Here is a 43493-nt window from a genome sequence, read left to right as displayed (position 1 = left end):
GTGATGGATCGTGTATATCCCCGTTTTCTTAGCTTGATCCAAAACACGACCAGCCCGGCATGCGGATTTCGTCGTCGCATATTCTGAATAAACGTTATCTCTTGAGACGTGTGTTGATTGGGATGATGGTGAGGGCGTCTGGATCGGGGCTGTAACGATGCCGGGGTCCCATCATAGCGCCATTGCAAGCGATAGATAAACTGGCGATTCGTACGATATTTTATAGCAGCAATAGTCACACCATATTTTCTGGCGTAAGAAAGAATAGATAGACGATACTTTACATCTTGTGTTATGCTGTTCATGAGAGAGCACCCTTTCTGTTGTGGTTTGGTATAGACAACTTAAGCATAACACAAAATGGTGCTCTCTCTTTTCTGTTTTTGTAACATATCTATGGTAAACCTACAGAATTTATGATACCACCTTAATATTTCCCTTGACTTTATGTCCGCATATGGATACAATAGATAAAGAAAATATGAAGACGGTTCAGTGAAACCGTTTTGTTTTTGGATAGAAGATGGTACCTTTAATATAGTCCAGAGAGGCTAAGAAGGGACATGTTTTTTGTATGTTCTTTATGACCTTTGCCTTTCGGCAGGGGTCTTTTTTGTTGGTGCCAGTTCTGAGTTCAATTTTTTGAAGGAGGATAACTGATGGTCAGTTTAAAAGGACAAAGCCTTTTGGGATTACAAGGAATGCCGAAAGAAAAAATTGATTTGATTTTGCGGGTAGCAAAAAAAATGAAAGAGGTTGTTAACCGAGATGACAAAAAACTTCCATTTCTTCATGGACGATCTATAGTGAATCTTTTTTGGGAACCAAGCACAAGAACTCGCGGATCATTTGAAATGGCGGCTAAATATTTAGGAGCAGATACTGTTATTTTTATTCCGAAAGGAAGTTCTATTGAAAAAGGTGAAAGTTTCCGTGATACGTTGTTGACGATTGAGGCTATGGGTGTTGACGCTGTGGTTATGCGGCATAAACAAGAAGGATGCCATGCGTTTGCGTCACAATTTGTTACTCCTCCCATTATTAATGCCGGCGATGGAGCGCATGAACATCCAACGCAGGGATTGCTGGATTTATTTACTATACATGAAGCTAAAGGACACATTAATGGATTAAAGGTGGTTATTGTTGGGGATATTAATCATAGCCGGGTAGCACGTTCTGATATATATGGCCTTAGAACTATGGGAGCAGATGTACATCTTGTCGGGCCGAGAACCCTTCTTTCTCCAGAATTAGCACACATGGGAGTCACTGTTCATTATGACTTGGATGAAGCCTTAGAAGGGGCTGATGTAGTTAATGTGCTGCGTATCCAGAGAGAACGCCAGGGGGTAGGATTTTTTCCAAGTGTTGGAGAATATGCATCTTTTTATGGTATTAATCATAAACGGCTGCAGCAAGCTAAGAAAAATGTACTTATTATGCATCCTGGTCCGATGAATCGCGGTCTGGAGATAGAACCGGATGTGTGCTATTGGAGTCAATCAGCTATACAAGAACAGGTTAAGAACGGAGTTTCTGTACGCATGGCGGTTCTTTACTTAACAATTATAGGAGGCGATGATGTTGACATTACTCATTAAGGGAGGTCGGGTAATAAATCCGGCATTACAACAAGATGAAGTTTGCGATATCCTGATTGAAAATGATAAAATAAAAGAAATTGGTAGAGATATTCAAGCGCCGGAAGCTCAAATATATGATGCAGAAGGATTGATTGTCGCACCGGGATTTATAGATATGCATGTCCATTTACGCCAGCCCGGGCAATCGGACAAAGAAGATATGAAATCAGGAACAAGGGCGGCAGCAGCCGGCGGCATTACGTGCATTGCAACAATGCCTAATACTTCTCCCGTTATTGATAAAGCGATTATTGTAGAGGGTGTGAAATATAAAGCAGAAAAAGAAGGGGTTGTTAAAGTTGAAGTGATCGGGTCCATTTCCAAAGATTTAAATGGAAAGGAACTATCTGGTATGGGGGGGATGGCAAAGGCAGGTGCCGTTGCTTTTTCTGATGATGGGCGATATGTTGAAAATTCAGATTTTATGCGGAAAGCGCTGGAATATGGCAATATGTTTGATAAGGTGTTGATTGATCATTGTGAAGAAGCAACTCTTGTCAAAGAAGGAAATATGAATGAAGGTATTGTATCTAATGAGCTGGGAATAAAAGGACGTCCCGTTGTTGCGGAGGACATTGCTGTCGCACGAGATATTCTTTTGTCAGAAGCCACAGGAGCGGCAGTACATATTGCTCATATCAGTACAAAAAAAGCAGTTGACATGGTGCGCAGGGCAAAAATTGCCGGAATTCGTGTTACGGCGGAAGCGACACCGCAGCATATGATATTGACGGACGAAGCGCTTAGGACATTTGATCCGCGCTTTAAAGTCAATCCGCCATTACGTTCGAATGATCACAGGAAAGCTGTTGTAGCAGGCCTTAAAGACGGTACTATTGATGTTATTGCAACGGACCATGCACCCCATACATGGGAAGAGAAAGATCAGGAATTTAATTCGGCACTTAGTGGTTTTGTGGGATTAGAAACCAGTATAGGTGCAGTATTAACTTTTTTATACCATCAAGAGAAAGTGGAATTGAAGACGATTATACAGGCTATGTCTACTGCACCAGCACATATTTTACATCTTGATGCCGGAGTCATTGCAATTGGTAAATCTGCAGATTTTACAATACTTGATTTAAATAAAGAATGGGCGGTGAATGCAGAGGAATTTTATTCAAAAAGCCATGCCTCACCGTTTGATGAAATGATATTTAAAGGAAAAGCTGTCGCAACCATTGTTAATGGGAAATTTGTTATGAAGGATGGAGTGGTATTAAAATGAAAGGTGTCCTAATATTGGAAAATGGCCGGAAATTTTATGGCCATATGCTGGCACATGAAGCTGCAGTGGGAGAAGTTGTATTTAATACAGGCATGACAGGATATCAAGAAACTTTCACAGATCCTTCTTATGCTGGACAGATTATTACCATGACATATCCGCTTATTGGTAATTATGGATTATTTCATGAAATTGAACAGGCAAATAAACCATATGCTAATGGGTTTATCGTCAGCGAGCTTTGTGATATGCCGAGTAATTGGCAGAATGAGGGGACTCTTTCTACTTTTATTATGACGCATCACATTCCATGCTTATATGGGGTTGACACGCGGGCGATTACTCGTTCGATTCGTCAACAAGGTGTCATGAAGGGCGTTATTGTTCCGGCTGATATGGAAGAAAACGCTGTAAAAGAATTATTTGATACACCCTTGGAAACACAACTTGTTCAGCAAGTTACGACAAGAACTATTAGACACCAAGGCAGCGGACGTTTCCATGTGGCCGTCATGGATTATGGAGCGAAAACTAATATTTTAAAAGACCTTGTAAAAAATGATTGCCGATTGACTGTTTTTCCTGCGGCAACTAAAGCCGAAGATGTATTGGCAATTAATCCTGATGGCATTTTCTTATCTAATGGTCCGGGAGATCCTAAGGATGTTCCTCATATTGTAAACGAAGTAAAGAAAATGATTGGGCAAAAACCCATCTTCGGTATTTGTCTGGGACTGCAAATGCTGGGATTGGCACTGGGAGGAACAAGTCGTAAGTTGACATTTGGACATCGCGGAGCAAACCATCCGGTAAAGGATGTTTGCACGGGCCGGGTATATATTACTTCGCAAAATCATGGATATGTCATTGATGAAGATTCATTGCCAAACAATGTTGTTGTAACGCACCGCAATCTTCATGATAATACATTGGAAGGATTTAAATGTCCGGAAATGAATATTATGTGTGTTCAGTATCATCCGGAAGCATCGCCAGGACCTACTGATAATTTGTATCTGTTTGAACAATTTATCAAAATGATGGAGGGGAAATAATATGGTTGAAGGATTGAAAAAAGTACTTGTTATCGGGTCCGGTCCTATTATTATCGGTCAGGCTGCAGAATTTGATTATGCTGGTACTCAGGCTTGCCGAGCTTTGAAAGAAGAAGGGCTGGAAGTTGTTCTTATCAATAGTAATCCGGCTACAATTATGACAGATGAAGATATAGCTGATCGTGTATATATTGAACCGATTACACTTGATTTTGTAACTGAAGTTATTTCCAAGGAACGTCCGGAAGGATTACTGGCTACATTGGGCGGACAGGTAGGCCTTAATATGGCCGTGGAATTAGCTAAAGCCGGCGTTCTCGATAAATATAATGTACAACTTTTGGGGACTAGGCTGAGTGCTATCCAAGAAGCAGAGGATAGAGAGCTTTTTAAAAAGGCTATGAATGAAATTAGTCAGCCAGTTCCGGAAAGCGATATTTTTGAAGATGTTGATGCAGCAATTAATTTTGCGGATCGTATTGGATATCCAATTATTGTTCGACCGGCATATACGTTGGGCGGTACCGGCGGAGGAATTGCTCATGATGAAGATGAACTGTTCATGATTGCCACACGTGGAATCAAACTAAGTCCCATTAATCAAATTTTGGTAGAACGCTCTGTGGCCGGCTGGAAGGAAATTGAATATGAAGTTATGCGTGACAAAGCGGATAATTGTATTATTGTATGTAATATGGAAAATGTTGATCCGGTGGGTATCCACACGGGAGATTCTATTGTTGTAGCACCTAGTCAAACCTTGAATGATTTACAATATCAGATGCTTCGGACGGCCTCACTGGCAATTATTCGCCATCTTAAAATTGAAGGGGGCTGTAATGTACAGTATGCATTGGATCCTAATTCGAACAATTATTATGTTATCGAAGTGAACCCACGGGTAAGCCGCTCATCTGCATTAGCTTCAAAAGCGACAGGGTATCCTATTGCCAAGGTAGCGGCTAAAGTTGCTACCGGACTGACCTTAGATCAGATAACCAATGCAGTTACAGGAAAAACAACAGCCTGCTTTGAACCAACATTGGATTACGTAGTCGTCAAATTTCCTCGCTGGCCTTTTGAAAAATTTGCACTTGCCGATCGTATCTTAGGGACACAGATGAAGGCAACTGGTGAAGTCATGGCATTAGATCGTACATTTGAAGGTGCGCTGTTGAAGGCTGTGCGTTCTTTAGAAATTGGTGTCAATTATTTAAGCTTGAAAAAATTGGAATCTCGGTCCCTTGTCGATATAGCCGAAGCCTTGAAAAAAGCAGACGATGAACGAATTTTTGTTGTTGCACAAGCGCTGCGGTTAGGTATCAGTGCTGAAAAGATTCACTATATCACCGGGTATGATATGTGGTTTATTCATAAACTGAAAAATATTATTGATTTAGAACATCAGCTGCAGCTAAAAGGGCTTACGGAAGAAAACATCAAATTAGCAAAACGATATAGCATGCCAGATGTTGTTGTGGCGCAATTTGTCAATGTAACGGAGGATGAAATACGAGCATTCCGTGATGCTATGGACATTCATCCTACGTTTAAAATGGTAGATACCTGTGCGGCTGAATTTGAAGCAGCCACTCCTTATTATTATTCCTGCTATGCAGATGAAGATGAGGTTAAAACGCTTGGTAAGAAAAGTGTCGTTGTCATTGGTTCGGGACCTATACGCATTGGACAGGGAATTGAATTCGATTATTGTTCCGTTCATTCTGCATGGGCTTTACGCAAGGCGGGGATGAACAGTATTATTATAAATAATAACCCAGAAACTGTGAGCACGGATTTTGATACATCTGACAGTCTTTACTTTGAACCACTCACGGTGGAAGATGTAATGGCAGTTATTGAAAAAGAAAAACCGGTTGGGGTTATCTGTCAGTTTGGTGGACAAACAGCAATTAATTTAGCAGCTCCGTTGGCAAAACGAGGTGTAAAAGTTTTAGGGACTTCCGTGAATGGCATGGATATGGCTGAGGATAGAGAACGATTTGATGAATTATTAGCCAGTCTTGACATTCCACGTCCGGCAGGATGTATTGCCACCAGCGATGAGGAAGCTATGGCGGTGTCCAAGAAACTGGCTTTTCCGCTTATTGTTCGTCCTTCCTATGTATTAGGCGGCCGAGCGATGGAAATTGTATATAATGAAAAAGAGTTAGAAAGATATTTGAAGGAAGCTGTTATTGCTTCTCCAGACCATCCTATTTTGATTGACCGGTATATGGTTGGACGCGAAGTAGAAGTTGATGCAATTGCAGATGGTACAGATGTATTCATTCCGGGAATTATGGAACAAATTGAACGAGCCGGGGTGCATTCGGGTGATAGTATTGCGGTTTATCCGCCACAACATCTAAGTCAGCATATTATGGATCAGATCGTTGATTATACAATTCGTATTTCGTTGGCGCTTCAGGTAAAGGGGAGTGTCAATATTCAGTTTGTTGTATCTAATAATGAATTATATATTATTGAAGTGAACCCTCGTTCCAGTCGTACCGTTCCCTTCTTAAGCAAGGTAACACATGTGCCCATGGTAGAATTGGCGACACGTGTAACCCTGGGTGAATGTTTAAAAGACATGGGATTTACGACCGGATTAATGCCAAATAAAAAGCATGTAGCCGCCAAAGCACCGGTATTTTCTTTTAGTAAAATCGGTCTTGCAGAAATTGCTTTGGGACCGGAAATGAAGTCTACCGGAGAAGTCATGGGAATTGGAAAAACATATTCTGAAGCCCTTTACAAGGCTGTAAACGGTGCCAATATGAGAATTCCTGCCGGCGGTACGATTTTAATGACTGTAGCCGATAGAGATAAGGAAGAGTCTGCAGCATTGGCAAAAGGATTTATGGACTTAGGATATCATATTATGGCAACAGAAGGGACGGGTAAATTTTTCCAAGAAAAAGGAATTAATGTTGAAATTGTTAATAAACTTCATGAACAGGGAAAAAACTGTGCTACGGTTATTCGGGGCGGCAAGGTGGATTTAGTTGTCAATACCTTGACGGCGGGCAAACGTCCTGAAAGAGATGGTTTTAATCTGCGGCGCATGGCGGTGGAACTAGCAGTTCCTTGTCTGACTTCATTGGATACAGCAAGGGAAGTGCTGCGGGTATTTGCCAATAGAGGCAAAGAAGGGTATCATCATGTGGCGGCACTGCAGGACTACGATATGGAGGCATGAAAAATGACAGGCATAAAGCAAATTGGGACTATTATTTATAATGAACCCGTTGCACAGTCTGTATATAAAATGGTAGTAAATGCACCGGACATTGCCAAAGCGGCAGTGCCCGGTACGTTTGTACATTTTGGACTGATGCAGGATTCATCACATATATTGCGGCGGCCTATTTCGTTAGCGGAGACTGATATCGAAAAGGGTACGATTACTATTATATACCGTTTGGCTGGTGAAGGAACAACATGTATGAGTCAACTATCGGCAGGGCAAGTTATCGACTGTCTGGGGCCTTTGGGAAGAGGTTTTACCCCTTCCGATAAGCCGGTTATTCTGATTGGCGGAGGTGTCGGAGTGGCTCCGCTGCTTTTCTTGGCATCAAAACTTAAAAAAGAAAATGTGACAGTGATTATTGGCGGTAAAACAGCTTCCGAATTGTTTTGGACAGATATGTTTGATGTGCAGAAAATAGTGACAACTACGGATGATGGATCAGCTGGGAAAAAAGGGGTTGCTGCAGATGTTTTGGCAGAGCTTATTCAATCTACTGGAGCAGCTATAGTCTATACCTGCGGTCCGACTCCGATGGTGAAGAAGGTCGCGGAAATTGCCAAAGCTTGCCGTATTTCTTGTGAAGTATCGCTTGAAGCTTATATGGGATGTGGTACAGGCGGTTGTTTAGGCTGTGTTATTGATGGTCGGGGCGGCAAACGCTATAAAGTCTGTCATGATGGTCCGGTTTTTGATGCAGAGGAGGTGTTCTTTCGTGCTTGAAACAGTTTTGTGCGGGGTAACAATGAAAAGTCCGGTTATCGCGGCATCGGGAACCTTCGGATTTGGTCTTGAATATGCTAACTATTTGGATTTAAATACAGTTGGAGCTATTTCCGTAAAAGGATTGTCCTTAAAACCGCGGCGCGGTAATGATGGAAGACGTATTTGCGAAACTCCTTCTGGCATGTTGAACTGCATTGGACTGGAAAATCCAGGAGTGGAATCTTTTATTAATGATATATTGCCACAATTATCCACATACGATGTTCCTATTATGGCCAATATATCTGGAAGTGATATTGAGGAATACGGAAAAATGGCGGCTCTTCTCGATATCGAGGGAATTGATTTTTTGGAAGTTAATATTTCCTGCCCTAATGTTAAAAATGGCTGTTTAGCTTTTGGAGTAGACCCAGTAAGTGCGGCACAAGTTACAAGAATAGTGAAGAAAAATACGCACAAGCCGGTAATTGTCAAATTGACGCCGAATGTTACCGATATTGTATCGGTAGCCGTAGCGGTTGAAGCCGCGGGGGCTGATGGTATATCACTGATTAATACACTTCTTGGCATGGCTATTGATGTTGATACATGGCAGCCATTCATGGGGAATCGTTTTGGCGGCTTATCTGGCCCTGCGGTTAAACCGGTGGCGGTACGTATGGTTTATCAGGCAGCGCAGGCCGTGCATATTCCGGTTATTGGCATGGGCGGCATTATGAGTGGTCGTGATGCTGCAGAATTTATGCTTGCTGGAGCTAGTGCGGTATCTGTTGGCACGGCCACACTTTGCAGCCCGACGGCTATCGTCGATATTACCAAAGAATTAGAACAGTATGGTCAAGGTAAAGGACTGGTTAATATTGGTGAAATTGTAGGACAATGTAAATAATAAGGAACAATATATGTTGAAAGACCCTTTCCATTCTTCACATTCTATATCCTAATAAAAGAAAATAAGTGCATTTATAAACAAGGAGAACTTCGATTGTTTAATTTGTCCGGGATATATGAATTGTTGTTGATTTGAGAGGGTTTTTATTATGACATATATTCTTTCTTATATTAAAAAATATGTAAAATTTTTGCATAAATTCAACATAAATCTTGACAAAGGATTAAAATGCATATATAATGTATAAAAATTCAAATAATATTTGAATTTATTTTTCAGACACAAAGGAGTGTTGAATGTGAAGACAAAGGTGTTTATTGACGGCCATGAAGGTACAACTGGCTTGCGGATACATGAACGGTTGAGCAAGCGCAGCGATATTGAATTAATTTCAATTCATGAAGAACTGCGCAAGGATACAGCCGAGATTAAGGAATGTCTGGCTGCTGCCGATATCGCTTTCCTTTGTCTTCCGGATGCAGCTGCCATAGAAGCTGTATCTCTTGCAGAAGGCAGTAAGGTTCGTATTATTGATACTTCAACAGCCCATCGTACAGCGACTGGGTGGACTTATGGATTTCCTGAACTTTCGAAAGAACAGTATATACAGATTGCAGAAAGCAGTCGTGTTGGCAATCCGGGATGTCATGCCAGCGGTGTTATTTCTGTGATTCAGCCGCTTCGAGATATTGATCTTATGCCGGCGGATTATCCTGTAACTGCATTTTCTCTAACTGGATACAGCGGCGGCGGGAAAAAAATGATTAAACAATATGAAAAAGGCGAAAAAACGGAGGAGCTTTTAGCTCCGCGTCAATATGGTCTCGGACAAAAGCATAAACACTTAAAAGAAATCGTTGATATATGCGGACTTTCGCAGGCTCCCATATTTTCTCCTATTGTTGATGATTACTACAGTGGGATGGAAGTGACGATTCCTATATTTACAAAATATCTTAAAGGAACACCGTCTTTTAAAGATGTATGGGAAGTATATGCAGCGCATTATGAAAATTGCCCATTTGTTCATGTTTTGCCATTTGGTGAAGATAAAGGCGGCTTTCTTGCAGGTAACGGCAAGTCTGGGTACGACGATATGGAAATTATCGTGACAGGTAATGACGATCGTCTGGTTATTCATTCTATTTTTGATAATTTGGGCAAAGGTGCTTCAGGAGCAGCCATTCAAAATATGAATATCATGATGGGCATTGATCCGGCAACGGGATTAAAATTAAGTAAATAATAAAGTTGATGACGTACAGGAGATGAGAGTATGGAACAAGAAAATGGCAGTATATGTGCCCCGGTAGGATTTTTTGCAGCTGGAACATACAGTGGTGTTTGCAATTGCCGCATACAGTTAGATCTGGCAATGATTCTTAGCCAAAACGATTGTTCCATCGTAATGGAAAGTTCTTTTGGAAATTGGCAGCACACAGGGCGGGTTTTGTTATATCATAACGGCTTAGCTCTGCCACCAAGCGGCAGGGGAAATGAAATTACTGCAGAAGTGTGTAAAGCTGCTGCAGAACACACGAATATTCCGGCCCAAGCGGTGTCGCTTGCTGCAACAGGTATAAGCAACCAATACTTCCGCCCCTCTCTCTTGATTAACAGCATTAGTACGTTAACGGCATCCCTTTCACCTGAACATGATCATCTGGTAGAACGTGTAATGCAAAATGGCGGTGATATTGTAAGCGGTGCAGTATCTTTATCTGCGTCAGGCAGTAGCTATACGTTAGGCGGCATCATGACTGAAGAGGTACAGGGCAATCCGGGTATGTGCCTGATGACGACTGATATGGCAGTTACACCGCAGCAAATTCAGCAAGCTATTCGCAGCAGCAAGGACTGCTTTGATCTGCAAGGATATACCATTATTGTTATGGCGAATGGAATGGCGGCAGCAGGAGGCAGCAATAGCGAGCTCCTTGTTCAGGCTATGCGCTGTTTTATGGCAAAAAACGGCATTCATGCTGCACTTAAAGAGTGTAGTTGATTTATGAATGCAATTTCATTTAAGGTATCATTACAATTTCATATATATGTAAGGTCATATTTTCTATCCAAATTCAAACAGATGTGGTACAATAAATCAGTTTTTCATATAGGTTGATTTGTTGTACCACATCGCATTCAACCACAAACTAGGGAGGAGATACAAGGTAATGAACAAAAAGGAACAAGTACAGGAAGTCATCGCACAGGCAGGAAAAGCTGTGACTAATGCGCAGAAAGCGCAGATTCTGATGAATGCGCTGCCGTACATCAAGCAGTACAGCGGCAAGACTATTGTTGTCAAATATGGCGGTAACGCGATGTTGAATGAGAACTTGAAGAAAGCTGTTATGGGGGATATTGTTCTTTTGTCACTCATTGGAGTTAAGGTAGTTCTTGTCCATGGTGGAGGTCCGCATATTGCAGAGGTCTTATCCTGGGTAGGGAAAGAGTCGAAATTTATAAACGGTTTGCGAGTGACTGATGAAGATACCATGAAGATTGTTCAAATGGTGTTGGCCGGTCAAGTTAACAAGGATCTGGTTAATTTAATTGGCATGATAGGCGGCAAGGCTATTGGACTATGTGGATTGGACAGTCAGATGATAAAAGTGAAGCAACTGGACAAGGAATTGGGACTTGTAGGCGATATTACGGACGTTGATGTATCTTTAATCGAGGATGTTCTTTCTAAAGGATATATACCTGTTATTTCTACGATTGGAACAGATGCAGAAGGACAAGCTTACAATATCAATGCCGATACGGCAGCGGCTGAAATTGCAGGAAAATTGAATGCCGAGTGTATGTTGTCCATGACAAATATAGATGGTGTTCTGCGTGATAAGGATGATCATACTACATTGATCAGGAAAATATCACTGGAACAAGCCGATGAATTGGAGCGGCAGGGAATTATAGCCGGTGGAATGATACCGAAAGTACACTGCTGTACAGAGGCAATTCGGGCTGGTGTTAAAAAAGTATTTATTATTAATGGAACAGTACCTCATGCGATTTTAATTGAGATGCTTACAGAAGAAGGGTTAGGGACTATGTTTGTCAGCCCCCAGTATGAACAGGAAAAATTATAGGAGGTGCGTTGGGATGGATTACAAGGCGTTAGATAAGGAATATATCGTTAATGTTTACAATCGGCTTGATGCAGTAATCGACCATGGCAAAGGGGCTGTATTGTATGATGTAAATGGCAAAGAATATATTGATTTAAGTGCCGGTATTGCTGTTAATATTTTTGGTGTTTGTGATGATGTTTGGAAAAATGCAGTTATTTCCCAACTTAATACATTAAGCCATATTTCTAATGTATTCTATACAGAACCGCAAATAATTTTAGCTGAAAAGCTTTGTAAAAAGACGGGAATGAAAAAAGTGTTTTTTTCAAATTCCGGAGCTGAAGCCAACGAATGTGCTATCAAGGCAGCTCGAAAGTATTCTCATGATAAATATGGTAATGGACGCTATACCATTATTACATTGAAGAATAGTTTCCATGGAAGAACGATGGCAACATTAACTGCTTGTGGACAAGACTCTCTGCATGAAGATTTTGGGCCATTTCTGGATGGTTTTGTGTATGCTGATGCTAATGATTTTGATTCTGTTGTGAAACTCGCTGAGGAAAATTCGGTTTGTGCTATTATGATGGAGGTAGTGCAAGGCGAAGGGGGAGTAAAGCCATTGGATCCGATGTTTGTTCACCAGGTCAGCGAGTATGCCAAAGCACATGATATTCTCGTCATTATTGATGAAGTGCAAAGCGGCAATGGCCGGACCGGAGCGTTATATGCCTATATGAATTATGGCATTCATCCTGATATCGTATCAACGGCAAAAGCGATTGGCGGAGGACTTCCTATGGGTGCGACATTGTTTGCTGATACGACGCAGTACGCCTTGACAGATCATACGCATGGATCTACTTTTGGCGGGAATCCCATTTGTGCAGCCGGTGCTATTACTATTATTGATCGTCTTGATGATGCTTTTTTAACTGAAGTCAAAGAAAAAGGGTTATATATTAAAAAGGAACTGGAATCCTGCAAAAATGTAGAATATGTTTCAGGTATGGGACTAATGATTGGGGTAAAGTTGAAAAAAGACCTCATGGATGTTGTTAACGAGTGTATTGATAAGGGCGTTCTCGTTCTTACGGCAAATGGACTTCTGCGTCTTTTACCGCCGCTTAACATACCTATGGACGTATTGAAAAAAGGGATTGCCATTATTAAAGAGGTTATTGAAGCCTAACTTTTTATTGTATTATAAATACATAGCAGTTAAGCAGATCGGCACAATTTTTGAAGTATGGTTACTTCAGCAATTGTGCCGTTTTTCAGTTAGTAAAGATATAAAGACGGTAATTGTATGCGATGCTGATGCGGATAAAGTATGGTACATGTCAAGATATGTGCAGCGATAGCTAATCATAGGGACTATTTGACACATTGCGTGTATTATGACATGTATGTTTATATTTTTCTTGCTATTAGAGATATTTTTGCTTACAATTAGTTTGAGTTAAAAATTCAAAGGAAAAGGTCGCGGATAGATAGGAGTATAGCCAATGAAACATTTGAAAATAGCGTATAGTTTTGATGTACAATATTATTTTGTAGACAGTGATCGGGAAATAGTCCCCATTGAACAGACTGATTTCACCGATGTTGCCGTTGCCGTAGTATCGGATCAAGACTTTGATTATATTGATAAGATTGACGCTGCCGGTTTTGGAGTACCTATTATGGTGATTATGCCGGGAGGAGAAAAAATGCCTTCTCAGTATGTAGATAAGGTAGATTGTGTAATTACAGAAGAGATGGTTAATAAGAGCCGATGCATTGAGACGGCGGAACGCTTGGCAAGCAATTATGAACAACATGTACTGCCTCCTTTTTTTGCAGATCTTGTGGATTATGTCAGTGAAAAAAATAATCCGTTTGATTGTCCAGGACACCAAGACGGAGAATTTTTTAAAAAACATCCGGCAGGGCGATATTTATATGATTTTTATGGTCCCCATATTTTCCAATCGGATATTTGCAATGCTGATGTTACATTAGGAGATTTGCTGATTCACGAAGGTCCGGCATTGGAAGCACAAGATTTTGCGGCAGAAGTATTTCATGCTGATAAGACATATTTTGTTCTGAACGGAACATCTTCCTCGAACAAAGTTGTGACTAATGCACTTTTGACTCCGGGAGATCTTGTGCTTTATGACCGAAATAATCACAAATCAGTAGCTTTGGGAGCGTTGGTACAGGCGGGAGCGACACCGGTATATTTAGAAACGGCGCGTAATCCTTACGGATTTATTGGAGGTATTGACGACCATTGCTTTAACGAGATGTATCTCAGAAAACTGGCAGCTGAAAGGAATCCAGAAAAGGCAAAGCAAAAACGTCCTTTCCGTTTAGCTGTTATTCAGTTGGGAACATATGACGGAACACTGTATAATGCACGGTATGTGGTGGATAAAATCGGGCCTCTTTGCGATTATATTCTCTTTGATTCTGCATGGGTAGGATATGAACAATTTATTCCCATGCTGCGGGACTGCAGCCCTTTATTGCTGCATTTGACACCGGAGGACCCAGGTATTATGGTGACGCAGTCCGTTCACAAGCAGCAAGCCGGCTTTTCACAGGCTTCTCAGATTCACAAAAAGGATAGTCATATTAGTGATCAAGAACGATATTGCAATCATAAGCGTTTTAATAATTCTTTTATGGCGAATGCTTCAACTAGTCCATTTTATCCGATGTTTGCAACGATTGCTGTCAATGCAAAAATCCATTCGGGCGATGCGGGACGTAAAATGTGGAGAGATTGTGTCAAGATGGGTATAAAAGTCCGTAAAGATATTTTGCGGCGTTGTGAATACATTAAACCTTTCATAGCCCCTAGTGTGCATGGAAAGCGCTGGCAGGATGGGGATACAGAGGCAATGGTTGATGATTTGGCTTATTTTTCTTTTGAGCCAGGAGCTAAATGGCATGCTTTTGAGGGATATGGACCCGGTCAATATCTAGTGGATCCTTGTAAGCTTTTACTTACTACTCCGGGAATCAATCCGGAAACAGGACAGTATGAGGAATTTGGCATTCATGCTAATATTTTAGCAACTTATTTGCGTGGGAATGGCGTTATTCCAGAGAAATGCGATCTTAATTCTATTTTATTTTTGTTGACGCCGGCAGAAAATAAAAATAAACTACGTTTCCTCACATCACAACTTGTACGTTTTGAACGATTTATTGAAAAGGATGTTCCTATGGAGGAAGTACTCCTCGGTGTATATAATTCGCATCCGGCACGCTATGCAGGATATCATATACGGCAGCTTTGTCAGGAAATGCATGATTTTTATCGGGAACGAAATGTTAAAGACTTGCAAAAGAAGTTGTTCCGCCGAGAATGTTTTCCGGAATATGTCATGAATCCACAAGCGGCACAATATGCTTTTATTCGCGGACAAAGCGAACTGGTACCATTATCTGAGATAGAGGGACGTATTGCACTAGAAGGAGCTCTCCCGTATCCACCAGGAGTTCTCTGTGTTGTACCCGGAGAACGTTGGTCAAAAACTGCTGTGCAGTATTTTCAAACACTGGAAGAAAGTATTAATATTCTTCCGGGATTTGCTTCGGAAATTCAAGGCGTATACCTTGAAAAAGAAGGTACTAAAACAAAAGCTTACGGATATGTATTGACAGAAAAAGCAGAAAAATATTTTTTGAATAAATAAAAGCCGATTGTTGTATACAATGAACACCTCCTTGTCAAGTAGACAGCGGAAAAAATAACACCAATCAAATGCTTATGATTGGTGTTATTTTTTATGCTATTGAACGCAGAAATTTCCTATATTCCATAAGTAATATTCTTAGATACGTTAAGCAAACCTTGCGAACCTAATGATTGATATGTTTGAAGCCATTGTTTAACAACTGCAAAAGTACCATTGAACAAAGACGCTAAATGGGTAAGTGAATCTTCCTCTCAAAAGTACTTTTCAATGGTTGCTATCCTTCCGGCTCCTTATATTTTGGCTCTATGTGACATAAAAAAACTCCTCCTTGTAATAAACAGTTTTATTATTTAAACTGTCTACTACAAGGGGAGCATATCACATACTAATGAACGGCTTTTATTTAGACCAACAAAAGAACTATCATTTTATAAAATTGCTGGCATGGAATAATATTGCAATCACTATATATTAGAAACTCGGAAGAATAGCTCCTTTATATTTTTCTTCAATGAATTTTTTGACTTCCGGTGATTGCAGTGCCTTTATCAGTTTTTGAATTTCGGGACGATTGATGTCGCCTTCACGGACCACGAGAATGTTGGCATATGGAGAATCTTTCGATTCCAGATATAATGCATCTTTTAAAGGATTAAGATTTGCTTCCATGGCGAAGTTTGTATTAATGACGGCAATATCTACATCACTTAAGGAACGGGGAATTTGTGCAGCGTCTAGCTCAACAAACTGAAGCTGTTTTGGGTTATTTGCAATATCTTGTACTGTTGAAGTAATGTTATCTTTGTCTTTTAACGTAATAAGGCCGGCTGATTGAAGTATGAGCAATGCCCGGCCGCCATTGGTTGGATCATTTGGAATAGCTACTTTGGCATTGTTGGGAAGGTTCTTTAAATCCGTGATTTTCTTTGAATATACACCCATCGGTTCCAAATGAACTTTGCAGGCTTCTTGAAGTTTTAGACCATGTTCGGCATCGAATTTGTCCAAGTATGGTTTATGTTGAAAAAAGTTAGCATCTAGTTCTTTGTCGGCAAGAGCCAAGTTGGGTTTTACATAGTCCGTGAATTCAACGATTTTTAGATTTACTCCTTCTTTTGCAAGTAATGGTTTGATTTCATTGAGAATTTCACTGTGAGGTACCGGTGTAGCACCAACGGTGATGGTGACACTTTTGGAACCGTCTTTGTTGTTCTCGGGAGTGCTGCTGCCGCAGCCACTGGCAAGGAGAGCTAGTGACAAAAGAGTTGTGGCAGCTAGAAAAGTGAGTTTTTTAAATTGTTTCATGAATGATTCCTCCTAGGGGGATAGATTTGACACCGAGCTTTTTCCATAAAAATAACCTCTTTCCCAAAAGAGAAAGAGGCATGTAAAACGTATCTTTATCTCTCGGAATTTCTTCCGCAGGAATTGGCACCGTATTATCGGTTGCCGGGCTTCATAGGGCCAGTCCCTCCGCCTCTCTGGATAAAAGCATCTGTAGTTGTCTTATAAGTGAGTATATCATGAAAAAATAAATTGTCAAGAAAAAGAAAATTTTGACATGCTTACTGTTTACAGGTACAATACGTAAGTATGGAAGACTGCGGATGCTCTTGAAAGGAGCTTCGCTATATGTTAAAAAAAGGTATGCAGATTGGATTATTATTATTCGGCATTTTCTTTGGTGCCGGAAATCTTATATTTCCCCCGTCCCTCGGTTTTCAAGCGGGAAATCAGTTTATGCCGGCCATTATTGGTTTTATTGTAACCGGAGTTGGCATGCCTGTTATTGCACTTATTGTGGGAACTTTTAATCCCGGTGGTTTCCGTGCGGAAATGAATCGTAAAATTTCACCATTATTTTCTTTACTTATACTTTCTCTTATTTATTTATCTATTGGGCCGCTAATGGCGATACCTCGTACAGCAGCGACATCATTTTCTGTTGGCATTCTCCCTATTGTTGGTAATGGAACTTGGCAGCTGGCTGCTTATACTATTCTGTATTTTGGATTGGCGTGGTGGCTGGCTATTACACCCTCTAAATTATTATCGCGCGTTGGTAAGGTGTTAACCCCTATTTTTGCAATTATGATTATTTTGCTTTTTACTTTGGGGTTGACTGTTTTTACAATGCCGGAATTGGCGATGCCCATCGGTAAATATGCCGGAGCAGCTTTTGGCAGTGGTTTTATCGAAGGATATAATACAGTAGATACTTTGGCATCTTTTGCTTTTTGTATTATTGCATTGAACACGTTGAAGCAATTGGGCTTTAATTCAATGAAAGAATATTATACCAGCGTGTGGGCTGCCGGTATATCAGTGGCAGTACTTATGTCCGTTTTATATATGGGACTGGGTTTATTAGGAAATCATTTTCCTATTCCAGCAGCAGTGTACCATGATCCGGCGATCAATATCGGTGCATATGTATTGACGCAGGCTTCGTATGAACTGTTTGGCAGCATAGGTGTATGGTTTTTGGCAGTTATGGTAGTTATTACTTGTTTTACAACCTCGGTTGGACTTATTACATCTGTTGCAGAATTTTTTTCTCAGGAATTTCCCATTATATCATATAAGCAGTATGTTACTATATGCTCTTTGGTAAGCTTGGCAGTGGCAAATTTGGGACTGAACCAAATTATTAAAGTGTCTTTGCCGATGCTGCTGTTCTTGTATCCTATTGCTATTTCTGTTGTCGTATTGATTATTGTCAATAAATTTCTATTGTTGTCTCGTATAGGTATGAGAATAACCGTAGCCGTAGCGGCAAGTATTGCGGTAATTGATATATTGAATCAATTTGCTCACGTTGCGTGGGCACACTCTTTTATATCCATGCTGCCTTTGGGTACAAGCGGACAGGGATGGATTATTCCGGTTATTGTTTGTGTTTTCTTTTCGCTTATACTACCGCATAAAATCAGCGGTGACGTAGAAAAAGTCATAGATATTTAAAATTAAAGTGAGAGAGCTCCGTAGGTTTTCCAGTTGAAACTATTGACATACTTTAAAAATCAGGTATAATTACAAGTAACTTAAAATAAATCGATGAACGAAACGAGTACATACAGAACGACAGTTGCAGCGAGCCGATGATAGTGAGAGTTCGGTACAGGTCAATGAATGGAATGGATTCGGGAGATGCGGCCTGAACGAGAACAAGTAGGGCACGACGGTGTATTTCCACCGCTATCAAAGAAACGTGTATCGCCTAGGCCGTACATGTAAAGCCGGACTAATCATAGTCAATTGGGGTGGCACCGCGGAAGAATTATAAGCCTTTCGTCCCTTGCTTAATAAGCAAAGGATGAAGGGCTTTTTTGTATAAATAATTAGGGGGCTGAGATAATGGAACGTATTGCAGATATTTCAATATTAGAATTTCATCACAGACAAGGCGGTCAATATAGATGGATTACGGTGAGTACATTGCTTTTGGCGATTGCAACTATTCTTCGTCTGGTATCTCCGAGTGTGGCGGGCTTTACTCCTAATTGGGCTATTGCGATGTATTGTATCGCAATTCATCTGACTAAGCCTACATATAAGCAATCCTTCGGTATTGGCATGGTATATGCCTTTGTGGGAGTTCTTACGTCTAAGGCGGCATTTCCCTACGGAGATTTTATTAGTGAGCCGGTTGCGGCATTACTTTGTTGCTTTGCAGTAAAACACCTGGATATCATTAAGTGGAAAGGGCATACGGTTCTTCCCGCTTTTACGGGGTTGATCTGTACCATCATTTCTGGAACCATATTTTTAACAACTTTTAAATTAGCGTTAAATATTCCAGATTCAGTTTTTTTTAATGTGATGCTCCCGGCAGTATGTATTATCGGTCTTATTAACGGAGTGACAACACCGGTACTATATTATCCGGCAGAAAAATTGTTTGCCATGAGAGGAATCATTGATGTCAAATCAGAAGAAATGGAAGTATCCGATCATAGCCGATTTAAGTTAAATCCATCGCGTGAAGGGCTTATTTCTATGGAACATTTATCTTATACCTATAATAAGAAAAGTAAACCGGCATTAGATAATATTAGTCTTTCTATTCATCAAGGCGATTTCCTTGTTATTACAGGTGAAAGCGGAAGCGGAAAAAGTGCTTTATGTATGGCGATGTCCGGCGCTATTCCTCATTATTTCGGAGGTGTTATGAAAGGAATGGCCTTTGTAGATAATAAAGCGACAACGCAAATCAGTATTGCGGAACTTGCTTGTCATGTAGGTATGATGCTGGATGATTATGATAGTCAGTTGGTAGCAATGACGGTAGAGGAAGAAATCGCATTTAGTCTGCAGAACCAGGGGATTGATCCGAATAAGATAGAAGAAGCCATTGAACATGCGTTAACAAAGGTCAAACTTACAGAGTATCGAAAACGTGAAATCAGTAAACTATCGGGAGGACAAAGACAGCGTTTGGTTATTGCGGGGGTTTTGGCTGCGAATCCGGATATTTTGGTATTTGATCAGCCGACATCTGCACTTGATCCGGAAGGAACACGTGATTTTTATCAATTATTGCATGATTTGAATGTTAAATACAAACATACTATAATTGTGGTAGAACATACATTGGAGGCTGTTTTGCCGTATGCTAACCGGTTGATTCTTATACAGAAGGGACGTATTGCCTGTGATGGGGATGTAGCGACAACGCTGCGTTTTATGTATGAAAACAATATATATGCAACGGCGGTTCCACAAGTATTTGCTTGTCAGATGACTCTTGAGAAAGCGGGCTGTAATATGGGAGATATAGCATGGCTTGATTTGGATATCGCTATAAATAGTTTAAAGCAGTGTTGCCCAAATGGAGGTAGAGTAGCATGTTAGAAATGAAAAATGTTAATTTCGACTATGGAAATGGTGTTCCTATATTGAAAGAGGTAAACTTAATTATTGGTGAAGGTGAATTTATTGGATTGGGCGGGCGCAACGGTTGTGGAAAAACAACAGTTACACGGCTGCTGATGGGATTAGAAAAACCTGTGCAGGGAGATATTCTAAAAGATGGGAAAAGTATTATTAAACAAGATGCTTCTGTACGCAGCCGGTTTATTGGCTATGTGTTTCAACGCCCGGAACGGCAAATGTTTCGTCCTACCGTAGCACAGGAAATTGCCTACGGACCACAGCAATTAGGGATGACAAAAAGGGAGACAGAAGAGGCCGTTGCAGAGGCTATGGAGGCAACCGGACTGCAGAAACTGGCGGATGCATATCCGCCGAATTTGAACCGCGGCGAAAAACAAAGAGTAGCAATCGCTTCAGCATTAGCTATGCATACGCAATATCTGATTCTTGATGAACCAACCAGCGGTCAGGATAGTGCTGAAAAAACAAAACTTATGCGGTTGCTTACAAAACTTAATGACGCCGGATTGACAATATTACTTATTACACATGATATGGATATTTTGGCGCAATATTGTAAACGTGTTATTGTTATGGGGCATCAAACAAAATATTTTGATGGGACTCCCCAGAAATTATTTACCGAATGCGATGAATTAGTGGATTTAGGATTGACTAGGCCGCAGTCTGTTACCCTATCAATGGCTGTTGCGGGAATGAAATATTGCAAATCCATGGCTGAATTTCAAGATGAAATGGTAAAAAGATTGAGGGGGAATGCATGATGATTAAAAACATGGTACCTGTAACAAAATTAATCGCGACATTTGCATTTTCTTTTTGGGCACTTGTCATGCATACTACGATACCACTGATTATTTTGGTTGTTGCGGAATTGTTGATACTTACGGTTTGCGGTAATTTACAGCGTAACAGCAAAGCCGTAGGCAGCCTTGCTGTTTTTGCTGTTTTTCTTGGGATTGTCCAGCTTTTAGGCGGTGGTTCCGTGGAATCGGCTTATGTTACGGGATTGCGCATGATGGCGATGACCGTTGTTTTTATTATTCTTTTGACTACAACGCGTTTACAAGATTTGACAGCGGCGATGGTTACACAAATTAAGGTTCCTTATGAATATGCGTTCATGTTTACAGCAGCACTTCGCTTTGTTCCTGATTTTATTGCTGAAAGTAAAGCTGTGCAAGAAGCACAAGCTTGCAGGGGACTTTCTGTGAAGGGAAATGTGTTTAAACGCATGATTAATTATATGAGTGTTATCCAGCCGCTTATGTTGAAATCATTAAGTAGGTCAGAAACAATGGCTCTTAGTTTAGAATTGCGTGGTTTTGGCAGTCAGCAGCGTCACAGTTTTATGAGCAATGTACAACCTAACGTGATGGATTATGCCCTAATAGGGGGTATGATACTTATCAGTGCCGTTGTTATATATTTGCGTATTCATGGTATCGTATAAGGAGCCGACGGATGATACAAATACATGATATTTCTAAATTGGAATTTCATCATAGGCAAGGTGGGCAATTTCGTTGGATTACAATTAGTACATTGATGCTGGCAATCGGCACCATTCTCCATCTTGTCTCTCCGAGTGTGGCAGGAATTACTCCTAACTGGACAATTGCTACGTATTGCGTAGCAATTTGTTTGACAAAGCCTACTTACAGACAGGCGTTGGGAATTGGTCTGGTAGCTGCACTTGTGAATGTTCTTACCTCTAAATCGGGATTCCCATATGGGAATCTTATCAGTGAACCTATTGGAGCGCTATCCTGTGCTTTTATAGTTCATTATTTTTCGTTTCTTCGTTTTAGGGGACATTCGTTGCTTCCTGTAATAACGGGAATTGTTTCAACGTGTCTCAGTGGAGGCGTATTTGTTACCATTTTGAAGTTTGTCATGGACTTGCCCATGGTTGTATATACTGCCGGGATGCTTCCGCTGGTAGGTATTATTGGTTTGCTTAATGGAATTGTTACGCCGGTTATGTATTATCCAGCTTTGCGGCTTTTTGTATCCCGCGGAGTGTTGGATTCCTTGGAAGAACAGATGGTAATTTCTGATCATAGCATATTTGATTTAAAACCAGTACGGGAAGGACTCATTTCGCTTGAACATATATCTTACATATATAATAAGCAGAAGACACCCGTTTTGAATGATATTAATCTTAATATTCATAAAGGTGATTTTTTGGTTATTGCCGGAGAAAGCGGCAGTGGCAAAAGTTCTTTATGCATGACATTGACGGGAGCGATTCCGCATTATTTTGGCGGGGTTATGAAGGGCATGGTATATGTAGACGGAAAGGCAACAACGCAGACGACAATTTCTGATTTAGCATGTCATGTAGGGATGATGCTTGATGATTATGATAGCCAGCTTGTAGCTATGACCGTAGAAGAAGAAATCGCGTTTAGCTTGGAAAATCAAGGAGTGAATCCGAAAATAATCAAAGAGGCAATTACCTCAGCGTTGGATAAAGTGGGTCTTACAGAATACCGTACGCGAGAATTGAGCAAACTTTCCGGCGGTCAGCGGCAACGTCTGGTAATTGCAGGTGTTTTAGCTACTAATCCAGATATTTTGGTATTTGACGAGCCGACTTCAGCATTGGATCCAGAAGGAACGAATGCTTTCTATCAACTGATTCATAATCTCAATACACGGTATGGTCATACGGTTGTGATTGTAGAACATACTTTGGAAGCGGCACTTCCTTACGCTAATCGAATGGTACTTATTGATCATGGCCGTATTTTGTGTGATAGTGGTGTGGAAACCGTATTACGTTATATGTATGATACGCATATTTATGTTTCGGCAATTCCTCATGTTTTTGCGTGTCAGTTAAAATTGGAAGAGATGGGATATAATATCGGAAAAGCTTGGCTTTCAACGGAACTAGCTGTGCAAGAGCTTCAAAAACTGCAGTAAGGAAACAGTAATCAGGAAATAAAAGAATTATTACACCACGTAATTTGGGGCTCCCCACAACAGACTGATTTTCGGTCTAATTTATGGTGGGGAGTTTTTTGCTATTATTTTGATTATATTTTATATAAAATAACAACTAGAATTGTACTGTATGTGAATGTGAGTTTTTTTTAGAGGGTTAGTAATGGAGCAATTTAGATAAAATATATTTAAAAATATTTTTATTGATAGTATAATCGGAGAAGATAAATTAAAGAGGAAAAGACTTAATTTCGTTTTTTTCAATGGCGGGAAGGAGTTTTTTTATGAACTGTTTAGACCAGTTTTCCTTGAGGGGAAAAGTAGCGTTGATAACCGGAGGTTCTTATGGTATTGGTTTTGCTATTGCCAGTGCGTATGCCAGAGCTGGTGCAAAAATTGCATTTAATTGCCGCAGCCAAATACACTTGAATCGAGCAATGAAGGAGTATAAAAAAGCAGGCATTGAAGCTCACGGCTATATTGCAGATGTTACTGATGAAAATTGCGTTGTAAAACTTATCGCCGAAATTAAAAATACATTGGGTTCTATCGATATATTAGTCAATAATGCTGGTATTATTAAACGTATTCCTATGTGTGATATGACGGTAGAAGAATTTCGGAACGTTGTTGATATAGATTTAGTGGCGCCCTATATTGTAGCTAAGGCCGTTATTCCTGATATGATTGCAAAAGGCCATGGCAAGATCATCAATATTTGCTCGATGATGAGCGAATTGGGGCGTGAGACTGTTTCAGCATATGCAGCAGCTAAGGGGGGATTGAAAATGTTGACACGTAATATTTGTTCTGAATTTGGTGGTCAGAATATTCAGTGTAATGGATTAGGGCCTGGTTATATTGCTACCCCTCAGACAGCTCCTCTGCGAGAAAAACAAGCGGATGGGTCGAGGCATCCTTTTGACAGTTTTATAGTATCAAAAACTCCGGCAGGACGTTGGGGAGTTACGGCCGATTTAGAAGGACCTGCTATTTTCTTGGCATCTGAAGCGTCGAATTTTGTAAATGGACAAATACTATATGTTGATGGAGGTATTTTGGCATATATAGGCAAACAACCGTAAAAAGAGTATAATGATGTACAAGTTAGGAAGGACTGCCGGTCAGGGAACCTAACTTGTACATCAGTAGAAAGGATGATACACTTATGAAATCAGGATTGATTCTTGCCGGAGAACCGATGGGACTGCTAATTGCCCAGAGTGAAGGTTCTTTGGACAATGTGAGCGGGTATGATTTGGCTGTGGCAGGTGCAGAGTTTAATGTTGCTGTTGGGGTTTCCAGATTAGGACATCGTGTTACTTATATGACCAAGCTGGGTAATGACCCTTTTGGCAAACGGATTATCCACGCCCTGAATGACAATAAAATTGGGAATGAATTTGTAGCATGGAGCGACACAAAAAAAACTGGTTTTATGTTAAAAGGGCGTGTTAGTAAAGGGGATCCGGATATTTTTTATTTTCGTTCCGGGTCGGCGGCATCTACGCTTTCTGTACAAGATGTAGAAAAAATTAATTTTGAAAATTATTCCCATGTTCATTTAACGGGTATTTTACCCGCACTTTCTGATAATACACGTGCAGCGGTCAATCTAATGTTTGATAAGGCTCGTAAGGCAGGGCTGTTTATCAGCTTTGATCCTAATTTGCGTCCGGCACTGTGGCCGTCGAAAGAAATAATGATTCGTACTATTAATGAATTGGCAGCTAAGGCAGATATGGTTTTGCCGGGAGTTGCTGAAGGAAAAATCCTGATGGGCAGTGATGATCCTCATAAAATAAATTCATTTTACCACAAAAATGGAGCTAAGATTGTTGTTACAAAATGCGGGTCAGATGGTGCGCTCGTGTTTGATGGAGAAAATGAATTTATGGTTCCTGGTTTTAAAGTTGAAAAAGTTGTTGATACAGTGGGGGCTGGTGATGGATTTGCAGCAGGTATTATTACGGCACTGATGGAAAATTTATCATTACAGGAAGCTGTGCGCCGCGGAAATGCAGTGGGAGCAATTCAGGTTATGAGCCGCGGCGATAATGAAGGGTTGCCGTATCCACAGGCATTGAAAGAATTTATGGAACAACAATTGTAATTGGGAGGTTTTTATGATTAGCGAAAACATGAAAACGATTTTTGATATTGGTCTGGTACCGCTTATTGTGCTGGATGATGCGGCCGATGCCGTGGATTTTGGCAATGCTCTTGTAAAAGGCGGCATACCGATTGCTGAGGTTACCTTTCGCACGGCGGCCTGTCTTGATAGCATTCGGGCTATGGCGCAGCAAGTGCAGGGAATTATTGTCGGAGCAGGTACGGTACATACGGTGCAGCAGGCTAAAGATGCGGTAGAAGCAGGTGCACAATTTATCGTGACGCCGGCCTTTAATCCGGCAGTAACGGAATGGTGCGTTATGAATCATATTGATATTCTTCCAGGTACGGTTTCGCCGGCAGATATTGAAGCAGCGTCGGCTTTTGGACTTGAAATTTGTAAATTTTTTCCAGCCGCAGCATATGGTGGTATCACCACATTAAAGGCTTTGTCGGGTCCCTTTGCACATATTAAATTTATGCCTACGGGTGGCGTTAATTTTGATAATATGAATGATTATCTTGATCTTCCCAATGTAGCAGCCGTTGGTGGCAGTTTTATGACGCCGTCTGATATGGTAAAGAACAAAGATTGGGATGGCATTGCGGCAACTTGCCAAAAAGTATTCAAGCATCTTCTCGGATTTGAACTGGGACATGTGGGACTTCATGCACAGAATCGCAAGGAAGCAGAAGACATTACCGATGATCTTTGTGAATTGATGTTGCAGGACAAAGTCGTAGGCGGAGATAACTTCTTTGCGGGTCCGGTAGCAGAAATTTGTGATCATCCTATGCCGGGCTCTAAGGGACATATCTGTATCGATACGCGCGACATGGAGCGGGCTATCGCCTATTATAAGCGGCAAGGCGTGTTATTTAATAAGAATTTGTGCTTTAAAGATAATAAAGGAAATATCAAAGTGGCCTTTCTTGAGAAAGAAATTGGTGGATTCACAATTCATCTGCGCCGTAAGGAAAAATAAAAAGCATGTTTTATGCAGACACTTGACTGGCTATGTCAGTGGTGTCTGCTTTTTATATTTATATATAGTATATTTATGAATTGTATTTGTTTTACAAATATATAAGCAATGAGTATGATATAAGAAACATATGGGAGGATAAATATGAAACTGGTATGTGTGGGAGATAGTCTTACTTATGGATATGGAGTTCCGTCTCCGTGTTCATGGATTTCCCTATTGCGGGAATGGTCCGGCTGGCATATTATTAATAGTGGCAGCTGTGGTGAAACAACTGCAGAAATGCGGCGGCGTTTTTCTCGAAACATAGTAATGATGCCGGATTTGATTTTTATTATGGGCGGATCTAATGATATTTTATTAAATGTTTCGCTTCATGAGATAGAAGAAAATATTTTAGCAATGATTATAAGTGCCCATATGGCCAATATGAGAGTCATTTTAGGAACTCCTCCGCGCACCAAAATGGAAAGCTCAGTTTTTGGCTGGCAGAAGAGGGATGATGTAGGACGACACAATGAAATGCTGACTATGTATCGGCAGTGGATTATTACCCAGAGTGAAAAAGCCGGTATTCCATATGTTGATTTTTATGAAGCTTTGCAAGCAGCAGATGAGCAGGACATACAGGTATATGTGGACGGGATTCACCCGAATATAGCCGGATATAAGATTTTGGCACAGACGGCATGGAATATTTTAAAGGATACGGACAAATGAATAAAAGAAGAATATTGACAATGGAACAAATACGTGAGTTAGATCGGGAATTAGAAGCACTTATCGGCAATACTGGCGTAGGTGTTCCTGGATTAGCTGTCGTTATTTATAAAAATGGAGAGCAAGTATATGAAAAATTTTTAGGACGGCGCTACATTGACAGCGTAAAGCCGCAATTTGATCTACCGATTACGAAAGATTCACGTTTTCGCGTTGCTTCTGTTTCCAAACAATTTACGGCCTTGACGATATTACAATTGGCAGAGGCAGGCAAGCTTTCTTTGGATGAGGACATATGCGAGTATCTTGGTTTTAATCTGAGGCATCCCCGATATCCGGAACAACCGATTACGATCCGCATGCTTTTATCACATATGTCATCGCTATGTGATGGAGGCATCTATTCTATTCCTCCGGAAGAGGATATTATCGAGTTTTTTATGCCAGAAGGATTATATTATCGCGGAGGCGAACATTTTTCTGCTATCGGCAGACCTGGAACTTATTTTCATTACTGTAATCTTAATTATGGTCTTTTGGGGACGATTATCGAGGTAGTTACAGGAGTGCGCTTTGATATTTATCAACGTACACATATTTTAAAAGAATTGGATATTTTCGGTAGTTACAATATTGGTGATTTTGATACGGAAGATATGAAGAAGCTGGGTACTATATATCAAAAACAAAAAGAAGGAAAATGGGATGAGAATGGTCCGTGGTATCCTCAGATTGATGATTATAGGGGGATTGTTCAGCCGGAGCATATCGTGCGTATATGCAATCCGGATCAAAGGCAAAATGATGATTTTTACAATATAGCCGGATATGTGCCGGGAACGAACGGGACCGTATTCTCACCGCAAGGCGGGCTGCGTATTTCGGCCCAGGAATTGACGAATTTATTAGATATGTATTTACATGGCGGTGTATATCAAGGGAACCGGATTGTGACAGAAACAATGCTGGAGGAAATGTTTAGTTGTCAATGGTACTATGATCGGCAGTGTTTTAATGGCGATACTTGTGGAGGAACATTGGAAACGTATGGATTGGGTGTGTACCATATGCTGAGTAACAGCACATCGCGTCCCGTCTCAGATAGATGTATTGATTTGGCAGGACATACTGGGGAGGCATATGGTCTTTTATCTGCTATTATGATGTTTCCGGGAACAGGAAATGGCTTTTTGTATATTATGAATGGGGAAGCTATTGATGAAGAAGATATACGGGCAAAGGGAATATACAGCGGAAATTATCGATGGGAAGAACGAATGATGACGGCAATTATACGCAATGCTTTTTAAATAGATTCTTTTTATAATATGCAGAAAAACTGTTTTGTTATTAATTTATTTTACGTATTCTATTTGACGCGGAACAAGGCATTTTATATAATAAAATCAATTGTGAATATCTGTTGTGAAAAGGGGAGAATCCGAGATTATGAATATTATTGATGAATTAACTTGGCGTGGAGCGGTAAACCAAGTCAGTGATGAAGAAGGATTGAGAAAATTGACGGAGGAAAAAAGTGTCTCTTTGTATTGTGGAGTCGATCCCACGGGAGATAGTATGCACATAGGACACTTAATTCCTTTCATGATGCTGAAACGATTTCAATTGGCAGGCCATCATCCTTATATCGTCATCGGCGGTGGTACCGGCGTTATCGGAGATCCCAGCGGACGTAAAACTGAACGCCAGTTACAAACGATTGAAGCTATCCATGATAATGCTGATAAATTAAAAGCACAGTTTATTCATCTTTTTGGTGAAGATTCCAATATTACGATTGTTAACAATTATGATTGGTTGTCAAAATTAGATTTACTTGGTTTTTTGCGTGATTATGGCAAGCTTTTCAGTGTTAACGTCATGTTGGCTAAGGAAGTGGTAGCAAGCCGTCTGGAAGCAGGGATTTCTTTTACGGAGTTTACGTATCAGATTCTGCAATCTATTGATTTTGAGCATCTTTTTGCACATAATGATATACAACTTCAGATTGGGGGAGCAGATCAGTGGGGAAATATTACCGCCGGTATTGATATGATTCGAAAAATACACGGGTCTGAAGCGCAGGCCTATTGCCTGACAATACCGCTCATGCTGAAATCAGATGGAACGAAGTTTGGAAAAACGGCAGGAGGAGCCATTTGGCTTGATCCGGAAAAAACCTCTCCTTTTGAATTTTATCAATTTTGGCTGAATCAGGATGATGCAGATGTTATTAAATATTTAAAGTATTTTACTTTTTTGAATCAAGAAGAAATTAATGATTTGGAACAGACCGTCCAGACAGAGCCTGAAAAAAGAATTGCCCAGCGCCGTTTAGCTGAAGAGGTAACTACATTTGTCCATGGTAAAAAAGCACTTCGGGAAGCACAAAATATCACGATAGCATTATATCAAGGCAGTATAGCCAATCTTACGGAACATGAACTGGAACAAGCTTTTGGAAAAATGCCGACGGTAACGGTAGGACCGGAAGAAAAAGATGTAGTTAACTGGCTGATTGATTCAACCATTTATACTTCTAAGCGGCAGGCTCGTGAAGATATTACAAATGGGGCAGTTACTATAAACGGAATTAAAATAACATCTCTTGATGAAGTAGTAACTCCTCATAAGAATTCTAACGGCCGTTTTGTTATTGTGCGTAAGGGGAAGAAAAAGTATACTTTGGCTCGGGTGCAGAACTAATTGATCGAGGCAGCAGCATGAAAATTAAAGAAATACGGATAGGACTGGTGCATATTCCGTTGAAAAAACCGTTTATTACTGCGTTGCGCCGTGTGGAGGTTGCCGAAGATATTATTGTGCAAATACTTTCGGATAGTGGTGAAAGCGGATTTGGCAATGCGCCGCCAACATATAAAATTACTGGGGATGGACATGGATCTGTGGCAGGTGCTATACAGGATATATTGACACCTGCGCTTATCGGTCGGGATATAGATGATCTGGAAGATATTTGGCATGTGTTAGATACTTCCATGCAGGGAAATACTTCGGCAAAAGCGGCTGTAGATATAGCTGTATATGACTTGTTTGGTAAACAATACGGAATCCCTTTATATCGGTTATTCGGCGGCAGGACGAGCTCATTAACTTCAGATTTGACAATTAGTCTGAATAAACCAGAAGAGATGATGCAGGATGCCATAGAAGCAGTACATCGCGGATATACCGCGTTGAAGATTAAAGTAGGCGAAGATATTTTGCTTGATAAAAAACGTGTTCGGGCAGTGCGAGAAGCAGTGGGTCCGAATATTACTCTGCGTCTTGATGCTAATCAAGCATGGAAGCCCAAAGAGGCAGTTCGGATTATCCGCGAATGGGAAGATGCCGGCATGGATATTGAGCTGGTAGAACAACCGGTCCGGGCGGATGATTTTGATGGATTGAAGTTTGTTACAGATCATGTTATGACAGATATTATGGCAGATGAAGCGGCATATACAGTACGGGATGTATGGCGGTTGTTGTCTATGCGGGCTTGCGATATGATCAATATCAAATTAATGAAAGCAGGGGGGCTTCATAATGCACTGGATATGGCGGCTATGGCGAAGGCTGCAGGAGTATCCTGCATGGCTGGATGTATGTTAGAGAGTAAGGTGGGAATTACGGCGGCTGCGTCGTTGATGGCGGGCAAACGCTGTATGCAATTGGCTGATTTGGATGCAGCAGATTTATTGGCAGCAGATCCGGTCCGAGGCGGCGTTTCCTATAATCATAGTAAACTTATATTGCCTGAAGCACCAGGATTAGGCATTACAGGGGTTGAAGGAGTATGTTGTCTTGAAAAATGACAACTGGGTAAAAAAATATTTAACAAAAAATATAAATAATGGTTGACTTTGAAAAACTTGTATGCTATAATAACTCATTGCAAATGCTAATGATTATATAAATACATGGAGGAGCAGCTTCCGTTAAACAAAAAAGTTAAGCAAGGTTCGGTGAGAAGGTTGAGCCTTGCTTTTTTGTCGCCTAATGGGACTGCTTTTTTGCCTTCCAGTAATAGCTTTCATTTTTTATAAGGGGTGAAGTAAAAGCATGTTCAAACCTGTACAAGTAGGGAAAAGGACTCGATACACATATGCAAAGATCAACGAAGTCTTGAAGATGCCGCATTTATTGGATTTACAAATTAAATCTTATGAATGGTTTCTGGAAAAAGGATTAAAGGACATATTCAAAGATATTTCGCCGATCGAAGATGCATCGGGAAATCTGTCTTTATCCTTTGAAGATTTCAAATTGGGTGAGCCCAAGTATGATATTCGTGAATGTAAAGAACGGGATACGACGTATGCCGCTCCTCTTCGCGTCCAGATTCGTTTGGTCAACCATGAAACAGGTGAAATCAAAGATCAGGAAGTATTCATGGGGGATTTTCCACTGATTACGGATACAGGTACATTCATTATTAATGGGGCGGAACGTGTTATTGTTAGTCAGCTCGTACGTTCTCCGGGTGTATATTATGGCCGTGAAATTGATCCAATGGGCATTCGGTTGTATAATTCGACAGTTATTCCTAACCGAGGAGCTTGGATTGAACTGGAAACGGATGCCAATGATGTCGTGTATGCTCGTATTGACCGCAATCGTAAAATTCCGGCTACTGTTTTGATTCGTGCATTGGGATGGTCCTCAAATGCTGATATTTTGGATTTGTTCTATGACGATAAGCGGCTGCAGAATACATTTGAAAAAGATACGACAGAATCACAGGATGAAGCGTTGGTAGAGATTTATAAAAAACTTCGGCCGGGTGAACCGCCGACCGTGGAAAGTGCACGTAATCTTTTTGAAGGATTGTTTTTTGATCCCCGCCGGTATGATATGGCTCGTGTCGGCCGATATAAAGCCGGAAAGAAATTAGGATGGCAGCGCCGATTATTTGGACAGATTTTACATGAACCTGTCGTTAACGCTGAAACCGGTGAAGTCGTCGTCGATGCGCATACGGAAATTGGATCTGCTGAAATCAAGAGAATTGAAGACAGCGGTGTATTCAGCGGAGAGGGTCTCGTCGAACTATTTGTTGAAAAACAAGACGGTTCTGCATATAAGATGATTTGCAATAATAGTAATCTCCCCTATGAACATCGGACGATTACAAGAGAAGACATCATTGCCAATATCGATTATCTTCTCAACCTTATGGATGGATTTGGCAATGTTGATGATATTGACCATTTAGGAAACCGTCGTCTGCGTTGCGTAGGTGAATTGCTGCAGAATCAGTTCCGCATTGGTCTGACACGTATGGAACGTGTTGTTAAGGAACGTATGACTATTCAGGATATGGAAGCTATTACGCCGCAAGCGTTGATCAATATTCGCCCTGTTGTAGCCTCTATTAAGGAATTCTTTGGTTCCAGCCAGTTATCACAGTTTATGGATCAGACGAATCCGTTGGCTGAATTAACACATAAACGTCGTCTTAGTGCATTGGGACCTGGCGGGTTGTCTCGCGAACGAGCTGGTTTTGAAGTTCGAGATGTACATCATTCTCATTATGGGCGCATGTGTCCGGTAGAAACACCGGAAGGACCGAATATAGGGTTGATTTCTTCATTGGCTTGCTTTGGCAAGGTCAACGAGTTTGGCTTTATTGAAGCGCCATATCGCCGGGTAGATAAGGAAACACATATCGTTACTAACGATGTACATTATATTACCGCGGACGAAGAAGAACAATATATTATTGCACAGGCAAATGAACCTTTATCGGAAGACGGCCATTTTGTAAATGAACGCGTTGCCTGCCGCCACGGCGAAGATACTCGTGAATTTCAGCGTAATCGTGTTGATTTTATGGACGTTTCGCCAAAAGAAGTGGTATCTGTAGGGACGTCTATGATTCCGTTTTTGGAAAATGATGATGCGAACCGGGCTCTCATGGGAGCAAACATGCAGCGTCAAGCCGTTCCGCTGCTCCGCACACAGGCACCTCTTGTCGGCACAGGTATGGAATATAAGGCTGCATGTGACTCGGGTGTTTGCATTTTAGCAAAACATGCCGGCATCGTCAGCCGTGTAACCGGGGATGAAATCGTTGTTACAACGACCGCTGGTTCGGAAGATTCATATCGTTTGATTAAGTTTATGCGCTCTAACCAAAGTACTTGCATCAATCAACGACCGCTGGTTTACAAAGGGGAAAAAGTAGTTGAAGGACAAGTATTGGCTGATGGTATGGCTACAGACGGTGGTGAACTGGCTCTCGGTTATAATATTCTTGTTGCATATATGCCGTGGGAAGGATACAACTACGAAGATGCGGTGCTTCTTAGTGAAGATTTGCCTAAGAAAGATTTATATACTTCTATTCATATTGAAGAATATGAATGTGATGCCCGTGATACAAAGCTGGGCTCTGAAGAAATAACTCGCGAAATTCCGAATGTCAGTGAAGACAGCACAAAGAATTTAGATGAAAGCGGCATTATTATGATTGGTGCTGACGTATATCCAGGCGATGTTTTGGTTGGCAAGGTTACGCCGAAAGGTGAAACTGAGCTTACTCCGGAAGAACGACTGCTGCGTGCTATTTTTGGGGATAAAGAACGGGAAGTTCGTGATACATCATTACGTGTACCTCATGGGGAATCGGGGAAAATTGTTGATGTACGTGTCTTTTCTCGAGAAAATAATGATGAACTCCCGCCGGGTGTAAATCGTTTAGTCCGTGTATATATTGCTCAAAAACGTAAAATCCATGAAGGGGATAAAATGTCTGGGCGTCATGGCAACAAGGGGGTTGTTTCCCGTGTAATGCGTCAGGAAGATATGCCGTTCTTGCCAGATGGCACGCCGGTGCAAATTGTTCTTAATCCCCTGGGGGTTCCTTCACGTATGAATATCGGGCAGATTTTAGAAACTCACTTGGGTTGGGCTATGCATGAAATGGGCCTGCAAATTAAAGGCATGGATTCAACGCTGGAAGGTAAATTGCGCGAAGCTGGTTATGATGTAGATTCCTATGGTATGCCTAAGCCGGATGCTGCCGGTATTCATATTGCAACACCTGTATTTGACGGTGCACATGCAGAAGATGTCTTTGAAGCATTAAAAATGACAGGACTGCCGGAAGACGGCAAAACAGTTCTCTATGATGGACGAACAGGAGAACCTATGGATCGCCGAGTTACGGTAGGGTATGTATATATGCTGAAGCTGCATCATTTGGTTGATGACAAAATCCATGCTCGTTCTACAGGACCGTACTCATTGGTTACACAACAGCCTCTGGGCGGCAAGGCGCAGTTTGGTGGCCAGCGTTTCGGGGAAATGGAAGTTTGGGCCTTGGAAGCATATGGCGCTGCGTATACATTGCAGGAAATGCTTACGGTTAAGTCTGATGATGTCGTTGGTCGTGTCAAAGCTTATGAAAAAATCGTCAAGGGCGAAAATATTCCAGAACCGGGTGTTCCGGAATCGTTTAAGGTATTGCTCAAAGAATTGCAGGCGATTGGTCTTGATGTCCAGATTTTGAATGAAGACGGCGAAGAGGTTGTAGTTCGTGAATTGGACGATGAAGATGAAGTGGAAACGGAACAGGATCAAACGGATGAAATTCGTCAAGTTATGGAAGGCGAAACCGCAGTGGATGATGAAACAACTATGATTGAAAAAAATACCGTGCCGGATGATTATGTAAACAACGGTGGCGAAGATGATGTAATCGGTGAGTTGGGTGGATATACAAATACCGATGATACAGATGATAGTGATGAATAATCAGTACATGAATAGAAGGGAGCGGTATTTGTGCTAGATGTGAACGAATTTGATTCTATGCGAATAGGCTTGGCCTCGCCGGAAAAAATCCTTGAATGGTCTCATGGAGAAGTTAAAAAACCGGAAACAATCAATTACCGTACATTGAAACCGGAACGTGACGGATTGTTCTGTGAACGTATTTTTGGACCTACAAAGGACTGGGAATGTCATTGCGGTAAGTATAAGCGCATTCGTTATAAAGGCGTTGTTTGTGATCGCTGTGGCGTAGAAGTCACACGGGCTAAAGTTCGTAGAGAACGTATGGGCCATATTCAGTTGGCTACTCCTGTTTCTCATATTTGGTATTTTAAAGGTATTCCCAGCAGGATGGGATTGATTTTGGATATTTCTCCGCGTTCGCTGGAAAAAGTTTTATATTTTGCATCATATGTTGTTTTGGATCCAGGAGATACACCTCTTATAAAAAAACAACTTCTGACGGAAACAGAATATCGTCAATATTTAGATATGTATGGTGAAAAATTCCGTGTTGGCATGGGGGCTGAAGCGGTTAAAGAGTTGCTGCAGGATTTGAATCTGGACAAGCTGGACGGCGAATTGCGTGCTGAATTAAAGGATGCTTCCGGACAGCGCCGCGTACGGGCTATCCGCCGGTTGGAAGTGGTTGAAGCCTTTCGTCATTCCGGCAATAAACCGGAATGGATGATTATGGATGTCGTGCCGGTTATTCCTCCGGAACTTCGTCCTATGGTACAACTTGATGGTGGTCGTTTTGCAACCTCTGATTTGAATGATTTATATCGTCGTGTCATTAACCGTAATAATCGCTTGAGCCGATTACTTGAACTGGGAGCTCCTGATATCATCGTCCGCAATGAAAAGCGTATGTTGCAGGAAGCTGTTGATTCCTTGATTGATAATGGCCGCCGGGGACGTCCTGTTACAGGCCCTGGTAATCGTCCCTTGAAATCTCTTTCTGATATGCTTAAGGGAAAACAAGGCCGTTTCCGTCAGAATTTGCTCGGTAAACGTGTTGATTATTCCGGTCGTTCCGTTATTGTTGTCGGACCGGAATTGAAAATGCATCAGTGTGGCTTGCCAAAGGAAATGGCATTGGAATTATTTAAACCCTTTGTCATGAAAAAACTTGTTGAAAAAGGCATTGCTACTAATATAAAAAATGCAAAAAAGAAGGTAGAACGTGTAAGCAATGAAGTATGGGACGTTTTAGAAGATGTTATCAAAGAACATCCTGTTTTATTAAATCGTGCACCTACGCTGCATCGACTAGGTATTCAAGCCTTTGAACCGATTCTTTGGGAAGGTCGGGCAATTAAGCTGCATCCTCTGGTGTGTACAGCTTACAATGCCGACTTTGATGGGGACCAAATGGCTTGCCATTTGCCTTTATCTGTGGAAGCACAATCTGAAGCTCGTACGCTTATGCTTTCCTCGCATAATATTTTGGCGCCGAAAGATGGCAAACCTGTTGCTGTACCAACCCAAGATATGGTTCTTGGTGCATATTATTTGACATTGGTTAAGCCGGGGGCTAACGGAGAAGGGAAAATTTTCTCCAATTATGATGAGGTTATGCTGGCTTATGATGCGCATGTTCTTGATATAGAAGCGTTGATTAAAGTCCGTATTCCAGGACGGGGATTGATTGAAACAACAGCTGGAAAGTTGTTATATAATCAAGCTTTGTACGAAGAATTACGGATGTATCATACGGATAAAATCATGGTATTTACCGATCCCCAGGATGCGGTATTTGCTTATACCAATGGTTTGATCGACCCGGTGCATTTGATAAAAATCCAAGATAAAGAAGGCCGTATCCTCGATTATGGGTTTACTGCGCTGAAAGAACGTTTTGGCGTAGATCTTCTTTCGATACGTCCGCTTCCTTCCCACAAAGTAGATAAGGAAGCAGCAGCAGCTTTCAAAAAGGATAAAACATATGTTGATGTTGAATGCCTTGGCGTTTTGATGAACAAAAAGCAAATTGGAAAACTTGTTGATGCTTGTTTCCATCTGGTAGGAAATACTAAGACCGCAGAATTATTGGACCGCATTAAGTCATTAGGATATCATTATGCTCGACAGGCCGGAATGTCTATTGCTATTTCCGACATTCAAGTACCAAGTGAAAAGAAGGCCATTCTTGATGTCACGGAAGAACAGGTTATTAATGTTACTAAGATGTTCCAACGTGGGCTGATTACTGAGGATGAACGATACCGCAAAACGATTTCCTTATGGGAAAAAGCAACAGACGATGTAACGGATGCTATGATGGATAATATGGATCCTTTTAACTCCATCTTTATGATGGCCGATTCCGGTGCTCGTGGTAATAAACAGCAGATTCGTCAGGTTGCGGGTATGCGTGGATTGATGGCGGATCCTTCTGGCCGTATCATTGATTTGCCGATTAAGGCTAATTTCCGGGAAGGCTTGTCTGTATTGGATTACTTTACATCCAGCCATGGTGCTCGTAAGGGTTTGGCAGATACAGCTTTACGTACAGCTGACTCTGGCTATTTGACCCGGCGTCTTGTCGATGTATCTCAAGATGTGATTGTCCGTGAAGATGATTGTGATGTGTTTGGAATTGATCTTGTGCGCGAACGGGCTCGTTTGGCCGGTTCCTGCAAGGCGGCCGTAGCACTATTGAAAGATAAACTCATTGGACGTGTCTTGGTTCATCCCATATTAGATCCGGTAACGGAAAAAGTTCTTTTTCCTGAAGAACATTTACTGACAACTGATGATATGGACGTTATAGTTGAACATAATATTCCGCGGTTGTCACTGCGGGGCAGCCAAATGGACATTAATGATGACTTAAACCATACTAATGTTATTGAAAGCGTATTTTTGGGCGAACCAGAAGAAAAAATTCGGGCGGCACTGCGCCAGGCTATGATTGACAATATGCTTGGCAAAACGATTGAAAATGTTGTGGTAGAAGCGAATGGTTTTGAAATTTGCCCAGCAGGTACACCGCTGACCGAAGACGCTATTGATAAAATCTTGGCCAGTGATGTAAAGGAAGTAAAAGTTCGCAATAATGATATTAGAGGAATTGAAGTCGGCGCTATTGTTGAAGGTAATGGCGTGATTGAATCATTAAAAGATCGTATTGTTGGCCGTACAGCGGCACAAAAATTGGTCAATTCCGATACAGGTGAAGTTATTGTTCCGCTCAATCAAGAAATTACAGAAGACAAAGCAGATGAAGTTGTAAAATATTATAAAACAGTCCGTATCCGATCTGTTCTTACCTGCCGTTCCCGGTATGGTGTTTGCGCGAAATGTTATGGACGTGATTTAGGTACAGGCGGTAAAGTAAACGTCGGAGAATCGGTGGGTATTATAGCGGCACAGTCTATCGGTGAACCGGGCACACAGTTGACAATGCGTACATTCCATACAGGCGGTGTTGCATCGGCCGGTGATATTACACAAGGTCTGCCACGTGTTGAAGAATTATTTGAAGCACGTAAACCTAAAGGAAATGCTATTGTAACTGAAATTACTGGTAAAATTGAAATTACGGAAAAGGAAGATCATCACGATATCCATACTGTACGGGTTTTGGCCGAGGACGGTGAAGAGCAATCCTATGTTGTTCCATATGGAGCCCATATCGTTGTACATGAAGGGGATGTCATTGAAAAGGGAAGTCGTATTACAGCAGGATCTATTAATCCTCACGACATTCTCCATATTCTCGGCGTTGAAGCGACACAGCGGTATCTTGTTTATGAAGTTCAAAAGGTGTATAAGTCCCAAGGTGTTGAAATTAATGATAAACATATAGAAGTTATCGTACGCCAAATGCTTCGCAAGATCAAATTGGAAAACCCTGGTGATACAGGCTTGCTTCCAGGAGATTACGTAGATGTAAATGTATTTGAAGATTCGAACCACCGCATTCAGGCAGTAGGCGGCAACGTAGCTTCCGGGAAAAATATACTCTTAGGGATTACGAAAGCGGCACTTGCTACGGATTCATTCTTGTCAGCAGCCTCTTTCCAAGAAACGACCCGTGTTCTTACTGATGCGGCGATAAAAGGAAAGATAGATCCGTTGCTGGGATTAAAAGAAAACGTTATTATAGGTAAGTTGATTCCGGCTGGTACCGGAATGGGCCGATATCGTAAGGTCAAGGTACTTAAGACGATTCCTGCTGTGGCATATGAAGATGAAAATGGAGAACCTTTAGATGCAAAAACTTTTGATGAATCCAATACTGTAATATCTGAATAAACTTAAAACATCCCCCTTGAAAGAATAAATAAGACAATCTTTCAAGGGGGATACTACATAAAAAGAAACGCCCGGGATAGTGTAATAAAAAATCTATTGTTTGTGCAGTTTTTCAGAAAAATACATTGACATACAAATAGGGTGATGATAAAATAACTAAGTGTCACAGTACCATATCTGTGTCTTATTTAGTATATATTAGTATGTTAGGAGAGAGTTTCCGTGAGCTTGGATGCATTAGCAGGGGTGCGTAAGACCGTAGGTGCGAAGCAAACCTTAAAAGCAATGAAACGAAACGAAATAACGAAATTGTTTATCGCCAATGATAGTGATAAACAAGTTACTACCCCACTGGAGATATTTGCTTCAGGAGCGGGTATTCCTGTAGATAAGTCGTACAGCATGGCTGATCTTGGTGTGGCATGCCGCATCAAAGTAAAAGCAGCAGCTGTGGGCTTGTTGAAATAACTTTGGTAGTCTCATCTTATAGGCAATGCCTTTTGATGATTCATTATAAATCTAATTGTTTGGAGAGGAGGTGCCCATATGCCAACAATCAGCCAATTGGTTCGTAAAGGACGTCAGGCTTCGGAACACAAATCCACAGCCCCGGCTCTGAAAAACTGCCCGCAAAAGCGCGGTGTTTGCACTCGTGTGTATACAGCTACACCGAAAAAGCCTAACTCTGCTTTGCGTAAAGTTGCTCGTGTCCGTTTGACCAACTCTATCGAAGTAACTGCGTATATCCCTGGCATTGGCCACAATTTGCAGGAACATAGTGTTGTATTAATCAGAGGCGGTCGTGTAAAAGACCTTCCTGGTGTACGTTATCACATCGTTCGCGGCGCATTGGATACAGCCGGCGTGCAAGATCGCCAGCAGGCCCGTTCTAAATACGGTGCTAAGAAGCCTAAAAAATAATCGCTGTAAGAACAGAAACGCAATTGATAACCTACATATATAAGGAGGAATTAGACATGCCAAGAAAAGGCCCAGTGCCAAAGCGCGATGTACTTCCGGATCCGGTGTACCATTCCAAATTGGTTACGCGCTTCATTAATAAAGTAATGCTGGACGGCAAAAAAGGCGTCGCGGAAACGATTGTTTACGATGCTTTTGATATTATCCGTTCTAAGACAAATAAAGATCCTTTGGAAGTATTTGAACAGGCATTAAACAATGTTATGCCTGTATTGGAAGTTCGTGCCCGCCGTGTTGGCGGTGCCAACTATCAAGTACCTGTCGAAGTACGTGCTGACCGCCGGTTGTCCTTGGGCATCCGCTGGACTGTTGGATATGCCCGTAAACGCGGTGAACGTACAATGAAGGAAAAACTTGCTGCCGAATTAATGGATGCATTTAATAATACGGGTGCGGCTATTAAGAAAAAAGAAGATACGCATAAGATGGCGGAAGCTAATAAGGCTTTTGCACATTATCGCTGGTAAGAAGATATTAAAATTTGAGGAGTGGAAGAAATCGTGGCAAGAGAATTTTCCTTGGAAAAAACGAGAAACATCGGTATTATGGCTCACATAGATGCCGGTAAAACCACGACAACCGAACGTATCCTTTTTTATACCGGCCGAGTTCATAAAATCGGTGAAGTCCATGATGGCGCTGCTACCATGGACTGGATGGCCCAGGAACAGGAACGTGGTATTACTATCACGTCTGCTGCAACGACGGCACATTGGAAAGGATATCGTATTAATATCATTGATACCCCGGGGCACGTTGACTTTACTGTAGAAGTTGAACGGTCTCTGCGCGTACTTGATGGTTCGGTTGCGGTTTTCTCTGCAAAAGGCGGTGTAGAACCGCAGTCTGAAACTGTATGGCGCCAGGCTGAACATTACCAGGTTCCCCGTATTGCCTTCATTAATAAGATGGATACGACCGGTGCAGATTTTCTGAACTGTGTTGAAATGATGAAGGATCGGCTGCAGGCTAACGCTGTTGCTATTCAGCTTCCCATAGGAGCTGAAACGGAATTCAAAGGTATTATTGATTTGATTACTATGCAAGCAGAAGTGTATGGTGATGATCTCGGTAAAGATATCGAAATTGTGGAAATTCCGGATGATATGAAAGAAGAAGCCGAAAAATATCATCAAGTTATGATTGAAGCTGTTGCAGAAACAGATGATGAATTGATGATGAAATATTTGGAAGGCGAAGAACTTACCGTTGATGAAATCAAAGGTGCTATCCGTAAGTCCGTTGTAACAAATAAAATGTTCCCCGTACTTTGCGGTTCTGCGTATAAAAACAAGGGTGTACAGATGTTGCTCGATGCTATTGTTGACTACATGCCGTCGCCGCTTGATATCCCGGCTATTAAAGGAACGAATCCTGATACAGGTGAAGAAGATCACCGCGAATCTGATGACAGTGAACCTTTTTCCGCACTTGCTTTCAAGATTATGGCCGATCCTTTTGTAGGTAAGCTTGCTTTCTTCCGGGTGTATTCCGGTACTATGGCAGCGGGCTCTTATGTATATAATTCTACTAAGGGTAAAAAAGAACGTATTGGCCGTATTCTTCGTATGCATGCTAATCATCGTGAAGAAGTGGATATGGCTTATAGCGGCGATATTGGTGCTGCCGTAGGTTTGAAAGATACTACAACAGGGGATACTCTTTGTGATGAAAAACATCCAATCATTCTTGAAAAAATGGAATTTCCAGAACCGGTTATTTCTGTTGCTGTTGAACCAAAGACAAAGGCTGATCAGGAAAAAATGGGCGTTGCGTTGTCTCGTTTAGCAGAAGAAGATCCGACTTTCCGTGTCAAGACAGATGCGGAAACAGGACAGACTATCATTTCAGGTATGGGTGAACTTCATTTGGATATTATCGTCGACCGTATGTCACGTGAATTCAAAGTAGACTGCAACGTAGGCAAACCTCAGGTTGCGTATCGTGAAACGATTCGCAAGACTGTTAAGCAGGAAGGACGTTTTGTTCGTCAGTCCGGCGGCCGCGGTCAGTACGGGGATTGCTGGTTGGAATTAGTTCCACAGGAACCGGGTGCTGGTTTTGAATTTGAAAATAAAATTGTTGGCGGTGCTATTCCTAAGGAATATATCGGACCTATTGAATCTGGTGTTAAAGAAGCTATGGAAACAGGCGTTCTTGCCGGATTCCCAATGGTTGACATCAAAGTTATTGTGTATGATGGCTCATATCATGATGTTGACTCTTCGGAAATGGCGTTTAAGATTGCAGGTTCTATAGGTTTTAAAGAAGGCGCTAGAAAAGCAAATCCTGTTCTTTTGGAACCATATGTTAAGGTTGAAGTTGTTGTTCCCGAAGACTACATGGGTGATGTAATCGGTGATTTGAACTCTCGCCGTGGACGGGTGGAAGGTATGGAAGCACGCAGTGGTGCACAACATATCAATGCATTCGTTCCGTTGGCAGAAATGTTTGGTTATGCAACGGATTTGCGTTCTAAAACGCAGGGCCGTGGTAACTATTCGATGACTTTTGACCACTACGAAGAAGTACCGAAAAACGTAGCAGAAAAAGTTATCAGTGCTAAAGGTTAATATATCATTATTATTGGCGTTGGAGGAAATGTAAAATGGCTAAAGAAAAATACGAAAGAACCAAACCGCATGTCAATATTGGAACCATCGGACACGTAGACCATGGCAAAACGACATTGACAGCAGCTATTACGAAAGTATTGTCGAAAAAGGGCTATGCCAAGTTTGAAGCGTATGCTGACATTGATAAAGCACCAGAAGAACGTGAACGCGGTATTACGATCAATACAGCACACGTAGAATACGAAACAGATAAGCGTCATTATGCGCATGTAGACTGCCCGGGGCATGCCGATTATGTAAAGAACATGATCACCGGTGCTGCACAGATGGATGGAGCAATATTGGTAGTAAGCGCAGCAGACGGCCCAATGCCGCAGACGCGTGAACATATCCTTCTGGCCCGCCAGGTAGGAGTACCGGCAATGGTAGTATATCTGAACAAAGCCGATCAGGTAGATGATCCGGAATTGATTGAATTAGTAGAAATGGAAGTTCGCGAACTTCTTTCCAGCTATGATTTCCCAGGCGATGAAATTCCTATTATCGTAGGATCTGCGCTAAAGGCATTGGAAGAAGATCCGGAAGCAGAAGCCAGCATTTTGAAATTGATGGATGCGGTAGATGAATATATCCCGACACCGGAT

General features: G+C 41.4%; 31 protein-coding genes, 1 pseudogene, 1 riboswitch and 1 other annotated feature. Of the genes and pseudogenes, 30 read left to right on the top strand and 2 right to left on the bottom strand.

Annotation, left to right across the window (positions count from 1 at the left end):
• Positions 1–305: pseudogene (locus BLR11_RS09995) on the bottom strand (IS481 family transposase); the annotation flags it as partial.
• A gap of 354 nt (positions 306–659) precedes the next feature.
• On the opposite strand from BLR11_RS09995, the gene BLR11_RS09990 reads away from it, so the two are divergent.
• The 11 genes from BLR11_RS09990 (at position 660) to speC (ending at position 15578) form a co-directional block, all read left to right on the top strand.
• Positions 660–1604 carry an aspartate carbamoyltransferase catalytic subunit gene (locus BLR11_RS09990; protein ID WP_091651454.1) on the top strand — a complete coding sequence of 315 codons (945 nt, stop codon included), beginning with the start codon at positions 660–662 and terminating at the stop codon, positions 1602–1604.
• Entirely contained in the window at positions 1588–2877 is a 1290-nt protein-coding gene (locus BLR11_RS09985) for a dihydroorotase (protein ID WP_091651466.1), read from the top strand. Before BLR11_RS09990 ends, BLR11_RS09985 begins: the two co-directional genes overlap by 17 nt.
• Positions 2874–3932 carry a carbamoyl phosphate synthase small subunit gene (locus BLR11_RS09980; protein WP_091651450.1) on the top strand — a complete coding sequence of 353 codons (1059 nt, stop codon included), beginning with the start codon at positions 2874–2876 and terminating at the stop codon, positions 3930–3932. Before BLR11_RS09985 ends, BLR11_RS09980 begins: the two co-directional genes overlap by 4 nt.
• Before the next feature lies 1 nt (position 3933).
• The gene (gene carB / locus BLR11_RS09975) at positions 3934–7137 is read left to right on the top strand and encodes a carbamoyl-phosphate synthase large subunit (protein WP_091651447.1); all 3204 of its coding nucleotides are present in this window, start codon (positions 3934–3936) and stop codon (positions 7135–7137) included.
• Between the two features lie 3 nt (positions 7138–7140).
• Positions 7141–7908, top strand: coding sequence for a dihydroorotate dehydrogenase electron transfer subunit (locus tag BLR11_RS09970; RefSeq protein ID WP_091651445.1), 768 nt, complete (start codon positions 7141–7143; stop codon positions 7906–7908).
• A 22-nt stretch (positions 7909–7930) separates the two neighbouring features.
• On the top strand, positions 7931–8800 hold the full coding sequence (locus BLR11_RS09965; protein WP_245675136.1) for a dihydroorotate dehydrogenase: 870 nt from the start codon (positions 7931–7933) through the stop codon (positions 8798–8800).
• A 301-nt stretch (positions 8801–9101) separates the two neighbouring features.
• A complete protein-coding gene (gene argC / locus BLR11_RS09960) occupies positions 9102–10049 on the top strand; it encodes an N-acetyl-gamma-glutamyl-phosphate reductase (protein ID WP_091651441.1) in 948 nt (315 codons plus the stop codon).
• Between the two features lie 30 nt (positions 10050–10079).
• Entirely contained in the window at positions 10080–10808 is a 729-nt protein-coding gene (locus tag BLR11_RS09955) for a hypothetical protein (protein WP_091651438.1), read from the top strand.
• A 169-nt stretch (positions 10809–10977) separates the two neighbouring features.
• Complete coding sequence (gene argB, locus BLR11_RS09950; protein WP_091651436.1) at positions 10978–11901, top strand: acetylglutamate kinase; 924 nt, start codon at positions 10978–10980, stop codon at positions 11899–11901.
• Positions 11902–11914: 13 nt separating this feature from the next.
• Entirely contained in the window at positions 11915–13078 is a 1164-nt protein-coding gene (locus BLR11_RS09945) for an aspartate aminotransferase family protein (protein WP_091651433.1), read from the top strand.
• 316 nt (positions 13079–13394) lie between these two features.
• Positions 13395–15578, top strand: a complete 2184-nt coding sequence (gene speC / locus BLR11_RS09940) for an ornithine decarboxylase (RefSeq protein ID WP_091651430.1) — start codon at positions 13395–13397, stop codon at positions 15576–15578.
• A gap of 474 nt (positions 15579–16052) precedes the next feature.
• Here speC and BLR11_RS09935 read toward each other — a convergent pair whose 3' ends face one another.
• Positions 16053–16886, bottom strand: a complete 834-nt coding sequence (locus BLR11_RS09935; RefSeq protein WP_091651427.1) for a MetQ/NlpA family ABC transporter substrate-binding protein — start codon at positions 16884–16886, stop codon at positions 16053–16055.
• 92 nt (positions 16887–16978) lie between these two features.
• Positions 16979–17073, bottom strand: a riboswitch (SAM riboswitch).
• 140 nt (positions 17074–17213) lie between these two features.
• Between BLR11_RS09935 and brnQ the strand changes: the two genes are divergently transcribed.
• The 19 genes from brnQ to BLR11_RS09840 all read left to right on the top strand — a co-directional run.
• Positions 17214–18545 (top strand): branched-chain amino acid transport system II carrier protein, encoded by a 1332-nt coding sequence (gene brnQ / locus BLR11_RS09930; RefSeq protein ID WP_091651425.1) that lies wholly within the window; start codon positions 17214–17216, stop codon positions 18543–18545.
• Between the two features lie 84 nt (positions 18546–18629).
• Positions 18630–18883, top strand: a binding site (T-box leader).
• Positions 18884–18938: 55 nt separating this feature from the next.
• Positions 18939–20435, top strand: coding sequence for an energy-coupling factor ABC transporter ATP-binding protein (locus BLR11_RS09925; protein ID WP_091651422.1), 1497 nt, complete (start codon positions 18939–18941; stop codon positions 20433–20435).
• A complete protein-coding gene (locus BLR11_RS09920) occupies positions 20429–21241 on the top strand; it encodes an energy-coupling factor ABC transporter ATP-binding protein (protein WP_091651419.1) in 813 nt (270 codons plus the stop codon). The genes BLR11_RS09925 and BLR11_RS09920 overlap by 7 nt, the downstream gene beginning before the upstream one ends.
• Before the next feature lie 2 nt (positions 21242–21243).
• Complete coding sequence (locus tag BLR11_RS09915) at positions 21244–21930, top strand: energy-coupling factor transporter transmembrane component T (RefSeq protein WP_176762953.1); 687 nt, start codon at positions 21244–21246, stop codon at positions 21928–21930.
• Positions 21931–21941: 11 nt separating this feature from the next.
• Positions 21942–23411, top strand: coding sequence for a tryptophan transporter (locus tag BLR11_RS09910; protein WP_091651414.1), 1470 nt, complete (start codon positions 21942–21944; stop codon positions 23409–23411).
• A gap of 305 nt (positions 23412–23716) precedes the next feature.
• On the top strand, positions 23717–24517 hold the full coding sequence (locus BLR11_RS09905; protein WP_091651411.1) for a gluconate 5-dehydrogenase: 801 nt from the start codon (positions 23717–23719) through the stop codon (positions 24515–24517).
• A gap of 83 nt (positions 24518–24600) precedes the next feature.
• Positions 24601–25545 carry a sugar kinase gene (locus tag BLR11_RS09900; RefSeq protein WP_176762952.1) on the top strand — a complete coding sequence of 315 codons (945 nt, stop codon included), beginning with the start codon at positions 24601–24603 and terminating at the stop codon, positions 25543–25545.
• Positions 25546–25558: 13 nt separating this feature from the next.
• Positions 25559–26530 carry a bifunctional 4-hydroxy-2-oxoglutarate aldolase/2-dehydro-3-deoxy-phosphogluconate aldolase gene (gene eda, locus BLR11_RS09895; protein WP_245675135.1) on the top strand — a complete coding sequence of 324 codons (972 nt, stop codon included), beginning with the start codon at positions 25559–25561 and terminating at the stop codon, positions 26528–26530.
• Between the two features lie 144 nt (positions 26531–26674).
• The gene (locus BLR11_RS09890; RefSeq protein ID WP_091651409.1) at positions 26675–27250 is read left to right on the top strand and encodes a GDSL-type esterase/lipase family protein; all 576 of its coding nucleotides are present in this window, start codon (positions 26675–26677) and stop codon (positions 27248–27250) included.
• Entirely contained in the window at positions 27247–28560 is a 1314-nt protein-coding gene (locus BLR11_RS09885; protein ID WP_245675134.1) for a serine hydrolase domain-containing protein, read from the top strand. The genes BLR11_RS09890 and BLR11_RS09885 overlap by 4 nt, the downstream gene beginning before the upstream one ends.
• A 139-nt stretch (positions 28561–28699) precedes the next feature.
• On the top strand, positions 28700–29956 hold the full coding sequence (tyrS, locus tag BLR11_RS09880) for a tyrosine--tRNA ligase (protein ID WP_091651406.1): 1257 nt from the start codon (positions 28700–28702) through the stop codon (positions 29954–29956).
• 17 nt (positions 29957–29973) lie between these two features.
• Positions 29974–31068 (top strand): dipeptide epimerase, encoded by a 1095-nt coding sequence (locus tag BLR11_RS09875; RefSeq protein ID WP_091651404.1) that lies wholly within the window; start codon positions 29974–29976, stop codon positions 31066–31068.
• 247 nt (positions 31069–31315) lie between these two features.
• Positions 31316–35011, top strand: a complete 3696-nt coding sequence (rpoB, locus tag BLR11_RS09870) for a DNA-directed RNA polymerase subunit beta (RefSeq protein WP_091651401.1) — start codon at positions 31316–31318, stop codon at positions 35009–35011.
• 30 nt (positions 35012–35041) lie between these two features.
• The gene (rpoC, locus tag BLR11_RS09865) at positions 35042–39292 is read left to right on the top strand and encodes a DNA-directed RNA polymerase subunit beta' (RefSeq protein WP_091651398.1); all 4251 of its coding nucleotides are present in this window, start codon (positions 35042–35044) and stop codon (positions 39290–39292) included.
• 222 nt (positions 39293–39514) lie between these two features.
• Positions 39515–39760, top strand: a complete 246-nt coding sequence (locus tag BLR11_RS09860; protein ID WP_091651396.1) for a ribosomal L7Ae/L30e/S12e/Gadd45 family protein — start codon at positions 39515–39517, stop codon at positions 39758–39760.
• A 78-nt stretch (positions 39761–39838) separates the two neighbouring features.
• On the top strand, positions 39839–40213 hold the full coding sequence (gene rpsL, locus BLR11_RS09855) for a 30S ribosomal protein S12 (RefSeq protein ID WP_091651393.1): 375 nt from the start codon (positions 39839–39841) through the stop codon (positions 40211–40213).
• Between the two features lie 56 nt (positions 40214–40269).
• On the top strand, positions 40270–40740 hold the full coding sequence (gene rpsG / locus BLR11_RS09850) for a 30S ribosomal protein S7 (RefSeq protein ID WP_091651391.1): 471 nt from the start codon (positions 40270–40272) through the stop codon (positions 40738–40740).
• A gap of 33 nt (positions 40741–40773) precedes the next feature.
• A complete protein-coding gene (gene fusA / locus BLR11_RS09845; RefSeq protein ID WP_091651387.1) occupies positions 40774–42846 on the top strand; it encodes an elongation factor G in 2073 nt (690 codons plus the stop codon).
• Positions 42847–42881: 35 nt separating this feature from the next.
• Positions 42882–43493, top strand: a 612-nt coding sequence (locus BLR11_RS09840) for a GTP-binding protein (RefSeq protein WP_143006426.1), incomplete at its 3' end; no start/stop codon positions are given.

The sequence above is a fragment of the Megasphaera paucivorans genome (assembly GCF_900103535.1).
In the GTDB taxonomy this organism is placed as follows: domain Bacteria; phylum Bacillota; class Negativicutes; order Veillonellales; family Megasphaeraceae; genus Megasphaera_A; species Megasphaera_A paucivorans.
The sequence above is the reverse complement of the archived record's forward strand: the minus strand, read 5'-3'. Positions and strand labels throughout refer to the sequence as shown.

Bases quoted from the DNA above. Each gene is read 5' to 3' on its own strand.
- BLR11_RS09990 (WP_091651454.1), top strand. From the start codon at position 660: ATGGTCAGTTTAAAAGGACAAAGCCTTTTGGGATTACAAGGAATGCCG.
- BLR11_RS09980 (WP_091651450.1), top strand. From the start codon at position 2,874: ATGAAAGGTGTCCTAATATTGGAAAATGGCCGGAAATTTTATGGCCAT.
- carB (WP_091651447.1), top strand. From the start codon at position 3,934: ATGGTTGAAGGATTGAAAAAAGTACTTGTTATCGGGTCCGGTCCTATT.
- BLR11_RS09970 (WP_091651445.1), top strand. From the start codon at position 7,141: ATGACAGGCATAAAGCAAATTGGGACTATTATTTATAATGAACCCGTT.
- BLR11_RS09965 (WP_245675136.1), top strand. From the start codon at position 7,931: ATGAAAAGTCCGGTTATCGCGGCATCGGGAACCTTCGGATTTGGTCTT.
- BLR11_RS09955 (WP_091651438.1), top strand. From the start codon at position 10,080: ATGGAACAAGAAAATGGCAGTATATGTGCCCCGGTAGGATTTTTTGCA.
- argB (WP_091651436.1), top strand. From the start codon at position 10,978: ATGAACAAAAAGGAACAAGTACAGGAAGTCATCGCACAGGCAGGAAAA.
- BLR11_RS09945 (WP_091651433.1), top strand. From the start codon at position 11,915: ATGGATTACAAGGCGTTAGATAAGGAATATATCGTTAATGTTTACAAT.
- speC (WP_091651430.1), top strand. From the start codon at position 13,395: ATGAAACATTTGAAAATAGCGTATAGTTTTGATGTACAATATTATTTT.
- BLR11_RS09935 (WP_091651427.1), bottom strand. From the start codon at position 16,886: ATGAAACAATTTAAAAAACTCACTTTTCTAGCTGCCACAACTCTTTTG.
- brnQ (WP_091651425.1), top strand. From the start codon at position 17,214: ATGTTAAAAAAAGGTATGCAGATTGGATTATTATTATTCGGCATTTTC.
- BLR11_RS09925 (WP_091651422.1), top strand. From the start codon at position 18,939: ATGGAACGTATTGCAGATATTTCAATATTAGAATTTCATCACAGACAA.
- BLR11_RS09920 (WP_091651419.1), top strand. From the start codon at position 20,429: ATGTTAGAAATGAAAAATGTTAATTTCGACTATGGAAATGGTGTTCCT.
- BLR11_RS09910 (WP_091651414.1), top strand. From the start codon at position 21,942: ATGATACAAATACATGATATTTCTAAATTGGAATTTCATCATAGGCAA.
- BLR11_RS09905 (WP_091651411.1), top strand. From the start codon at position 23,717: ATGAACTGTTTAGACCAGTTTTCCTTGAGGGGAAAAGTAGCGTTGATA.
- BLR11_RS09900 (WP_176762952.1), top strand. From the start codon at position 24,601: ATGAAATCAGGATTGATTCTTGCCGGAGAACCGATGGGACTGCTAATT.
- eda (WP_245675135.1), top strand. From the start codon at position 25,559: ATGATTAGCGAAAACATGAAAACGATTTTTGATATTGGTCTGGTACCG.
- BLR11_RS09890 (WP_091651409.1), top strand. From the start codon at position 26,675: ATGAAACTGGTATGTGTGGGAGATAGTCTTACTTATGGATATGGAGTT.
- BLR11_RS09885 (WP_245675134.1), top strand. From the start codon at position 27,247: ATGAATAAAAGAAGAATATTGACAATGGAACAAATACGTGAGTTAGAT.
- tyrS (WP_091651406.1), top strand. From the start codon at position 28,700: ATGAATATTATTGATGAATTAACTTGGCGTGGAGCGGTAAACCAAGTC.
- BLR11_RS09875 (WP_091651404.1), top strand. From the start codon at position 29,974: ATGAAAATTAAAGAAATACGGATAGGACTGGTGCATATTCCGTTGAAA.
- rpoB (WP_091651401.1), top strand. From the start codon at position 31,316: ATGTTCAAACCTGTACAAGTAGGGAAAAGGACTCGATACACATATGCA.
- rpsL (WP_091651393.1), top strand. From the start codon at position 39,839: ATGCCAACAATCAGCCAATTGGTTCGTAAAGGACGTCAGGCTTCGGAA.
- rpsG (WP_091651391.1), top strand. From the start codon at position 40,270: ATGCCAAGAAAAGGCCCAGTGCCAAAGCGCGATGTACTTCCGGATCCG.